This window comes from Amphibacillus cookii, assembly GCF_016908375.1.
GTDB classification, from domain to species: Bacteria; Bacillota; Bacilli; order Bacillales; family Amphibacillaceae; genus Amphibacillus_C; species Amphibacillus_C cookii.
The window spans coordinates 1-57,671 of sequence record NZ_JAFBDS010000006.1 but is presented as its reverse complement, the minus strand read 5'-3'; the positions used below and the strand labels follow the sequence as shown (position 1 = coordinate 57,671).

General features: G+C 36.4%; 57 protein-coding genes, 1 other RNA gene and 2 other annotated features (1 of these 60 running past the window's edge). Of the genes, 52 read left to right on the top strand and 6 right to left on the bottom strand.

What is annotated here, in order from left to right:
- Positions 1–455, top strand: the 3' portion of a protein-coding gene (gene pstB / locus JOE23_RS09805; protein ID WP_204438054.1) for a phosphate ABC transporter ATP-binding protein PstB. 352 nt of this gene lie to the left of the window's left edge; the window shows 455 of its 807 coding nt (coding positions 353–807); the start codon falls outside the window, past its left edge; its stop codon occupies positions 453–455.
- 19 nt (positions 456–474) lie between these two features.
- Positions 475–1,134, top strand: coding sequence for a phosphate signaling complex protein PhoU (gene phoU, locus JOE23_RS09800; RefSeq protein ID WP_204438053.1), 660 nt, complete (start codon positions 475–477; stop codon positions 1,132–1,134).
- 209 nt (positions 1,135–1,343) lie between these two features.
- On the opposite strand, the gene JOE23_RS09795 is transcribed toward phoU, so the two are convergent.
- A complete protein-coding gene (locus JOE23_RS09795; RefSeq protein ID WP_204438047.1) occupies positions 1,344–2,423 on the bottom strand; it encodes an N-acetylmuramoyl-L-alanine amidase family protein in 1,080 nt (359 codons plus the stop codon).
- A 158-nt stretch (positions 2,424–2,581) separates the two neighbouring features.
- Positions 2,582–2,803, top strand: a binding site (T-box leader).
- 113 nt (positions 2,804–2,916) lie between these two features.
- Between JOE23_RS09795 and hisS the strand changes: the two genes are divergently transcribed.
- The 3 genes from hisS to ssrS all read left to right on the top strand — a co-directional run bounded on the left by hisS (position 2,917) and on the right by ssrS (position 6,248).
- Positions 2,917–4,182: a histidine--tRNA ligase gene (hisS, locus tag JOE23_RS09790; RefSeq protein ID WP_204438046.1), complete on the top strand. Its 1,266-nt coding sequence runs from the start codon at positions 2,917–2,919 to the stop codon at positions 4,180–4,182.
- A gap of 14 nt (positions 4,183–4,196) precedes the next feature.
- Entirely contained in the window at positions 4,197–5,978 is a 1,782-nt protein-coding gene (aspS, locus tag JOE23_RS09785) for an aspartate--tRNA ligase (protein ID WP_204438045.1), read from the top strand.
- A gap of 85 nt (positions 5,979–6,063) precedes the next feature.
- A non-coding RNA gene (gene ssrS, locus JOE23_RS09780) (6S RNA) lies at positions 6,064–6,248 on the top strand.
- Positions 6,249–6,989: 741 nt separating this feature from the next.
- Here ssrS and JOE23_RS09775 read toward each other — a convergent pair.
- Both JOE23_RS09775 and JOE23_RS09770 read right to left on the bottom strand, forming a co-directional pair.
- Entirely contained in the window at positions 6,990–7,637 is a 648-nt protein-coding gene (locus tag JOE23_RS09775) for an RsfA family transcriptional regulator (protein ID WP_204438043.1), read from the bottom strand.
- 90 nt (positions 7,638–7,727) lie between these two features.
- Positions 7,728–8,999, bottom strand: coding sequence for a replication-associated recombination protein A (locus tag JOE23_RS09770; RefSeq protein ID WP_204438042.1), 1,272 nt, complete (start codon positions 8,997–8,999; stop codon positions 7,728–7,730).
- A 375-nt stretch (positions 9,000–9,374) separates the two neighbouring features.
- Here JOE23_RS09770 and cymR point away from each other — a divergent pair, with 375 nt between their 5' ends.
- The 18 genes from cymR to JOE23_RS09680 all read left to right on the top strand — a co-directional run bounded on the left by cymR (position 9,375) and on the right by JOE23_RS09680 (position 26,876).
- Positions 9,375–9,794, top strand: coding sequence for a cysteine metabolism transcriptional regulator CymR (gene cymR, locus JOE23_RS09765; RefSeq protein ID WP_204438041.1), 420 nt, complete (start codon positions 9,375–9,377; stop codon positions 9,792–9,794).
- Between the two features lie 26 nt (positions 9,795–9,820).
- On the top strand, positions 9,821–10,963 hold the full coding sequence (locus JOE23_RS09760; RefSeq protein ID WP_204438040.1) for an aminotransferase class V-fold PLP-dependent enzyme: 1,143 nt from the start codon (positions 9,821–9,823) through the stop codon (positions 10,961–10,963).
- Positions 10,964–10,984: 21 nt separating this feature from the next.
- Entirely contained in the window at positions 10,985–12,094 is a 1,110-nt protein-coding gene (mnmA, locus tag JOE23_RS09755) for a tRNA 2-thiouridine(34) synthase MnmA (RefSeq protein ID WP_204438039.1), read from the top strand.
- A gap of 89 nt (positions 12,095–12,183) precedes the next feature.
- Entirely contained in the window at positions 12,184–12,927 is a 744-nt protein-coding gene (locus JOE23_RS09750) for a tetratricopeptide repeat protein (protein WP_275581474.1), read from the top strand.
- 15 nt (positions 12,928–12,942) lie between these two features.
- Positions 12,943–15,276 carry an SF1B family DNA helicase RecD2 gene (gene recD2 / locus JOE23_RS09745; protein ID WP_204438033.1) on the top strand — a complete coding sequence of 778 codons (2,334 nt, stop codon included), beginning with the start codon at positions 12,943–12,945 and terminating at the stop codon, positions 15,274–15,276.
- Between the two features lie 128 nt (positions 15,277–15,404).
- Positions 15,405–15,590 (top strand): hypothetical protein, encoded by a 186-nt coding sequence (locus JOE23_RS09740; RefSeq protein ID WP_204438032.1) that lies wholly within the window; start codon positions 15,405–15,407, stop codon positions 15,588–15,590.
- Positions 15,580–16,668 carry an AI-2E family transporter gene (locus JOE23_RS09735; protein WP_204438031.1) on the top strand — a complete coding sequence of 363 codons (1,089 nt, stop codon included), beginning with the start codon at positions 15,580–15,582 and terminating at the stop codon, positions 16,666–16,668. Before JOE23_RS09740 ends, JOE23_RS09735 begins: the two co-directional genes overlap by 11 nt.
- Before the next feature lie 42 nt (positions 16,669–16,710).
- Positions 16,711–16,920 (top strand) — a binding site (T-box leader).
- Between the two features lie 169 nt (positions 16,921–17,089).
- Positions 17,090–19,723, top strand: a complete 2,634-nt coding sequence (gene alaS / locus JOE23_RS09730) for an alanine--tRNA ligase (protein ID WP_204438029.1) — start codon at positions 17,090–17,092, stop codon at positions 19,721–19,723.
- Positions 19,724–19,818: 95 nt separating this feature from the next.
- Entirely contained in the window at positions 19,819–20,085 is a 267-nt protein-coding gene (locus tag JOE23_RS09725) for an IreB family regulatory phosphoprotein (RefSeq protein WP_017472655.1), read from the top strand.
- Between the two features lies 1 nt (position 20,086).
- Positions 20,087–20,500, top strand: coding sequence for a Holliday junction resolvase RuvX (gene ruvX, locus JOE23_RS09720; protein WP_204438027.1), 414 nt, complete (start codon positions 20,087–20,089; stop codon positions 20,498–20,500).
- Positions 20,501–20,515: 15 nt separating this feature from the next.
- Entirely contained in the window at positions 20,516–20,794 is a 279-nt protein-coding gene (locus tag JOE23_RS09715; RefSeq protein WP_017472653.1) for a DUF1292 domain-containing protein, read from the top strand.
- Between the two features lie 221 nt (positions 20,795–21,015).
- Positions 21,016–22,242: an endolytic transglycosylase MltG gene (gene mltG, locus JOE23_RS09710; RefSeq protein WP_204438024.1), complete on the top strand. Its 1,227-nt coding sequence runs from the start codon at positions 21,016–21,018 to the stop codon at positions 22,240–22,242.
- 163 nt (positions 22,243–22,405) lie between these two features.
- Complete coding sequence (locus JOE23_RS09705) at positions 22,406–23,044, top strand: O-methyltransferase (RefSeq protein WP_204438019.1); 639 nt, start codon at positions 22,406–22,408, stop codon at positions 23,042–23,044.
- Positions 23,045–23,056: 12 nt separating this feature from the next.
- Positions 23,057–23,695, top strand: coding sequence for a uridine kinase (gene udk / locus JOE23_RS09700; protein ID WP_204438018.1), 639 nt, complete (start codon positions 23,057–23,059; stop codon positions 23,693–23,695).
- A gap of 218 nt (positions 23,696–23,913) precedes the next feature.
- Entirely contained in the window at positions 23,914–24,390 is a 477-nt protein-coding gene (greA, locus tag JOE23_RS09695; RefSeq protein ID WP_204438012.1) for a transcription elongation factor GreA, read from the top strand.
- A gap of 135 nt (positions 24,391–24,525) precedes the next feature.
- Positions 24,526–25,209 (top strand): DUF1510 family protein, encoded by a 684-nt coding sequence (locus JOE23_RS09690; RefSeq protein ID WP_204438011.1) that lies wholly within the window; start codon positions 24,526–24,528, stop codon positions 25,207–25,209.
- A gap of 21 nt (positions 25,210–25,230) precedes the next feature.
- Positions 25,231–25,926 carry a 5'-methylthioadenosine/S-adenosylhomocysteine nucleosidase gene (gene mtnN, locus JOE23_RS09685; protein ID WP_204438010.1) on the top strand — a complete coding sequence of 232 codons (696 nt, stop codon included), beginning with the start codon at positions 25,231–25,233 and terminating at the stop codon, positions 25,924–25,926.
- 611 nt (positions 25,927–26,537) lie between these two features.
- Positions 26,538–26,876 carry a hypothetical protein gene (locus tag JOE23_RS09680; RefSeq protein WP_204438008.1) on the top strand — a complete coding sequence of 113 codons (339 nt, stop codon included), beginning with the start codon at positions 26,538–26,540 and terminating at the stop codon, positions 26,874–26,876.
- 504 nt (positions 26,877–27,380) lie between these two features.
- Here the strand turns inward: JOE23_RS09680 and sigK are convergent.
- Positions 27,381–28,082 (bottom strand): RNA polymerase sporulation sigma factor SigK, encoded by a 702-nt coding sequence (sigK, locus tag JOE23_RS09675; RefSeq protein ID WP_204438007.1) that lies wholly within the window; start codon positions 28,080–28,082, stop codon positions 27,381–27,383.
- A 233-nt stretch (positions 28,083–28,315) separates the two neighbouring features.
- A complete protein-coding gene (sda, locus tag JOE23_RS09670; protein WP_204438005.1) occupies positions 28,316–28,459 on the bottom strand; it encodes a sporulation histidine kinase inhibitor Sda in 144 nt (47 codons plus the stop codon).
- Between the two features lie 433 nt (positions 28,460–28,892).
- On the opposite strand from sda, the gene JOE23_RS09665 reads away from it, so the two are divergent.
- From JOE23_RS09665 to holA, 12 genes are all read left to right on the top strand, one after another.
- Positions 28,893–29,408, top strand: a complete 516-nt coding sequence (locus JOE23_RS09665) for a YqeG family HAD IIIA-type phosphatase (protein WP_204438003.1) — start codon at positions 28,893–28,895, stop codon at positions 29,406–29,408.
- Complete coding sequence (yqeH, locus tag JOE23_RS09660) at positions 29,396–30,514, top strand: ribosome biogenesis GTPase YqeH (protein WP_204438001.1); 1,119 nt, start codon at positions 29,396–29,398, stop codon at positions 30,512–30,514. The genes JOE23_RS09665 and yqeH overlap by 13 nt, the downstream gene beginning before the upstream one ends.
- A gap of 32 nt (positions 30,515–30,546) precedes the next feature.
- The gene (aroE, locus tag JOE23_RS09655) at positions 30,547–31,392 is read left to right on the top strand and encodes a shikimate dehydrogenase (RefSeq protein ID WP_204437999.1); all 846 of its coding nucleotides are present in this window, start codon (positions 30,547–30,549) and stop codon (positions 31,390–31,392) included.
- Between the two features lie 5 nt (positions 31,393–31,397).
- Positions 31,398–31,688 (top strand): ribosome assembly RNA-binding protein YhbY, encoded by a 291-nt coding sequence (gene yhbY, locus JOE23_RS09650; protein ID WP_204437997.1) that lies wholly within the window; start codon positions 31,398–31,400, stop codon positions 31,686–31,688.
- Positions 31,689–31,699: 11 nt separating this feature from the next.
- Positions 31,700–32,269 carry a nicotinate-nucleotide adenylyltransferase gene (locus tag JOE23_RS09645; protein WP_204437994.1) on the top strand — a complete coding sequence of 190 codons (570 nt, stop codon included), beginning with the start codon at positions 31,700–31,702 and terminating at the stop codon, positions 32,267–32,269.
- Positions 32,256–32,831, top strand: coding sequence for a bis(5'-nucleosyl)-tetraphosphatase (symmetrical) YqeK (gene yqeK / locus JOE23_RS09640; protein WP_204437993.1), 576 nt, complete (start codon positions 32,256–32,258; stop codon positions 32,829–32,831). Before JOE23_RS09645 ends, yqeK begins: the two co-directional genes overlap by 14 nt.
- Positions 32,828–33,184 carry a ribosome silencing factor gene (gene rsfS, locus JOE23_RS09635; RefSeq protein ID WP_204437992.1) on the top strand — a complete coding sequence of 119 codons (357 nt, stop codon included), beginning with the start codon at positions 32,828–32,830 and terminating at the stop codon, positions 33,182–33,184. The genes yqeK and rsfS overlap by 4 nt, the downstream gene beginning before the upstream one ends.
- Positions 33,185–33,187: 3 nt before the next feature.
- Positions 33,188–33,943, top strand: coding sequence for a class I SAM-dependent DNA methyltransferase (locus JOE23_RS09630; RefSeq protein ID WP_204437990.1), 756 nt, complete (start codon positions 33,188–33,190; stop codon positions 33,941–33,943).
- A gap of 245 nt (positions 33,944–34,188) precedes the next feature.
- Positions 34,189–34,809 carry a DUF655 domain-containing protein gene (locus JOE23_RS09625; RefSeq protein ID WP_204437982.1) on the top strand — a complete coding sequence of 207 codons (621 nt, stop codon included), beginning with the start codon at positions 34,189–34,191 and terminating at the stop codon, positions 34,807–34,809.
- A 171-nt stretch (positions 34,810–34,980) separates the two neighbouring features.
- Complete coding sequence (locus JOE23_RS09620; RefSeq protein ID WP_204437980.1) at positions 34,981–35,442, top strand: ComE operon protein 2; 462 nt, start codon at positions 34,981–34,983, stop codon at positions 35,440–35,442.
- Between the two features lie 13 nt (positions 35,443–35,455).
- Positions 35,456–37,729: a DNA internalization-related competence protein ComEC/Rec2 gene (locus JOE23_RS09615; protein WP_204437977.1), complete on the top strand. Its 2,274-nt coding sequence runs from the start codon at positions 35,456–35,458 to the stop codon at positions 37,727–37,729.
- A 275-nt stretch (positions 37,730–38,004) separates the two neighbouring features.
- Positions 38,005–39,036, top strand: coding sequence for a DNA polymerase III subunit delta (gene holA, locus JOE23_RS09610; protein WP_204437975.1), 1,032 nt, complete (start codon positions 38,005–38,007; stop codon positions 39,034–39,036).
- A gap of 46 nt (positions 39,037–39,082) precedes the next feature.
- Here the strand turns inward: holA and rpsT are convergent, their stop codons facing one another.
- Positions 39,083–39,349, bottom strand: coding sequence for a 30S ribosomal protein S20 (gene rpsT / locus JOE23_RS09605; RefSeq protein WP_204437973.1), 267 nt, complete (start codon positions 39,347–39,349; stop codon positions 39,083–39,085).
- Positions 39,350–39,517: 168 nt separating this feature from the next.
- Between rpsT and gpr the strand changes: the two genes are divergently transcribed.
- The 17 genes from gpr (at position 39,518) to JOE23_RS09520 (ending at position 57,473) form a co-directional block, all read left to right on the top strand.
- A complete protein-coding gene (gpr, locus tag JOE23_RS09600) occupies positions 39,518–40,606 on the top strand; it encodes a GPR endopeptidase (protein WP_204437972.1) in 1,089 nt (362 codons plus the stop codon).
- 178 nt (positions 40,607–40,784) lie between these two features.
- Entirely contained in the window at positions 40,785–41,924 is a 1,140-nt protein-coding gene (gene spoIIP, locus JOE23_RS09595; protein ID WP_204437971.1) for a stage II sporulation protein P, read from the top strand.
- Between the two features lie 17 nt (positions 41,925–41,941).
- The gene (locus JOE23_RS09590) at positions 41,942–42,241 is read left to right on the top strand and encodes a hypothetical protein (protein ID WP_204437970.1); all 300 of its coding nucleotides are present in this window, start codon (positions 41,942–41,944) and stop codon (positions 42,239–42,241) included.
- A gap of 112 nt (positions 42,242–42,353) precedes the next feature.
- Positions 42,354–44,171, top strand: a complete 1,818-nt coding sequence (lepA, locus tag JOE23_RS09585; RefSeq protein ID WP_420827538.1) for a translation elongation factor 4 — start codon at positions 42,354–42,356, stop codon at positions 44,169–44,171.
- Positions 44,172–44,281: 110 nt separating this feature from the next.
- Positions 44,282–45,445 (top strand): radical SAM family heme chaperone HemW, encoded by a 1,164-nt coding sequence (hemW, locus tag JOE23_RS09580; RefSeq protein ID WP_204437968.1) that lies wholly within the window; start codon positions 44,282–44,284, stop codon positions 45,443–45,445.
- Positions 45,446–45,555: 110 nt separating this feature from the next.
- Positions 45,556–46,575 carry a heat-inducible transcriptional repressor HrcA gene (gene hrcA / locus JOE23_RS09575; protein WP_204437967.1) on the top strand — a complete coding sequence of 340 codons (1,020 nt, stop codon included), beginning with the start codon at positions 45,556–45,558 and terminating at the stop codon, positions 46,573–46,575.
- A gap of 197 nt (positions 46,576–46,772) precedes the next feature.
- Entirely contained in the window at positions 46,773–47,336 is a 564-nt protein-coding gene (gene grpE, locus JOE23_RS09570) for a nucleotide exchange factor GrpE (RefSeq protein ID WP_204437966.1), read from the top strand.
- A gap of 29 nt (positions 47,337–47,365) precedes the next feature.
- Positions 47,366–49,195 (top strand): molecular chaperone DnaK, encoded by a 1,830-nt coding sequence (gene dnaK / locus JOE23_RS09565; RefSeq protein ID WP_204437964.1) that lies wholly within the window; start codon positions 47,366–47,368, stop codon positions 49,193–49,195.
- 241 nt (positions 49,196–49,436) lie between these two features.
- Positions 49,437–50,561: a molecular chaperone DnaJ gene (gene dnaJ, locus JOE23_RS09560; RefSeq protein WP_204437959.1), complete on the top strand. Its 1,125-nt coding sequence runs from the start codon at positions 49,437–49,439 to the stop codon at positions 50,559–50,561.
- 33 nt (positions 50,562–50,594) lie between these two features.
- A complete protein-coding gene (prmA, locus tag JOE23_RS09555) occupies positions 50,595–51,536 on the top strand; it encodes a 50S ribosomal protein L11 methyltransferase (protein WP_204437958.1) in 942 nt (313 codons plus the stop codon).
- 15 nt (positions 51,537–51,551) lie between these two features.
- Positions 51,552–52,301, top strand: a complete 750-nt coding sequence (locus JOE23_RS09550) for a 16S rRNA (uracil(1498)-N(3))-methyltransferase (protein WP_204437957.1) — start codon at positions 51,552–51,554, stop codon at positions 52,299–52,301.
- A 5-nt stretch (positions 52,302–52,306) separates the two neighbouring features.
- Positions 52,307–53,656, top strand: coding sequence for a tRNA (N(6)-L-threonylcarbamoyladenosine(37)-C(2))-methylthiotransferase MtaB (mtaB, locus tag JOE23_RS09545; protein ID WP_204437956.1), 1,350 nt, complete (start codon positions 52,307–52,309; stop codon positions 53,654–53,656).
- Between the two features lie 156 nt (positions 53,657–53,812).
- Positions 53,813–53,986, top strand: coding sequence for a 30S ribosomal protein S21 (rpsU, locus tag JOE23_RS09540; protein ID WP_017472618.1), 174 nt, complete (start codon positions 53,813–53,815; stop codon positions 53,984–53,986).
- A 47-nt stretch (positions 53,987–54,033) separates the two neighbouring features.
- Complete coding sequence (locus tag JOE23_RS09535) at positions 54,034–54,480, top strand: GatB/YqeY domain-containing protein (RefSeq protein ID WP_204437948.1); 447 nt, start codon at positions 54,034–54,036, stop codon at positions 54,478–54,480.
- Positions 54,481–54,625: 145 nt separating this feature from the next.
- Positions 54,626–55,975 (top strand): NfeD family protein, encoded by a 1,350-nt coding sequence (locus JOE23_RS09530; protein WP_204437946.1) that lies wholly within the window; start codon positions 54,626–54,628, stop codon positions 55,973–55,975.
- 20 nt (positions 55,976–55,995) lie between these two features.
- Positions 55,996–56,964, top strand: a complete 969-nt coding sequence (floA, locus tag JOE23_RS09525; RefSeq protein WP_169315499.1) for a flotillin-like protein FloA — start codon at positions 55,996–55,998, stop codon at positions 56,962–56,964.
- A 26-nt stretch (positions 56,965–56,990) separates the two neighbouring features.
- Positions 56,991–57,473 (top strand): hypothetical protein, encoded by a 483-nt coding sequence (locus tag JOE23_RS09520; protein WP_204437944.1) that lies wholly within the window; start codon positions 56,991–56,993, stop codon positions 57,471–57,473.
- The last annotated feature ends 198 nt before the right edge of the window (positions 57,474–57,671 follow it).

Below are 57,671 nucleotides of genomic sequence, written 5' to 3'. Positions count from 1 at the left end.
TATATGATAATGTAGCTTACGGTCCTAAAATACACGGAATTAAGAGTAAAAAGATACTCGATCAAATTGTTGAGAAAAGTTTAAAAGGTGCAGCGATATGGGATGAAGTAAAAGACCGTTTAAAAGAAAATGCTTATAGCCTATCTGGTGGTCAGCAACAAAGATTGTGTATTGCTCGAGCATTAGCCATTGAACCCGATGTTATTTTAATGGATGAGCCTACGTCAGCATTAGATCCTAAATCAACATTAAAAGTAGAAGAACTCATACAAGAATTGAAAAAGGATTACTCAATCGTCATTGTCACGCATAACATGCAACAAGCTGCACGCATTTCTGATCGGACAGCATTTATGTTAAATGGTGAATTAATTGAATTTAAAGATACAGATACCATTTTTTCAACACCAGAAGATAAAAGAACAGAAGATTATATAACGGGTCGTTTTGGTTAAACATTAAGGAGGTATTTTAATGGTTGGACGTGAGCAATTTGATCAAGAGCTTTTGGAAGTAAAAGATAAAGTAATTCAATTGGCAAGATCTTCTCGTCGCCAATTAGAACAATCGGTTGAAGCACTCTATCAAGCTGATGTTAACTTAGCTGAACGGGTGATTAAAGCTGATGAACAATTAGATGAAATGGATCTTTCAATAAATGAAGCGGCAATTCTATTAATTGCCCGTCAACAACCGGTTGCGACAGATTTAAGGAAGCTAATTGTTGCGATTCGAATATCGACAGATCTAGAACGCATGGCTGATAACGCTAAAAACATTGCCAGGTCAGCCATTCGGCTAGGAGAGGATCATCAGTTAACCATTCATTCATCATTAGCGGATATGCGAGATATTGCGTTTAGAATGATTGATCTTGCAATAGATGCTTATTATAAAGAAGATGTAAAATTAGCAAAGCAATTATCTGAATTAGATGATTTAATCGATAATATGTTTAGTCACGTGCTTGAGGAACTGTTGCATATGTCAGCAAGTAATCCGCAAAAGATTCAATTAATTATGCAGATGGCCTTTAGTGCTCGATATATTGAACGTTTTGGTGATCATTTAACGAATATAGCTGAAAATGTGATGTATTTAGTTAAAGGCGAAACATTTGATTTGAATGAATAAACAAAAACAAAGGATAAGGCGGTTAAACCCTTATCCTTTGTTCTATGTTAGAGAAGCAGAAAAGATTAACAAAGCATGGAGATGACTTTCTAAAGAGCAGCATAAGAAAGTCAACATTTGCTAAAGATGATCGAATCTGCATTTTTCTGTATGAAATAAGTGTTAAATTAATAAACATATTCACGCTAACTGCTTGCTATTTTAAAGGATTAATCATTAAAATAGGCTTTCAATCCTTCAATAATCCCTTGACTAATGTTGAGTTGATAAGTATGCGATTGGATATTTTGCTCTTCTTCGGTATTTGATAGAAAACCAAGTTCAAGTAACAAACTCGGACGCTTAGATACCCTTAGAATAAGATAATCACCTGATTCAAAACCGCGATCATTGGCTTCTGTTTTTTTAATTACAGCGTTGTGTACAGCTGTTGCTAACCCCTGATCGGTTTCATTTCGATAAAATGTATTGATACCAGTAGCTGATGGATATTGGGGTTCGCTATTATAGTGAATACTTAAAAATACATCTGCATGTACGTAATTGGCTAAAGATGAACGCGGTGTTAAAGCGTAATAGAAATCATCATCGCGGGTCATATACACCTTAGCACCTAGCAATTCTAATTGATGTTGTAAGATTCTTGATGTGTATAGGGCATAATCACTCTCATATCGATCAGTAACGCTAACCGCTCCAACGTCATGTCCACCATGTCCAGGATCGATAACAATCGTTTTTCCTTGCAATGTAGCTAAAGTACTTGATTGCTTATTAATCATTTCATCCACCATTATAGCTGGAATGTAACCGTGTTGTTCTTGCCATTCAACTTCTATCCAATCCTCATTTACATGATCAAGAACAGTTACTTCTTCATTATAAGGAATTTCATCCAGTTTAGTCGAATGGGCAGTGGGTTCACTTCGTAAGTTAACGACTTCAACTGGGATTTTAAAAGCATACGGAAAGGAAAGATGGTCATCGCGTTGTGTTTCCACGTCGTGATGGTTTGTATTTTCGCTAATTATTGAGGCATATTGACGGCTCACCCAGCCGACTTCTCCATTGTACTCAATGGCAAACCAGTCCGCTTGTTCTTCTTCTAGAGGGAAGGTATCTCCATCATTCGCATGACCCAAGGGATCAAACTGCGTCCCCGGTCCGCTTCGAATCAAAAGGTCATTTGTATCAATTCTAACCGACTGTGCAGATAGCATTGGTGATGGAAATATAATCAATAACAAACAAATGGTTATAAAAATAATTATGTACTTTTTTGGAAACATAAAAAACCCCTCCAACTGATCTCACCTTTAATGATAATCAAAAGTGAGCATTAAAGTCAAAATATTCTTTAGTCTGGTAAAGAAATTTAACAAATCAGGCTTGACAATAAGCAACGCAAACAGTAATATTATAAACAATTCTAATCATTTAGATAAATTTAATACCAATGAGGGAAAGAGTAGTTAAAACATGTAGATGAAAGAGAGGAGATCTATTAGCTGAGAGGGTCTCTATCCGGCATTTTAATGAAAGACATTCCTTAGGTGCTATGTTGAACGTTTAGTAAGCATAGCCGCGGACAAGCGTTATTTGTTTAAAGTGGGATTAATTATTATTAATTCAACTAGGGTGGCAACACGGGTATTCGCTCGTCCCTTATTTTTAGGGAGGCGTTTTTTTTGTGTTTAAAACTATAAAAAAACAATGATCTACTCTCTTAAACGATTTACATAGAAGATGTTTGATTTTAACTAAGTAATAGGAGGAAAGAAGATGATTAATTTACCAAGAGGGACTCAGGATATTCTTCCAGGAGAAAGTGAAAAATGGCAGTATGTTGAAAGCAAATTTAATGAGTGGTGCCGACGTTTCAATTATCAAGAAATACGAACACCAATATTTGAACATACTGAGTTATTTCAAAGGGGAGTCGGTGATACTACTGATATTGTCCAAAAAGAAATGTATACTTTTGATGATCGAGGGAATAGAAGCTTAACCTTGAGGCCAGAAGGTACAGCTTCAGTGGTGCGGGCTTTTGTTCAACATAAATTGCATGGCTCAGCTAACCAACCACAAAAGTTATTTTACAGTGGTCCTATGTTTCGATATGAACGCCCCCAACAAGGGCGCATGCGTCAATTTGTTCAATTTGGAATTGAAGCATTAGGTAGTGTTGATCCTGCCATTGATGCCGAGGTGATTGGTTTGGCCATGTCTTTTTATCAAAGCTTTGGTCTGAAATCGTTACGCCTCGTTTTAAATTCACTTGGTGACCAAGCGAGTAGAGAACATCACCGTGAAGCACTAGTTAAACACTTTATGCCACACAAAGATGAATTATGTTCGGATTGTCAAAGCCGTTTAGAGAAAAATCCTTTACGGGTGTTAGATTGTAAAAAAGATAAAGATCATCCAGCAATGGCTAGTGCACCTAAAATACTTGATTATTTATCAGAAGCTTCAGAACTTTATTTCGATCGATTAAAGACATATCTCGATGCCATGGACATTCCTTATGTGGTCGATCCTAACCTTGTTCGAGGTTTGGATTATTACAATCATACAGCATTTGAAATTATGAGTGATGCAGAGGGATTTGGGTCAATTACAACACTTTCTGGTGGTGGACGTTATAATGGGCTCGTTGAAGATTTAGGAGGTCCAAGCACACCTGGAATTGGCTTTGCTTTAAGTGTTGAGAGATTGTTAATGGCATTAGACGCAGAAGGGATACATTTGCCGGTAGCTCAAGGCTTAGATTGTTATGTCGTGTCAATCGGTGAAAAATCTGAATTGAAAGCAGTCGAATTGGTTCATCAAATGCGCCTAGCTGGTATTCAAGTGGATAAAGATTACTTAAACAGGAAAATGAAGGCTCAATTCAAGACAGCTGATCGTCAACAAGCGAAGTGGGTTGTTATTCTTGGTGATGAAGAAATATTAAACAAAGAAGCAATGGTTAAGAATATGGATAATGGTGAACAAACAGCTGTTAAACTTGACCAGCTCATTTCATATATTAAAGAACGGTTATAAGGGGGCTTATATTAATGACAGAACAACGTCAGCTTGCTGGTGAACTAACAAAAGAAAATATAGGAACAAAGGTATTACTTAAAGGATGGGTTCAGAAACGACGTGATCTAGGTGGCTTGATATTTATTGATTTGCGTGACCGTTCTGGTGTTGTACAAGCTGTTTTTAATCCGGCGATCTCTGAAAAGGCGCTTTTGATAGCTGAAACAGTGAGAAGTGAGTACGTCATAGAGCTAGAAGGTGAAGTTGTTAAACGTGATGCTGAAACGGTTAACACTAAATTGAAGACTGGGGAAATTGAAGTATCGGTAAGTCACGTCAAGATATTAAATGAAGCTAAAAATCCGCCATTTACTGTTTTGGAAGGTGATGATATTTCTGAAGATGTTCGTTTGAAATATCGTTATATCGATTTGCGCAGAGAATCCATGCAATACACATTTAAATTACGACATCATGTTTCACAAGTTATTCGACAATACCTCAATGAACAAGGTTATTTAGAGATGGAGACGCCAATGCTGACCAAAAGTACACCAGAAGGTGCAAGGGACTATCTTGTTCCAAGTCGTGTTCATCAGGGGCATTTTTACGCTTTGCCACAATCGCCACAACTGTTTAAACAATTAATTATGATGGCTGGCTTTGAACGTTACTTTCAATTTGCGCGTTGTTTCCGTGATGAAGATTTGCGAGCAGATCGTCAACCAGAGTTCACGCAAATTGATATTGAGACATCTTTTATGACAAGTGACGAAATTATTGATATGACAGAGCAAATGATGAAGCGCATTATCAAAGATGTAAAGGGAATAGATATTTCATTACCATTACCAAGAATGACCTACGATGAGGCTATGTCACGTTATGGTTCTGATAAACCAGACACGCGCTTCGGACTAGAACTTATTGATGTATCTAAATTGGTTATCAATTCAGATTTTCAAGTGTTTTCAAGTGCGGTTTCATCTGGTGGAAAAGTAAGTGCCATTAATGTTGAAGGCCAAGCTGAGAAATTTTCAAGAAAAGATATTGATAAATTAACAGACTTTGTTAAGATATATGGCGCTAAAGGTTTGGCATGGTTAAAAGTGGCAGAAGGCGAGTTGAAGGGACCGATCGCTAAGTTTTTTGATCAGGCTGCTCAAACAGAATTAGTCACACATTTATCTGCAAAAAATGGGGACTTACTTTTATTTGTTGCTGACCAAACGCAAGTTGTAAATGACAGTTTAGGTGCGCTAAGACAAAAATTAGCAAAAGAATTAGGTTTAATTAATACCGATCAATTCAACTTCTTATGGGTGACTGATTGGCCATTATTAGAGTATGATGAAGATGCTGGCCGCTATTTTGCAGCACATCATCCATTTACATCACCGATCGCATCTGATTTGGATAAACTTGAAACAGATCCTGGTTCTGTTAAAGCAGAGGCCTATGATTTAGTTCTAAATGGGTTTGAACTAGGAGGCGGTTCACTTCGCATTCATAAAAAGGAACTACAGGAACAGATGTTTAAAGTGCTTGGTTTTTCAAAAGAAGAAGCTACTGAGCAGTTTGACTTCCTTTTACAAGCTCTTGAGTATGGTGCTCCTCCGCACGGTGGTATTGCTTTAGGTTTTGACCGTTTAGTTATGCTGTTAGCAGGTAAAACAAATCTAAGGGACACAATACTATTTCCTAAAACGGCATCAGCTTCAGATCCATTGACAAATGCACCCGGACAAGTAAGTTCAAAGCAGTTAGATGAACTTCATTTACAACGATTAAACACGGAAAACAAAGAAGAATAGGGTGTTGAAATCCCTTTCATAACGACTTGATTATTTTATTTTTATATGCTAATATATGAGCATAAGTCAATAATGAATCGGTTAATAAATCCTGATGTGTGCGTTGAAATTATTAATGTTTTGACCGAACATTATAAAGTCGGGAGCTTGACGTTTCCTTGTGGATTACATGCCTTGTTGTGTTGAGGAAGTAAAAAGCAAGGGACAAAGCACCCACCTGCCAAGAGCGGGTTCAAAACTTTTTATTTAGACGGCACGATCGGGATTGATTCATCGACCAAATAATGAGAGCACATTTCACTAGTGAAATGTGCTCTTTCTAGGTTGTATCCTATTTGACGTTGGTGAAGGAAATTCTCTATTTCATGCGTTTGTGAAATGAGGGTAGACTTTCGTTAACGTCATTTCTATTTCTCTAAAAATAGAAATGGGTTCAGTCATCCAGTGATTCGCTTTCCGCAGGCACGGCTTCAGCTCGTGCTATTCCTGCCGGAGTCTCATCACTTCCTGACCGAACCCGTATGAATTTACGTGTAGATAGACATTCAAATTAAGTTAAGATCTATTGAATCGAAATCAGTCCAAAATGCACCTAACCAAACAAACATTCAAGCAGCATAATCCGACTTGAATATTTGTGAAATTCATCTATAAAATTGCCGGAAAAAATTGTCACCAACGTCATTTGACAAAGAACCTCTTTCTACATGCTTGGCTCTATATGTGATGGTGATCACGACTGTATCAAGGTTTAAACGGTTTTTAGATGAGGATCGGCCGTTCCTCCGTGGAAAGCAAGTGAGGATCTTAACATTTCCTTTCTCTACTTAAAGACACTTCTACAAAAAAGAGATGGTGTGATTTTATTCACACCATCTCTTTTAGCAGAGCGCAACAAATCTCTCTATTCATAACGTAGTCTTTTTTACGATAAATGACGTACAAACCAATGTTGATGAACGCATGGATGCTTCGTAAAACGTAAAGACTGACTAGATAAAAAGACCTTATTTATCTTGCTACTTGCTCTAGATTACCGTTTTTGTCCATTATAAAAGTTGGTAGTTTCTTCTCATCTTCGTCACTGAATACAACCATTTTTCTCGCACGATCCATAATCTTTAAGAAAGTTTGATAATCTTCTTGAACCGTTTCTAACTGTTTCTGCAATGATGCAACCTCTTGCTTTAATTGTTTATTTTCAGTAAGCAATGCCTGGTGTTTTTGTTCAAGGTCACTATATGCGATGACTTGTTTGTTGGATTGCTCTGTTTGTTTTTTTAAGCCAACTAAATAATGAATAACCGCATTTAAATCTAAAGTCTCTTGTTTAGAATGATTGTAGAGTTGCTTTTCTAATTGCTCATTGTTTTCCTCTTTAAAGAGGGAGGTGGTCGTTTGATTGGTTTTATGTTGACGTAATTGCTCGCGTTTATTTTGCTTTCTTTGACGCTTGGCAATGGCAACAGCTTGGTCATAGTTTTGTCGAACTTCAGCATTCCATCTAAATCCGCAAGCGGCTGAGGTGCGATTTAGTTGATCGCCAACTTCTTCAAAAGCATTTAATTGTGTACTACCTTCACGAATATGTCGCAAGACAGTTTCTGCCAAGAGTAGATCGTCTTCATGTGACCACGCATCTTGTCTAACTTTCGCCATTCTTTTCACTCCTTAGTCAATTGATCTACTTAGTAACTTGTCAGATCAATAGGTTGTTTATAAGAAAAGTATGGTCAAAACCTAGTTTATTTATTCATGATTATTTAATTGCTCATACATCTGTTTTAATGCACGTTCAAATTTACCAGTATCTAATGGTTGATAATATTTTTTGTCTTTTAAAGGATCGGGTAAGTATTGTTGTTTAATCCAGCCCCCAGGATAATTGTGTGGATATTTATATTCTACGCCACGTCCAAGTTTACTTGCACCTTGGTAATGGCTATCTTTTAAATGTAATGGAATATCACCCATTTGACCATGTCTAATATCATAAAGTGCTTCATCCAATGCTTTATAAGCTGAATTAGACTTTGGTGATAAACATAGCTCCACAATAGCAACAGCTAAGGGGATCCGTGCTTCTGGAAACCCAATTCGTTCAGCTGCTTCAATAGCAGCTAAAGTACGTGGGCCTGCTTGAGGGTTAGCAAGGCCAATATCTTCATAGGCGATCACTGTCATACGTCGTGCTATGCTATCCAAGTCACCAGCTTCAATCAAACGCGCTAGGTAGTGTAAGGCGGCATTTACATCGCTCCCTCGTATTGACTTTTGAAAAGCAGAAAGTACATCATAGTGGGCGTCACCATTTTTATCATGTGAAAAACTTTTTTTCTGCATACAAGATTCAGCTACGATTAAATCAACATTAATGGTTTGATCAGCAGATGTCTTTGTAGAGAAGGCAGCTAACTCTAATCCATTTAATGCAGCACGTAAATCACCATTAGCTGATTGCGCGAAGTGGTCAAGCGCTTCCGGTGTAATGCTTAGCTGTCGATTTCCAAGCCCGTGATCGACATCGTCAATGGCACGAACTAACGCTTGTTTAATTTCAGTCGTTGTGAGTCGATGCAATTCAAATAAATGCACACGGCTACGGATCGCAGGGTTTATTGCATGATACGGATTACTTGTTGTACAGCCAATTAAAGTAATTAGATTACTTTCAACATGAGGCAGCAAATAATCTTGCTTGCCTTTGTCTAGTCGATGCACTTCATCCAAAATGATGACTAGTGTGCCAGACATTTTTGCTTCTTCAACCGCTATCTCCATCTCTTTCTTTTTGTCTATTACAGCATTTAAAAGTTTATAACGTAAATCTAATGATTTTGCTAATGCGATAGCCATCGATGTTTTCCCTGTTCCTGGGGGACCAAATAAAATCATTGATGCGAGTCGTTTAGCATCAATCATACGACGAATCGTTTTGCCCTCTCCCACAAGATGGTCTTGACCAATAATATCATCAATATGATTAGGACGTAGCCTGTAAGCTAAAGGTTGCTGTACCATATATCAATAACTCCTTCATTTTGTTGAAAGTACCAACGTTAAAAATGTATTTGACTTGACTTTAGTTATTTCTATCGTTTAGAATATTCTACATTTGTATAGAAGCATAGTGAACAAATTCACTTCACTCGTCCTTAGTTGTTTTTAAATCGATAGGGGTGTCTTATATATATGAAACATGACGCCTTCATTAGATTATAGAAGAATCGGAAGTTTGACCATATATATAGGATAAATGGTTAGGATTGCTTTCATCGTACTTATTTCAGCGTTGAAATGCAAGTAATAAATAATTCATGCTATAATAGCGAAGTAGCTAAAGAAGGAATAAGTTAAATAGAATTTTATTGGTTAAAGATATAGGAGAGGGTCATTATGAAAATTTCAACCAAAGGCCGTTACGGCTTAACCGTGATGATTGCATTAGCTAAACATACTGGTGAACGTCCAATGTCATTAAAAAGTATTGCACAGAACCATGATTTGTCAGAGCATTATCTTGAACAGCTAGTTCCGGCACTACGCAATGCCGGTCTTGTCAAGAGTATTAGAGGAGCATATGGTGGCTATATGTTAGCAAAGCCTGCTAATGAGATTACAGCAGGTGACATTATTCGTATATTAGAGGGACCTATTACACCTGTTGAAGGTATTGAAAATGAAGAACCCGCTAAGCAAGCTTTATGGATAAGGATTCGTGATGCAGTAAAAAATGTACTTGATACAACGACATTAGATGATTTATCAAAATACGATCAACTTGAAGATAACGAACCCTATATGTTTTACATTTGAGAATTTTGAGCAGGGAGGTATGTATAGTGGATGCCATTTATCTAGATCATGCTGCAACAACACCGACACATCCTGAGGTTATTAAAGCTATGAGCGAAGTAATGGAAGAGTCATTTGGTAACCCTTCAAGTATACATGGATTTGGTAGACATGCTCGATCTTTACTTGACGAAAGTAGACGTTATTTGGCACGCTCAATCGGGGCAGGCGAAAAAGAAGTATATTTTACAAGTGGGGGCACAGAAGCAGACAATCTCGCTTTAATAGGGGTTGCACAAGCTAATAAAAACAAAGGAAAACACATCATCACGACTCAAATTGAACACCATGGTATCTTACATGCTGCTGAACATCTTGAAGCTATCGGTTTTGAGGTGACTTATTTGCCTGTTGATGCGTATGGACAAGTAGATATCGAAATGGTAAAAAAACATTTAAGAGAAGATACCATCCTCGTCTCCGTTATGATGATTAATAATGAAACAGGTGCCATACAGCCGATTAAGCAAATAGCAACTTTACTAGAAAGTCACCAAGCTTATTTTCATACGGATGCGGTGCAAGCTTATGGACTTAAGCGAATAAATGTTGCAGACTTAGGTGTTGACTTAATGTCGATCACAGCTCATAAGTTTAATGGTCCTAAAGGGGTGGGCTTTCTTTATGTGAAACAAGGCGTTAAGTTTACAGCTTTATCGCACGGAGGAGCACAAGAGCGCTTAAAAAGGGCTGGTACAGAAAATCTTCCAGCTATTGTTGGAATGAAGCGTGCTATTGAAGTGATTGAAGAAAATAACTATTTAAATTTTGAACGGTATAAGCAATATAGAGATCAGTTTTACACGCAATTAAAGGCTGAGTGTGATTTTGTTGTCAACGGTCAATACGATGACCAATCACCTACTATTTTAAATATCAGCTTCCCTAACACGAATGTTGAATCGTTGTTAATGAACTTAGATCTTGAGGGGATTGCTGCCTCAAGTGGAAGTGCTTGTACAGCAGGATCACTTCAATCATCGCATGTGTTGGTGGCGATGTATGGTGCTGATGATCCCCGAACGCAAAATTCAATTCGTTTTAGCTTTGGTCTGGCTAATAATCAAGATCAGATAATTGAAGCAGCCACGCGTGTCGCTCGTATCGTCAAAAGGTTAACTAAAAAATGATAAAAACAGGAGGTGTTAATGATGAGTAATAATAAAGATACGCGTGTAGTCGTTGGGATGAGTGGTGGCGTCGACTCATCAGTAACTGCCTTATTATTAAAACAACAAGGCTATGATGTTATCGGTATTTTCATGAAAAATTGGGATGATACGGATGACGAAGGCTTCTGTACAGCTACAGAAGATTATGATGATGTAGTTAGAGTGTGTAATCAACTTGATATTCCTTATTTCGCGGTTAATTTTGAAAAACAATACTGGGATAAAGTATTTACTTATTTTTTAGATGAATATAAAGCAGGACGAACACCCAATCCTGATGTTATGTGTAACAAAGAGATTAAGTTTAAAGCTTTCCTTGATCATGCCTTATCATTAGGTGCTGATTATGTTGCTACCGGACATTATGCACAAACACGCATGCGCAATGGAAAAGTGGAATTGCTAAGAGGCGTTGACGACAACAAAGACCAAACGTATTTTCTTAATCAACTCTCCAGTGATGTTTTAAAGAAAGTGATGTTTCCGCTTGGTCATCTACCAAAAAAAGAAGTCCGTAGAATAGCAAAAGAAAATAATCTTGTCACGGCGAATAAAAAAGATAGCACAGGCATTTGTTTTATTGGAGAACGTGATTTTAAAACCTTTTTAAGTGAGTATCTTCCAGCCCAACCTGGACGGATTCAGACGATGAACGGTGAAGATAAAGGTCAACATGAAGGATTAATGTATTATACCATTGGCCAACGACAAGGATTAGGAATTGGTGGGCCAGGAGGTCCTTGGTTTGTGGTTGGGAAAAATTTAGAAGAAAATATATTATATGTAGAAGCAGGTTATGATAATGACTATATGAAATCAGATCAATTGCTAGCTGTTGATGTTAATTGGATTAATGGAGCGCCAGCTGAGCCATTCGCCTGTACAGCAAAGTTTCGGTATCGTCAAAAAGATAGTGAAGTTTCAGTTCGGATTCAAGTGGATCAAACCGTGCTTGTTAACTTTGCTAATGAAGAACGAGCGGTTACACCAGGACAAGCTGTTGTTTTTTATCAAGGGGAAGTCTGTTTAGGTGGGGGAACGATTGACAAAGTTTTCAAAGCAGGCAAATTCTTAGACTATATAGGCTAAAGTTATGTTTTATCGCAGATAACCGTCCGTAAATGGTCCGTTGATTGAAGGTTCGTTTTATAACATTTAGCAATAAGATATAATCTTACTTGAAAAATACAGAACTGTACGCGTACGTTCTGTATTTTCCTAGTTTTTACTGTAGGCTGAAAGAGGTGAAAAAGATGGATTTACTTGCCCAAGGAATTGAACAAATGAAGGATCAAGATTATCAGGGTGCAGCCGTTAGTTTTCAAACTTATATAGAGCAATCTCCTGATGATCCGATTGGATATATTAATTTTGGTAATGTATTACTACATGTTGGTGACTTTAATCGAGCTGAACGTTTTTTTCAACGTGCGCTTGCCTTGGATCAAAATGCAGCAACTGCCTTTTATGGGATAGGTAATCTGTATTTTGAGCAGGAAAAATATAAGCAAGCCGCGAAGTATTATAAAGATGCACTTACAAGTGGTTTAGAAGAAACAGACGTTTATTTTATGCTAGGGTTATCTTATCAAAATTTGTCTGACTCTATTCGAGCTTTACCGTACTTTCAACGCGCAAGAGAGTTGGAAACAGAAGATATAGAAATAGCTTTTCAATATGGGTTAGCATTGGCACAAACTGATCAACTTGACAAAGCTACCCGTTTATTTCATGAAGTAATAGAAAAAAATCCGATGCATAGTGATGCTTATTATAATCTAGCGATCGCTCTCTTATATCAAGAGCAGACTGATCAAGCGATAATGTATTTACATGACGTGTTAGCGATCGATTCTGAGCACGAGATGGCAAAGCAAACTTTAGCACAGGTTCAATACATATTAGAAGAGGATCAGGATTAAAAGGGGTAATTTGTAATGGAAGAAAAGCAAAGCATTGAAGAGAAGCGCTACATAAAAGGAGAGCTTATTTATACCATTTATAATAATCAGACTGAGCATTTTTCCATTGCAAAAGTTAAAGTATTGGAGACAAATGAGGATTATGAGGAACCTGACCTTGTAATCAAAGGGTATTTTAGCGAGTTGCTCCCAGGTGAAACTTATCTTTTTTATGGTGAATTCGTCGAACACAAAAAATTTGGTCTTCAATATGAAGTTTCCCACTATAATCGTTATTTACCTGATACTAAAGAAGGTTTAATTGCCTATTTATCTAGTGACCTGTTTCAAGGTATAGGTAAAACGATTGCAACAAGGATTGTCGATCAATTAGGGGAAACGGCTATCTCCAAAATACTTAACCATTCAGATGTACTTAGCTCTATAAAAGGGATGAATAAAGAACGCCAGGAAACCCTTGCTACACGCTTGAGAGAACATCAAGGCTTTGATCATATTGTTGTTCACCTATCAAAATTCGGGATCGGATTGAAGATGGCTCAAAAAATATATCAAGTTTACCAAGAGCAAGCGATAGATGTATTAATGTCCAATCCATATCAATATGTTTTTGATATTGAAGGATTTGGTTTTCATCGTGCAGATTTAATTGCCGTTCAGAACGAGCTTGCTTTAAATCATCCTTCGCGCATTCGAGCTGGCTGTTTATACAGTCTACATGAATCTATGCAAGAAGGCCATGTTTACCTTCCATTTGATGCGCTTATTCAACGTGTAAATCAACTATTGGAAGCACAACGTTATCAAATTGAAGTGACACAGATTAATCAGCAATTAACTGAAATGGAAGAAGAGGATTTTCTCGTTATTGATGAAGAGAGGATCTATTTGCCTGTTCTTTATTATGCTGAAGCGGGTTTTTGTACGCAATTAAATCGACTTATTTCCAACCCCCATGAACAAGAAATAGTTGAAGCAGATTTATTAAAAGTGGTAGGGGAGATAGAAGAAGAAGAGACGCTTAGTTATGGTAAAGAGCAGTATTTAGCGATTAAACAAGCATTAGCTGAAAAGCTTATGATCCTAACAGGGGGGCCTGGCACTGGAAAGACAACAGTCATTAAAGGGATTTTACGTGCTTTTAGTTCACTTCATCAGCTTTCATTAGATTTATCTGATTATGACAGTAAATCAAAATTTCCGTTTATTTTAACTGCCCCGACGGGACGGGCAGCTAAAAGGATGACTGAGTCAACCGGCCTTCCTGCTTTAACTATACACCGACTTTTGGGTTGGGACGGGCATGAAGGTTTTGAGAAGAATGAAGAAAATCAATTGCAGGGACGCTTTCTTGTTGTCGATGAATTTTCTATGGTGGATATTTTTTTAGCTAATCAATTATTCAAGGCTATTCCAAGTGATATGCAGGTTTTGCTAGTGGGTGATGAGGATCAGCTTCCCTCTGTTGGACCTGGACAAGTTTTAGCTGATTTAATAGCTAGTCAACAAATAACAGCGGTTCAACTTGATGAGGTTTATCGACAAAAGGAAGGTTCTAAGATTATTACGCTTGCTCACCAGATTAAACATAATCAAGTTGAGCGCGATTCATTGGACAAATCTAGTGATTTTAACTTCATTCCTTGTCAACCACAGACGATTCTTGATGTCTTAAAACAAATTGTTAAAAAAGCTTTAGATAAAGGTTTTGAGTTAAAGGACATGCAAATATTAGCTCCTATGTATAAAACGAATATCGGAATTCACCAAATTAATCAAACGATCCAAGCCATTGTTAATCCGAAAAGAAAAGACGTTAGAGAGATGAGAACTAAGGATGCGATTTTCCGAATCGGTGATAAAGTGATTCAACTGGTTAATCAACCCGAAGATGGTGTTTTTAATGGAGATATTGGTCAGATTACCGCTATTTTTAAAGAATCAGAGAATGCCGAGCAAGAAGAACAGCTTGTTGTCTCTTATGATGAGAATGATGTGGTTTACAATCGTAAAGATTTACTGAATATCATGCATGCTTATTGTATTTCAATTCATAAATCTCAAGGTAGTGAATTTCCGATTATTGTGATGCCGGTAGATATGAGTTATCGGCGCATGTTAAAAAAGAATTTACTCTACACTGCGGTTACAAGAGCAAAACAATCATTAATTATATGTGGTAATCAACATGCTTTTTTATCCGGTGTCAGCGAGGAAGATACGCGTAGGCGGAATACAACATTAAAGGAGCGTTTAAACCGTATTTTGGCCGATGATCAATATGCTAATCAAATAGAACAATCAATTGACGAAGAATCGAGTCTATCACCATTTGATTTTCTGACATAATTGTTCACCGCATGGGTTATGTTTATCGATTCCAAAATAATAAAATATTTATTTTCTAGGTTTAAATAACATCCTTTCATTCCATAATAGTTATAAGGATAACAACGGAATGAAAGGATGTTTTTTTAATGCAGTGTATTAATTGTCAATCTAAGAATTTAGGAGAAATAGCACCAGGCCATTATTATTGTTGGAACTGCTTTATTGAGATGCGTAAGCAACAGGAGTTTTATCATATCCATGAAGTAGATCTAGATGGTAGTTTGCTACCGCTAAATGACTTATTCAGTGAAGATGAGCGTCGTGTCCAATGAACAACAAGTGGAACAGCATAAGAAAAAATTAAACTATCAACGATACTATCATCTAGGGATATTAATGATAATGGTATTAATTATCTTATTTCTAATCACACGTGTCTTCCCGAATTATTCATTAGTTCTGATTAGTTTATATAAAATAATTTTGCCATTTTTTCTTTCTTTATTATTAGCTTATTTGTTCAATCCAATAGTGTCGAAATTAACACAATTTCGGATTCCTAGGTGGACATCTATTATTGTGCTATATTTGTTTATTGTTTGCACTGTTTCGGCCATTGTGTATTTTACATATCCCATCTTTATTGACCAAGCTAAGCGATTAATCGATCAGTTACCTTTGCTTATAACAGGTTATCGGGATTGGATTAACGATTTTGATGACGTTATTGGTGTATTGCCCGAGGCGATTCATCGGGAGTTAGATGAAACGTTTAATCAATTTGAAAAATCAAGTGTAGATTGGATTGAAAAAAGAATTATTGGTTTTACCTCTTTACATCAATACTTGATTAGTTTAGCTGTTGTGCCGGTATTACTTTATTACTTTTTATTGGAACCTCGTAAAATAAGAGCAAAGTTGTTCTCTTTGATTCCTAAAAAGTATCAAAAGCGTTCAAAACAATTATTAAAGAAAATTGATAAAGACCTCGGTTTTTATATTAGAGGGCAGTTGCTTATTTGCTTATTTGTTGCCCTAACGACGTATATCGTTTATCTGATAATTAAAGTAGAGTTTTCTTTGCTGCTTGCTTTATTCATGGGCATAATGAATATTATTCCATACTTTGGTCCGATTATTGGCGCTTTACCAGCCGTTTTATTGGTGATAACGACCAGTCCATCAACCATATTGTATTTGTTAATCGGTATTATTGCTGTGCAACTTATTGAAAGTAATTTACTATCGCCATTAATCTTAGGGCGTAGCGTACACATCCATCCGGTTATTGTTATTCTCGTGTTACTGATTGGAAGCGAGTTAGCTGGTATAATAGGGATGATTTTATCCGTTCCTGTCTTTGTTATCATCAGAAGTGTGGCTAGTTGTCACTTGATTAGTCGCGATTGACAGATTTATTAAATTTCTCTATAATATCCAAAGTAGTAATAGTCTAAAGCGTAGAAGAACAATAGTATGTAACAGTCCATTTAAAGAGAGGCAAGTCTATAGCTGAAAGGTTTGCTAAATGAAGGGTTACAGAAGCTCGTTCAGAGTACAAGTTAATCACTTGTCGGTGACATACCGTTATCAATGAACAAAGGTGATAGTTTAACAAACTATAATCAGGGTGGTACCGCGAAATATACTCTCGTCCCTGCATTTTATGCAGTGTTGAGAGTTTTTTTAATGTAGATTAAATTTGATAATCGGGCGAGAAAAAAGCATGATTGACATAAAAGCTTGTGGAACAAGAATGAAGGGACAAGTTAAATGATGTAAGAGGTAGAGCAGAACGATTGAGTCAATGAAATTATAGGAGGAATGGAAAGTGAAACGATTAACGTCAGCAGAAGTACGGCAATTATATTTAGATTTTTTTAAGGAAAAAGGCCATAAAGTAGAGCCAAGTGCGTCCTTAGTCCCTAGTGAGGACCCTACATTACTATGGATTAATAGTGGCGTAGCTACACTTAAAAAATATTTTGATGGACGTGTGATTCCTGATAATCCGCGCATTGTTAATGCACAAAAATCGATTCGTACAAATGATATTGAAAATGTCGGATATACCGCACGTCATCATACCTTTTTTGAAATGCTTGGTAATTTTTCTATTGGGGATTACTTTAAAAAAGAAGCTATTGAATTTGCTTGGGAATTCTTAACCGATAAACGTTGGATAGGCTTTGATCCAGAGAAATTATCTGTTACGGTTCACCCTGAAGACGACGAGGCTTACCACCTTTGGAAAGATCATATTAAGTTACCAGAGCAACGTATTATACGATTGGAAGAAAATTTCTGGGATATAGGTGAAGGGCCAAGTGGACCAAATACTGAGATTTTTTACGATCGAGGTGAATCGTTTGGTAATGATCGAAATGATCCTGAGTTGTATCCAGGTGGAGAGAATGATCGTTACTTAGAGATTTGGAATCTTGTTTTTTCACAATTTAATCATAATCCTGATGATACTTATACGCCATTACCGAAGAAAAACATTGATACGGGTATGGGACTTGAAAGAATGGTGTCAGTCATTCAAGATACACCGACTAATTTTGAAACAGACCTATTTTTACCGATTATTCGACATGTTGAAAAAATGACTACATTGAAATATGGGGAAGCTAAAGCAACGGATACAGCTTTTAAGGTTATTGCTGACCACATAAGAACAGTTACTTTTGCTGTTGCAGATGGAGCACTACCGTCAAATGAAGGGCGGGGTTACGTACTTCGTCGTCTGCTTCGCCGAGCCGTAAGATTTGCTAAACAGCTTGGCATAGATAAACCATTTATGCACGAGTTAGTAACAACAGTTGTTCATATTATGGAAACTTTTTATACGGAAGTTAAGGAGAAAGCTGAATTTATTGCAAATGTTATTCAAAATGAAGAGGAACGCTTTCACGAAACATTGAACGAAGGCTTGGCTATTCTAGCCACCATTATTGAAAAAGAGCGCGACGCTGGCTCAACTGTTTTTCCTGGGTCAGAAGTGTTTCGTTTATACGATACTTATGGTTTCCCTAAAGAATTGACAGAAGAATATGTTGGTGAAGCAGGGTTTACAATAGATCAAGCAGGTTTTGAATTAGAAATGAAAGCACAACGCGATCGTGCAAGAGAAGCGCGTCAGAAAATAGATTCTATGCAAATTCAAGATGACGTGTTTAGTGAATTATTAGTTGATAGCACATTTATCGGCTATGATCATCATACGATAAAAACAACGATCGAAGCCATTATACAAGACAAACATTTGGTCACCCAATCGTCTCAGCAAGAGGTTTACCTTGTGTTAAAGGAAACACCTTTTTATGCAGAAAGTGGCGGGCAAATTGCTGATACAGGTCTAATAAGCACAGCTAGAAACCAAGCCAATGTCTTAGATGTCCAAAAAGCACCTAAAGGTCAGCACTTACACCGAGTTAAAATAGATGAGGGCTACTTTTCTGTTGGTGATGATGTTGAGGTTATGATAGATCGACAAAATCGAAAGGCGATTGAGAAGAACCATACAGCTACGCACTTACTACATCAAGCTCTAAAAGATGTACTTGGTGATCATGTGAACCAAGCAGGATCACTTGTAGATATCGATCGTCTTCGTTTTGACTTTTCACATTTTAGTGCAGTAACAACTGAGCAACTAGAGGCTATTGAAAGTATAGTTAACCAAAAGATCTGGAGTGGCTTAGAGGTGAGTACGGGTATATATCCAATCGATGAAGCGAAACAGATGGGAGCAATGGCTTTATTTGGAGAGAAATATGGTGATCAAGTTAGGGTTGTTAAAGTGGGTAACTATAGCATTGAATTATGCGGGGGTTGTCATGTTAAGAACACCTCTGAAATAGGGTTGTTTAAATTGACTAGCGAATCAGGGATAGGTGCAGGTACAAGACGAATTGAAGCAATGACTGGAAAAGGTGCATACATCTATACAAATACACAACAAAAAACGCTGCAAGCTGCCGCTGAATTGCTGAAATCTAATCAAGAACAGGTTCCAGAAAAGATTAATGGGTTGTATAGTGAGATTAAACAATTAAACCGTGAAAATGCTACATTAAATCAGAAGTTATCATCATTAGAAGCTTCAGCGATTTTAGGGAAAGCGGAAAAAATTAACGGTGTTTCTGTTCTTGCGGAGAAAGTTGATGTAAATGATATGAATCAGCTTCGTTCCATGGTAGATGATTTAAAACAAAAGCTAGGAACAGGTATTGTTTTATTAGCAACAGTAAATGATAGTAAGGTTCAGTTAGCCGCAGGCATCTCTAAAGATCTCATAGATAAAGGATATCATGCTGGAAAACTGATTAAAGAAACGGCGTCTATTTGCGGTGGTGGTGGCGGTGGTCGACCTGACATGGCACAAGCTGGGGGTAAACACCCAGAACAAGTACCGGCAGCCTTAAAACATGCAAAAACATTTATTTCATCAATTGGTTAACTTGTTATTTATTATCTTTTAAAGGTATAATGGTAGTAAGTGGCGAATTAAGAAAGTATAGGATAGATTTATTTTATGATGCGGGGGTGTTATGCATGGATTCAATGGATAAAACCATGAAATTTGACTTTTCCGAAGAGCCCATTGAAGAGAATGTTAATGATGTATTGCTAACGGTTTATCAAGCATTACAGGAAAAAGGTTATCATCCAATTAATCAAATTGTCGGTTATTTATTATCAGGTGATCCAGCCTACATTCCAAGATATAAAGATGCAAGAAATATGATTAGACGTATTGATCGTGATGAATTAATTGAAGAGCTCGTCAAGTATTACATTAGTCAACACAAAGAGGTATAAAATGAAAAAAATGGGTTTGGATGTAGGCTCTAAAACAATTGGTGTAGCAATAAGTGATGCTTTAGGATGGACAGCGCAAGGGATAACAACGATAAAATGGGATGAGAAGGATTTTACCACAGCTGATCCTGCACTAATAGCAATTTTTGAACAACATGATATTTCAGAGATTGTTATTGGACTACCTAAGCATATGAATGGTTCAATCGGTGAGCGTGGAGAAACCTCACAAGTATATGCCAACTATTTAGAAGAAAAATATAATATAAAGACAGTACTTTGGGACGAAAGATTATCAACAATGGCAGCTGAGCGCGTTTTATTAGAAGCTGATGTTAGTCGCAATAAACGGAAGAAAGTCATTGATAAAATGGCAGCAGTAATGATTCTACAAGGGTATTTAGATGCCCAATAAACGGAGGTCGTCAAAATGACATTATCAGAAAATGAACGGATTATTATCCCAGATGAGAATGGAGAAGAACATCTGTTTGAAGTTTTGTTCACCTTTGATGTTGAACAAAACAACCAATCATATTTAGCTGTCGTACCTGTTGAACAGACAGATGATGAAGAGCAAGAAGTCTTTGCTTTTCGCTATGAGGCAAAAGAAAGTGAAGACGATTTAGCTTTATTTGCAATCGAATCCGATGAAGAATGGGATATGGTTGAAGAAATGTTAAATACACTAATTGATGAAGATATTTAAACAATATAGAAAAAATGTGATTCCCCCTGAAAGATAGATTAAAATCTAACTTTTTGGGGGTTTTTTAATTGTAATTAACCATTAGCTAATGGTTAAGGTCGCTAACACATACATTTTCAAAGAATTTACAACGAACCTTACATAAAAAATTGTAAAAAATATAGATAAAACCTCATTTTTTGTAGTATAATGAATCGGATGATGAAGGGAGGAGGTTTATTATGACCAATTCAGATCAAGACCAAAATCAGACAAAGAAAGATAAAAATCAAGAAAACACCGATATTATTGAAAATAATGAGCAAATAAATGAAAGTAATTTAGATCAGGATACTAAAATAGAACCTGAGCACAATGCTCTACAACAAGGCAAAGAAGTGACTACGGTTAGAAAAATTGTACTTACCGTGATTATTTTGTCCATTACATTAATTGTAATAGGTGGCATCTCTGCGTATAAATATATTATGAATGGTTTATCACCAGTGGATTCAACTAATGATGAGGTTATCACTGTAGAAGTTCCTTTAGGATCGTCAAGTTCTAATATTGCTAATTTGTTAGAAGAGGAAGGGATTATTAATAATGCTCTTATCTACCAACTCTATACAAGAATTAATAATATGGGTGATTTTCAAGCGGGTGAATACGAATTATCCCCTTCGATGACGCTTGCTGAAGTATCTGAAGTACTACAGTCGGGTACAGTAATGAGAGAAGCGTTGTTCAATGTGACCATACCTGAAGGCAGAACGCTAGAAGAAATTGCAGAACTATATGAGAATAATGCTAATGTTGATGCAGATGCGTTTATGGAGGCAATGGCAGATGAGGAATATATAAGATCGTTAATTGATCAATATCCAAATTTATTGTCTGATGAAATTCTGCAAGATGACATTCGTTATCCTTTAGAAGGGTATTTATTTGCGGCCACTTACCCTTTTTATGAAGAAAATCCTTCTGTTGATGACATTGTTACCTCTATGTTGGATAAAACAGAAGATGTATTAAGTGATTACTATCAGGAAATAAATAACTTAGATGACTTTACTGTACATGACGTGCTTACATTTGCTTCACTCGTGGAACGTGAAGCAAGAGATGAAGAAGAAAGAATGCTTATCGCGGGTGTGTTTTACAATCGCCTTGAAGAAGGGATGCGCTTAGAAACTGACCCCACTGTACTATATGCACATGGAGAACACAGAGATCGTGTCTTTTTCAGTGATCTAGAGATTGAGTCACCATATAATACGTATCACATTCAAGGTCTACCAATAGGGCCTATCTCTAATTTTGGCGAAAGTTCTTTACGAGCTGTACTTAATCCTGCAGATACAAATTATTTATTTTTTGTTGCAGCGCCTGATGGTGAAATTTATTACTCAGAAACATTTGAAGAGCACCGAGATTTAGCAAACGAACATCTTGATCGTGACTTGTAAGGTTGAATCAGGGACAAGCATTGCTTATCCCTGATTTTCTCTGTTGTTATTGACTAGGTTATCGTGATGGATACTTAGCATCATTAAGTCCGGAAAAGCTATTGAATACCTATTTAAGTAATCTAAATTAAGCTTGAGAAAGAAACAGAGGTGAAATCTTAAGATGAACAATCTGTTCAAAACATACTTAGAGTCCTTACAGCCGCCATCATCAAATTGGACTTCCATATTAGAAAAAGAGGCTGAACAAAACGGTATTCCAATTATGGAACGAGATGGCATTGCCTTTCTAAAGCAAATCGTTAAAATAAAGCAACCAAAAAAAATATTAGAAATTGGAACAGCGATTGGCTACTCTGCACTGCAAATGCAAGACGCTTGTTTATCCGCTACTATTGTAACCATAGAAAGAGATTCAGCACGCTACGAGCAAGCAAAACAGCACGTTGGAAAATTTAGCAAAAATAAAAAAATTGATTTATTATATGGAGATGCGCTAGAATGTGTAAGTGATATTCAGAAACGCGGCCCCTATGATTTGATATTTATTGATGCTGCCAAAGGCCAAAATCAGCGATTTTTCGAATGTTTCTCTGAATTTGTTACAAGTAATGGGGTTATTATTACTGATAATGTTTTATTCAAAGGATATGTTATTGATGCAAGTGATGCTTCTAAACGTATGCAAGCTTTAGCGAAAAAAATCGATCGTTATAATCGATGGTTAAGTGAGCATCCTCACTATGAAACAGTTATTATTCCAATTGGTGATGGAGTAGCGATCACAACAAAAAGACACTAAAGGAGTTAAATAATGAAAGTGAATAATGATAAGCCGATAGTAATAGGTGTAGCAGGTGGATCTGGATCAGGAAAGACATCTGTAACACGAGCTATTTGCGAACGATTTGTTAATAAATCAATTCTTGTAATGGAGCAGGATTTTTATTATAAAGATCAATCACACTTGCCATTTGAAGAGCGATTGAAAACAAACTATGATCACCCATTTGCATTTGATAATGATTTACTTATCGAGCATCTGCAAAAATTATTAACACATCAATCGATAAATAAACCTATATATGATTTTAAACGTCATACGAGATCAGAAGAAACGATGTTTATACAGCCTCAAGAAGTCATTATTCTTGAAGGTATTCTTATCTTGGAAGATCAAAGGTTGATCGACATGATGGACATTAAAGTATTTGTTGATACAGATCCTGATTTGCGTATTATTAGAAGGCTATTGCGTGATATTAATGATCGCGGGCGAACGATTGATTCCGTTATTAATCAATATCTAAATGTCGTAAGACCGATGCATTTGCAATTTATTGAACCGACTAAACGCTATGCCGATATCATTATTCCTGAAGGTGGAGAAAATCATGTCGCCATTGATTTAATGGCAACGAAGGTAGAAACGATTTTATCCAGAAAAAAATAGTATTGTGAGCACTTACCGCTTACTTAAGCAAATATGCTCTATATAAAATTTTCTAAAAAAACTATTGAAATTAATTTAAAAATCTGCCATAGTATTGGTTAGTAACGTTAATGTTGACGTTACTATATTTTTAAGTGCTTTGAGCATACAATGCTTTACTTAAGAATAACAATGAAACAAACAATATAAAACGGTTTGGTCTTAAAGGAGTGTAGTGAATGGCTACTGAAAAAAGCTATTATATGACACATGAAGGTAAAGAAAAACTTATTAATGAATTAGAACAATTAAAAACGGTAAGACGACCTGAAGTAGTTGAACGGATTAAAGTTGCTCGTGACTTCGGTGATTTGTCAGAGAATTCTGAATATGATGCAGCGAAAGATGAGCAGGCATTTGTTGAATCGCGAATTGCTCAAGTTGAAATGATGATAAGAAATGCGGTTATCATTGAGAATGATGATGTTGATTCGGATATTGTATCATTAGGTAAAACGGTTACATTTAAGGAATTACCAGATGGTGATGAAGAAGAATATACCATTGTTGGGAGCGCAGAAGCAGATCCATTTGAAGGTAAAATTTCGAATGACTCACCAATTGCTAAAAGTTTAATTGGTTGTGAAATAGGGCAGGAAGTAACGGTTCCTACACCAGGTGGCGACATGCACGTTAAAATTGTCAGTGTGAAGTAATTGGATTGATATGAAAATTCAGATATAAATAAAGGCATTTTCTTTAAGTGACGATTTTTTCGTCACTTTTTACGTTTTTTGGGATTGTAAGGTGAATGCGCGTATACTATTATAATAAATAGAGGAGGCGTTTTTGTGGAGAGCGAAGAACAATCCTATAGCAGATTAGGCAGATTTGAAAAAAAACGAAAAAACACCAAATGGCTGTCAGTTTTTATTGGTATAGGGACCGTTTTAATCATTGTATTTATAATGATTTTAGCTTTTTCCAATCGGGAGGATGCTAATTTGGTTAATGACCCTCAAGATGATAGTGGGGAAGTCGAACGCAGTGAGCCGGAAGCTGAAGGGGACGACGATTCGTCTGACCAACAACCAGATCATGATAACAACTTTGAAAATGAAACAGAACCACCAAATGAGGGAGACGAGCAATATCCTGATGATTCTGAGATAGATGTTATTGATCATGTGGAAGATGACAATGTCATCTATGCATATACATCAAATTGGGAACCGATAAGTACACAACAAGAAGAACCGCATCAAATTACATGGGATCAATCATCACAGGATTGGCGTGAAATGATGCAAGCAGCTGAGTTAGCTACGGGTGTTGGTATTGAAGAGATGTACTATTTATGGGTGTCTGGTGATGGTCCTAAAAGTGTGATTGCTACTTTTTCTAACGCAAGAATGGATGAGCACTTTCGTGTATATATAACATGGATAGAATATCAAGGATGGCAACCAGAGCGTGTCGACATATTGCATCGCCATGATCAAATGCATCGATTTAACGCAGATGAAGAAGATTGATAAAAAGGAGCATTTACTTATATGTTAATTGGCATTATAGGAGCTATGGATCAAGAGATAGCTTTATTAAAAAATGAAATGGATATTCATTCAGAACAAGTTATAGCAAACTGTTTGTTTATTAAAGGACGTTTAAAAAGTAAAGATATTGTATTACTTAAATCAGGCATTGGAAAAGTTAATGCAGCTATGGCAACAACTATACTAGTCGAGCGTTTTCAACCTGATCTTATTATTAATACAGGTTCAGCAGGTGGTCTAGATCCAGAATTGGATGTTGGTGATATTGTCATTGGTGAGCAAGTCGTTCATCATGATGTTGATGTGACAGCATTTGATTATAAATATGGTCAAGTACCAAGCATGCCTGAGCATTATACAGCAGATTTAAATTTAATATTGGCGGTAGAGAAAGCTAATAAAAAGTTGAGTAAAGTAAAAAGCAAACGAGGCCTTATCGCCACAGGCGATTCCTTTATGCAAGATCCTGAAAGAGTAGCCTATGTTCAGCGTCAAATTCCAAACATTATAGCTGTGGAGATGGAAGCTGTTGCTATTGGACAAGTTTGCTATCAATATGATCTCCCGTTTGTTGTTATTCGTGCCCTTTCAGATATTGCCGGTAAAGAATCAGCTATATCTTTTGATGAGTTTTTAGATCAAGCAGCGACACATGCGGCTAAATTAATTATGGAAGTCCTTAGTGTATATCATTAAGGGTTATATAGTAACCGATGGCATGATAAAACTTGGAATAGCATGAATAATTAGGAGTTGGCTATTAATTTCAATCACAGATAAATCACAATAAGCAAACAAACACAGCGGCTATCTTATAGCCGCTGTGTTTGTCTTTTTTCGAGAGATCAACACCTAGAAATAATCGCCCATTTCAATATCTAAAGGATCATCGATGATATTCAATATAATAATCCCGTTATTGTTTTCTTTATAGATCTTAAAATCATAAGTATTTCGATTGAAGGGTGAGCTTTGATAAAAGGTTTTAAATGTCTTGTGGCTTAATCTTGGATTAGTCTAGGGGCTTTTTTGTAAATTTAGATTTGTGCAATCGACAAATTGCAACATTTTTTTGAGTTAGTTTTGCTATACTGGATCTGGTGTACTTTATTTGTGGTATGGGGTTATATTTTGAATAAAATGACCAGGTTGGGGTTGTTTTTGTTAGTGGTTTATTTGATTTTTCGATAGACTAACAGATCGGTTTGACGGATTGCAGACGGCTCCTTTAATCGTAAGTGTCGTTGTGCTTTTATATGGTTTGATTAAAGAAAGGGAAATTCAGATTTAACTGGGGAGTGGTTAAGATGAATATCGATTTAGAATTATTGGTGGTCATTTTAGTGGTCAGCGCGATACTTTCGATACTGTATTCGGTGTTAGATAAAGAAAAAGTAAAAAGATTAAATCTTTGGTTTCATATATTGGTGGGAAAAAGAGAGAATTATGATTTTGAGGCAACGATCAAGCGGACAAGATTTGTATTTTATTATTTTACTTTCATAAGTGCTTTGGGAATCGCTTTATCATTTGTTAATGAAAGTTTAGGGGCAGTATTTGTTTGGATTGTTTTCATTTCATTGGTTATTGCAATTTATTATCTGTATCCGGTCAAGAGAAGTAAAAAGGATCAGAATGAGAAATAAAAGGGTGAGTTTTGACAAAAGGTTTTTGTTCGTAAGGGAGCAAAAATGTCCGTACTGTAAAATTGTTGCGATACTTTTTATGAGAGAGTTCAGATGGTGAATCATTATCAATGTTCGGGCTGCATGAATGAGGAGTGAGCGTGTAGCTCACCCCAACATTTGACTCAGAACTATTTTTTCACCGTTAATTGGCTTTTCTCTCGTTATGCCTTTCGTGTTTATTTCCTTTAAAGTGATGATCCATACAAACTATAACTGTGTTTTCGAACATTATTACCAAAGGTTCCCTTATGAGAATCTATTACACATTCAGGAATACAGTAATGAAAAGGACAATCTACTAACTATTAAACATTTAGAAGAAATGAGTGTATCGGTTGATACTATTTCAGAAGGGGATACCGACTAAGAAGCTTTGAATATTCGAGAAGCCTCATTTAATAAAGTGATTTATTCGATCAAATATAATGTAAATAAAAATCCGGGTGTTTCTGCACTCGGATTTCAACGTTTTTCTTGTCGGTAATACTCATGAAAAATCTTCATTAAAGCTCGTTTTTCAATTCGAGACACATAGCTCCGTGAAATATTTAAATCGCGAGCTATTTCTTTTTGAGTACGCTCTTTTGCCATGCCTAATCCATAACGGCTCATAAGGACTAATTTTTCGCGTTTATCAAGCACGGATAGATATTTACTTATTTTTTCTACTTCTAAATTTAATTGAATGTAATCAACGATATCATCATTTTCTGCTTGCAAAATATCAATTAAGCTGATCTCATTTCCTTCTTTGTCTTGACCAATTGGATCTTGTAAGGACACATCTTTTTTTGTCTTCTTTATAGATCTTAAATGCATAAGTATTTCGTTTTCTATGCACCGTGCTGCGTATGTAGCAAGCTTAGTGCCTTTGTTAGGAGAATAGCTTTCGATTCCTTTAATGAGTCCAATCGTACCTATAGATATAAGATCTTCATTATCCTCGCCAGTATTTTCGAATTTTTTTACGATGTGAGCGACTAACCTTAAGTTGTGTTCGATAAGTTTATTTCTTGCTTCAATACTACCTTGTAACATCTGTTCTAAATACTTGATCTCTTCTTTTTGATCTAAAGGCTGCGGAAACGCATGATTTTTAACGTAAGACACAAAAAAAAGCGCATCTTTTATCAGAAGGGTAAGAGCACTTAATATTGCAGACATTTTTTCACCTCCATGCATTTAGGCTGATGCCTATAACGTATTTTTATGAGCATGAAAGGAAAAATGTGTCTGTCCGCATTGAATTATTTTGAGCTGTTCATGATACCATATATGTTTTAGATAGATCGTTGTATTTGGGAGTATTCTAATTAATATATTGCAACTTAACCAAAAAAGTCACTACTGAAAAGTAACGCTAGATGACTCGCTGGTCTAATTTTAGTCAATGATTATTAATTAGCAATAGGTTTTATCAGGTGTGTTAGTGCGCGACGTTGAATTTCTAATTCCATTAACCTAAGAAAGTCAGGATTTAATTTTAATTCTGAGGCTTTTCGATAAGACTCTAACAATAGTTCATCTGATAGATGCTTCATTATACTGCCCCCTATTTTTAAATTTCCAAGTTTTGTTTCTGCAAAATAACTTTATCAAATTTACTCTATCGACACAAGTTGATTGTTATCTACACTCCTTGTAGATAAGTTGTGAATAGTTAGAGTTTTAAATGATTCAAACATTGATATTTCGGTATTTAATATGTGTATAAAGTTATCCACATGTTCGAATTATATACGAATTTGTCGAACGATTTTTAGTCATAAACCTAACATCTAATGACATATAATTACTCTTTAAACCATTAAAGGGTGGGATCAATGGGTCATCTTTAACAAAAACAACTGAATATATTTGTTTTGATCAAATAAATGCAAGTTTTTCTAAAATATTTTTGAAACAGAGCGATAAATTGTTTATGATGGTAAAGTACAACAAATTTTTTAATTAGATAATTGAGGTGGACAGTTCGTGTTAAAACGTTTTTTGCCAGATCAACATGTAAAGAGTATTTTTGAAATTACACCTGAACATTTAAAAGACAAGGGGATAAAAGGTGTGATTACAGATTTAGATAATACACTAGTAGCATGGAATGAAGCACATGCAACACCAATGGTACTTAATTGGTTTAAACGTATGGAAGAGAGCAATATTGATGTCATAATTATTTCAAATAATAATAAAAATCGAGTTGAAATCTTCTCTGAGCCTTTAAAGCGCCCATTTGTATATAAAGCTAAAAAGCCGCTTAAAAAAGCCTTTATTAAAGCGGCTAAACAAATGAATTTAAACAGGTCGGAGGTGGCCGTGATCGGTGACCAACTTATGACTGATATTTTCGGCGGAAATCGAGCTGGGTTGCACACCATTTTAGTTGTTCCAATCGTCTCTACAGATGATAAAGCCACAAAGTTTAATCGGCAAATAGAGAGACGGATATTAAATCGTTTTAAAAGAAAGGGCTGGATCTCATGGGAAGACTAGGAGAGGATCACGTAATTTGTCAAGGGTGTGGAGTAACGGTGCAATCAGAGAATAAAAGTTTACCTGGCTATGTTCCTTCATCGGCATTAAACAATGACATGGTTGTTTGTCAGCGTTGTTTTCGCCTAAAACACTACAATGAAATACAAGATGTGCCATATACAGATAGTGACTTTTTAAAAATGATCAGTCAAATTAGTGAAACAAAGGGCTTAATTGTAAAAATAGTCGATATATTTGATTTTAGTGGTAGTTTTATCGATAGCTTGCATCGTTTAACAGGTAGTGATAATCCAATTATATTAGTAGGTAACAAATTAGACTTATTACCAAAATCAACGAATTTAAACCGCCTTAAACATTGGATGAAAAAAACAGCCGCTGATTTGGGCCTCACCATTCAAGATGTTTTCCTTGTCTCGGCAAAAACGGGGCAAGGTTATGATCAGGTTAAAGAGGGGATTGAGCAATACAGAAAAGGGCAGGATGTTTATGTGGTGGGTTCTACAAATGTTGGAAAATCGACTTTTATTAATTATTTAATTAATGATTCTACCGGTACAAAAGATGCAATTACAACCTCATATTTTCCTGGGACAACTTTAGGATTTATTGAAATCCCAATTGATGAACATGCGTCATTATATGATACACCGGGGGTTATTAATCGAGGTCAAATCACACACTATCTAACGGATCAAGATATTAAAAAAATTACACCGAATAAAGAAATTAAGCCGAGAGTATATCAACTAAATCAAGAACAAACATTATATATAGCTGGTTTAGCTCGGTTTGATTTTATTAAAGGAGAGCGTCAAGCCTTTGTTTGTTATTTCGCTAACCAGCTTGATATTCATCGTACAAAGCTAGAAAATGCTGAGAACCTTTATCTTGATCATTTAGGGGATATGTTATCGCCACCCACAGGTAAAGGTAAAGAACAATATCCAGCTTTACAAGAAAAAACGTTTAAGGTAAACGGAGAGAAAACGGATATTGTTTTTCCTGGATTAGGTTGGATCACGCTATCAGGTAGCCTGGCGACCATTACAGTATCAACACCTAATGATGTACCTGTGTCTAAAAGGAATGCTATCATATAAATAACGATCTGAGCAGTAAGGGGAGAGACTTTATGGAATTAGGATTGATTGGTTATCCGATTCAACATTCTAAGTCACCGTGGATTCATCAGCAGTTTTTAAAACAAGCGGGGCTTTCTGGTGAATATATTTTGTACGAGATCCATCCTGATCAGTTTGTTGAAGAAATTAAACAACTAAAGCAATTAAGTTTGGATGGATTTAATGTCACCGTTCCATATAAACAAAAGATCATCCCTTATTTAGATGAAATAGATGATCACGCTCAAACTATTGGTGCAGTCAATACAGTTGTTTGTCGAAATGGAAAGTGGCATGGTTATAATACCGACGGCTTAGGTTTGGTTACCGCATTAAAAGTGCGTTATCCGCATTTGTTTGAGGGAAATAAATCCGCCCTTATACTTGGAGCTGGTGGAGCAAGCCGTGGGATTTACTATGCGTTAATAAAAGAAAAGTTAAATCGAGTATCGATCGCTAATCGGACCAAATCGAAAGCAGAATCAATTATGAATATTAATTCTCAGGATAGAAGAGGTGAAGTATTTACTTATCAAGAGGCTGAGTGCCATTTAGCATCATTTGATTTAATTATTCAGACCACTTCAGTAGGTATGTATCCAAACAACAGCGAGAAGATCATTAACTTAACACATATTCAGCCTGATACAGTGGTTAGTGATATTGTTTATCAACCTTTTTGGACATCTTTATTACGAGAAGCTCATCAAAAAGGTGCGCAGGTGCACCATGGTCATGAAATGTTGTTATATCAGGGAAAATTAGCTTTTGAATACTGGACTAATAAAAAGATTAATGCTAACGAGATTTTACCGAAGTTTTTGACTCTACTGCAATCAGAAAATAATAAAGGATGATAATTATGTTAACAGGTAAACAGAAACGTTTTTTGCGCGCAGAGGCGCATCATTTAAAACCCATTTTCCAAGTTGGGAAAGATGGTGTTAACGATAATATGTTAGTGCAAATTAATGAAGCATTAGAAAAGCGCGAATTAATTAAAGTGAATATTTTACAAAACTGTTTAGTAGAGAAAGATGATATTGCTGAAGAATTGACAGCTGGCACAGATGGTGAACTTGTTCAAATTATTGGTAACATCATTGTGTTGTATAAGGAATCAACTGAAAATAAGACGATAAAATTACCATAAGAGGTTTGAAAATGAAAAAAATCGGCTTGTTAGGTGGCACTTTTGATCCACCGCACATTGGGCATTTAGCCATTGCAGACGAAGTAATTGAGCGTTTGAATTTAGATGAAATATGGTTTATTCCTTCTGGAGAACCACCTCATAAAGAGAAAGCGAATGTTTCTGCAGAAGATCGAGTTGCGATGTTATCAGCAGCGATAAATGATCAACCACTCTTTAAAATAAATAACATAGAACTAGAAAGAGAAGGAAAGTCCTACACGATTGATACGATTAAAACATTAAAGTTGGCTTATCCAGATGTCAATTTTTATTTTATTATTGGTGCAGACATGGTTGAATACTTACCGAATTGGCATAAAATTGACCAACTTGTTGAATTCGTTCAATTTGTAGGTGTGAAAAGGCCAGAATATCAGTTAGATACACCTTTTCCGGTTATCTTATTGGATGTACCTGGACTTGACATTTCTTCCACCTTAATAAGAGATCGGCTTAAAATGAATAGGACGGTGCGTTATCTTATACCCGAGAGTGTGTTAGCGGTTATAAAGGAGAGAGAATTATATGGACAAAAGTAGTGCTCTCAAAGCGGTAAAGCCGCATCTAACGGCCTCAAGGTTTGCCCATACAGAACGTGTGACTGAGACCGCTTTGATATTGGCGGACCGTTTTGAAGTTGATAAAGGAGAAACGGTTTTGGCTGCTATTTTTCATGATTATGCGAAATACAGGGATTTAGATGAAATGGCACAGATCATTAGAAAGCATCAGTTACCCAATGACTTACTTAGTTATCATCATGAGTTATGGCATGGTCCGGTTGCATCAATTTTAGTTGAAACGGAATTAAATATTAACAATCCAGCAGTCAAAGAAGCCATTTATTGGCATACAACAGGCCATGCCTCAATGACGAAGTTGGAAAAGATTATTTATTTAGCTGATTATATTGAACCAGGCCGAGATTTTGAGGGGTTAGATGCAGTGAGAAAACAAGCAGAATCAAATCTAAACGAGGCCTGTTTCATGGCTGTTCGAAATGGAATGAGATTTTTGTTGGAAAATGAGCGCCTCATTTATCCTGAAACACTTAATATGTATAATGACTTAAAAAGAAAATTGGAGGAGTCAAATTCATGAACGACATGGACTTATTGAAATTAGTTGTTAAAGCCGCAGATGACAAGCGAGCAAATGACATTATAACATTGGATATGAAAGGGTTATCGACGGTTGCAGATTATTTTATTATTTGTGATGCAACGAATGAACGTCAAACACAAGCCATTGCTAGGGAGATAATCGATCAAGCCGAACAACATGAAATAGAAGTTAAACGTAGTGAAGGCTTCGAGCAAGCGAAATGGATCGTAATTGACTTAGGTGATATTGTTTGTCACGTCTTTCGTCAAGAAGATCGACAATATTATAATTTAGAGCGTCTATGGGGAGATGCGCCCCTACTTGAAATCACACTGGGCGAAGAGGGTTAATACATGGCTTATCAAGAAATGGCAAATCTATATGATTTTTTAATGAAGGACGCTCCATATGACGATTGGGTTACATTCACAGAGGTTATCTTGAAACAAGAACCAAAACGCGGGTATGTTAAAGTCCTTGATTTGGGTTGTGGAACAGGTCAAATAACATGCCGTTTAGCTAGTCAAGGATATGACATGACAGGTGTTGATATATCTGAATCCATGCTTGCGCAGGCGTCTGAACGAGCAATTAAAGAGCAACTAAAGATCAATTGGTTTAAACAAGATATTTTACATTTAGAAGGGTTAGATGACTATGATTGTGTTATCAGTTATTGTGATGTCATCAATTATATCATTGAACGCGATCAACTCGAGCGTGCTTTTTTTGGTATTTACCAAGCTTTGAAAGTCGGCGGGGTGTTTATTTTTGATGTTCATAGCATGGCGCATGTGCAAAATCATATGATTGATCAAGTTTTTTCTGAAGTTTATAATGATTTAGCATATATATGGTTTTGCCGACAAGGTAAGCGAGAAGGTGAAATGCATCATGAATTAACTTTTTTTGTCGAAAAACAGGGATTGTATCAACGCTTTGATGAAGAACACCATCAACGAACTTTTTTGGCTGACGATTTTATTTCATTATTAAACGATGCTGGTTTTAAAGATATTCAAGTATTTGCTGACTTTGAACAACAACCACTTGATATTCAATCATCTGACAAGACAGGCGATCGTTTATTCTTTGTTTGTAAAAAATAAAGATCGTTTACTCAAGGTTAATAAAGTGTATGGTGACAAAATGTTTTGAAATTTGATTATTAAAATAGAGCTAGAAAAAACAAGGCACACGGAAAATGGTCTTGTTTTTTTAAATACAGTTTACTGGTGTTTGTATAAAGATCAACTACACTTATTAAAATTGTTGCAGGGAAGAGAACGTCATTGTCGAATCAATTAAGGAGGGGAGGCCTGGATCCTAAAAAATAAATGAACTGAGGTGTATTGTGAAATGGATTAAACAAAATATGATTATGATTATTGTGTGTGTATTTTTACTGATTGCGCTTTTATCTGAACTGCTTATCCCTCATTTTTTCTCTGCGAATGAACCTATCGACGCTAGTAAGCAAACCCCAACCATTGATATTGAACCAGCATCTGCTGATACCGATACGATCAGCCCAGATCAATCTTCCGGCACAAACGATACGCTCTATGTTGATATTAAGGGTGAAGTTGAACAGCCAGGTGTTTACAACGTTGAAGAAAATGATCGCGTTGTAGATGTTATTGACTATGCAGGTGGACTAAAAGCTAATGCTGATGAAAAACAGATTAATTTAGCAGAAAAAGTATACGATGAAATGGTTATTATTGTGCCTCATGTCGATGAAGCAGAAAATTTAATATCCACTTCCGGTGAAAGTCATGATAAAATTAAAATAAATACAGCTACGCAAACAGAACTTGAACAGCTCCCTGGTATAGGGAAGGCAAAAGCGCAAGCTATTATTAAGTATCGCGAAGAGAGCGGTGCTTTTCAATCGTTTGAGGATATTCAAAATGTGTCAGGCATCGGCGAAAAGACTGTTTCTCAATTAGCTGAATTTATTATTGTACCTTAATAGAATCTGGTTAAAACCGTCTGGTATTTATTACAAATGGCCTTGTATGTGTAATGAATGGTCTCGCTTTCATGATTGAACAACACGATAGACGTGCGTGATTTAGAGCCCTTCCCCTCTATTGAGAGTGTGGTAATTAATACCTGTTCAATTAGAAAGGATGAATGTTTAATGGAACGTATTTCTTGGCATCAATATTTTATGGCGCAAAGTCATTTAATTGCGCTTAGAAGCACTTGTGAACGATTAACAGTAGGTGCGACTATTGTAAGAGATAAACGAATTATAGCAGGTGGATATAACGGTAGTGTCTCAGGCAGCGCTCATTGCATTGATGAGGGGTGTTATCTGATTGATGGACATTGTGTTCGAACCGTTCATGCAGAGATGAATGCTATTTTACAATGTGCAAAATTTGGCGCTCCAACTGATGGGGCGGAAATATACGTGACACATTTTCCTTGCTTACAGTGTTGCAAATCGATTATTCAAGCTGGAATTAAAACGGTATATTATGCATCTGATTACAAGAATCACCTCTATGCACAGGAGCTTTTTCGGGAAGCACATGTAGATGTTGAGTGTATCCCATTAGCAGAACAAACATTAAATCTATTGCCAAATAAAGCTTAATAAGGAGGTTACAGTGCGCGGTAAAGGTCACTTGCTGGTCGTTGCATGTCTTGTTGGCTTTTATATTTCAAAACGATTTGAAGGTTGGTTGATCATTAGTGGTGTTTGGTTGATACTGCTTACATACTGGACACAAACAAAACGATTACCTATTTTGGGTTGCATTTCACTGATTGGTGTTACACTTTTCTTTTTCCAATATTATCGTTATCCTATGGACGATCTTGAATTAACCGATGGTGATCAACTGACCATTACGGGTAAAATTATAAATATAGAAAGTGAATCGGCCCAATACCGTTCTTTTTGGCTGAGGACACATTCGGATAAGGTTAAAGTAGTTGATTTTTCAAATCACCCCCCAGATACTTTTAATGTGGGCGCAACTTGTCAGATTGTCGGGACGGTCGAACGGTTTGAAGAGGCAACAAATCCTGGGCAATTTAATTATAGTCACTACTTAGAAAACCAAGGTATTTCTTATCAATTATATGCTGATTCGCATCAACCTATCCAGTGTGAAGGAAATGATGCGATTGGCTCTATAACAATGTTGCGTAAGCGTATTTTAGAGAAAATAGATCTTTCTTTAAAAAATGATACAATGGCGATTTGGATGAAGTCACTTGTTTTGGGCGAAAGATCAGCAATTGAAGATACCTACCTTCAATTGTTTCAAAGATGGCATTTAACGCATTTATTGTCTATCTCTGGTTTGCATGTATGCTTACTGATCGGTCTGCTTTATGGTTTATGCAATCGATTAATCGGAATTACAAAAGAAACAACGTACTTTATCTTACTTGTCTTGCTTAGTTTCTATCCATTACTAGCAGGTGGTTCTCCTTCTGTTTGGAGAGCGTGTATTGTCGGTATTTTAAACTTATTGTCGTGGTTATTTCATCGACGCATTCAGCCGATTGACTTTTTAAGCATTAGCTTTATTTTATTGTTACTTTTACAACCAGCCTGGATGTACCATATTGGTTTTCAATTTTCTTTTATTATTACCTTTTCACTATTGTTGTCCGCCAAGATACTTAGCATGATTAAAGGAAAGATAGTAAAGGCGATATTTATTACGATTTTAAGTATGGTCGTCATCCTTCCCCTTCAAATTCATTACTTTTATGTATTTAATCCGATGAGTTTATTAATTAATACCATTGTTTCTTGGTATTTCGCTGTGTTTTTCATACCTTCTATGTTTATTACCTTTATCAGTATTTTTGTTTTCCCGTTTTTACTTCCTCTATTCACCTTTTTTATTACCATTGTTCATGATTTATTTTTAAATATTTTATTATTTGCTGATCAATATCTTTATAAACCGCTTATCATAGGTGAATTTCCATCGATCTATATGGTCGCTTTTTATGTTTCCTTTTATTACTTTTTAAATCAATTTGAAAAGCAAAATTTCAAAAAAGTATTGAGTTCTTTGCTCTCGATAATCTTGATTATTGCTTCACTACTGGTACGTCCTTATTTAAATCCATACGGAAAAGTTACCATGCTTGATATTGGACAAGCTGATGCTCTTGTTATTCAATTGCCCCATAAAAAGGGGGTTATTTTATATGATGTTGGAGGAAGCTTTACCAGTGATTTTAGTTCTTCGTCTGATCGGCTGTATCAACAGGTTATTAAACCCTATTTATTTTATGAGGGGATAAGCAAGATTGATGCGATCATTATTTCACATGAAGATCATGATCATCTAGGTAGCTTAGCCTATCTTATTGAAGATTTCACAGTTGGTCACTTAATTACTTCTCAATATCTGCAATTTCCAAAAGAATTAAAGGATAAACTAGACCGTGATCAAATTGAACATCAAATCATTAGACCCAGGCAGGCTTTCGATATCGCGGGTCAAGCTTTTGTTTCGCTCGGCCCTACAAGAGATTGGCTAGATCGCAATGATAATTCACTTGTCCTATACACGAAATTCGCTGATACGGATTGGTTGTTAACGGGGGACATTTCAGAAAAAGTGGAAATCGACCTCATACATCAATATCCAAGTTTGGAAATTGATATTTTATCAGTTGCTCATCATGGAAGTGCTACATCTAGTGGTTTATTATTTTTGGAGGGGCTCAATGTAAAGACTGCGTTAATATCTGCTGGGCGGAATAACCGATTTCAACATCCTCATGATGATGTTATAGAAAGGTTATTTGATCTTGGTGTGAAGATCTATCGAACCGATCATCATGGAGCGGTTCAATTTATTTATCATGAAAAACAATCTTCGGGAACATTTTTGCCATTCCTACCATAAGCTATCAGTGGATAAAATGTTTGAAACGGAATTTAACTGACTTAGCAACAGTTAACAGGCGTAGTAATTAAGATATTGGTGAAAATACTTTTATAGAGATATTTTGTTCAGCTAAGCAATAAAATATCGATTAATATTCAGTGGCCTAGGTCTGAATGCTAATCGTTTATATAGATAGAAGAAAGGGATCCCTATCTCCCTTTCTTTTTCTTCTTGTCAAATGATCAAACAAGCTTTACGATAGTTAAAGATATGTTTTGATCGGAGATGAAATAATGAATTATATGGAAGCAGTTGAGCACTTAAAACAACAAGTAGAGGATAGTGTCTTTTTAATATATGGGGAAGAGCAATATTTAATCGAAAAGATAGTTGAACAAATTATTAATGTAAAGTTAGACAAAATTGATGTTCGAGAGCGATTAGAGCATGTCATCCGCTTTGATCTTGATCAGACAGCTATTGATGAGGTGATATTAGAAGTTGAAACATATCCTTTTTTGGGTGGAGACAAGGTCGTTATCGCTGATCAAGCTTCATTTTTAACTGCTAAACCTTCTAAAACTTCAATTGAACATGACACAAACCGTTTGATCAATTATTTAAATGATCCGGTGGATTTTTCTGTTCTTATTCTTATTGCTCCATATGAGAAAATTGACGAAAGAAAAAAAATAGCCAAACGATTAAAAAAATCTGCGCTGACCATTTGCTGTGAAGAAGTAAAGCCTTGGCATTTAGATAAATGGGTCGAACATATGATTAAATCCTATCACATAGTATTCGAACATGGTGTGCAAGAGCTTCTAATAAGTGAAGCAGGGGCAAATCTATCCATATTAGAGAAGGAAATTGAAAAACTTTCTTTAAATGTTGGTGAAGGCGGTACAGTTACGCTTGATATTGCCAAAAACCTTATTTCACATCAAGGTAATACGTCAGGTTTGAAACTTGTTGATACCGTTTTAACTAAAGATTTACAGTTAGCTATCCAAACATATAAAGATCTACTCCGATTAAATGAAGAGCCGATAGCGCTAGTGGCATTATTAGCTTCACAGTTACGAGTTATTTATCAAGTTAAATTACTGCAAAAGAAAGGTTATAGTCAAAAACAAATGGCTCAGCAACTTAAACTTCATCCGTACGTTGTAAAGATGGGGATAGAGAGAGAGAGAAGATTTAGCTTAAATTATTTATATTATTGTATTGGAAAATGTGCTGAAACGGACCAAGCTATCAAACAAGGTAAAGTTGAGAAAAATTTAGCATTTGAGTTATTGCTTTATCAACTAATAAACGCTTAACCAATAAAAAAACGATCCATTAAAATTAGGATCGTTTTTTTATTGGTTAAGCACCAAGTTGATTAACTTTTTTCGTTAAGCGTGACTTTTGACGATTGCCATTGTTTCGATGGACAATGCCTTTTTGAACTGCTTTATCAATTTTTTTAACTGCATCTTTTAATGCAAGCTTTGCTTCTGAAGCATTGTTTTCACTTACTAATTTTTCAACGCGTTTAATGTTTGTACGCATTTCAGATTTTACCGGTGCGTTCTGTGCATGCTGGTCTTGATTAACACGAATACGCTTAATTGCTGATTTAATATTAGCCATTTATTCTCACCTCCACATGTTGACATCCATAATAAATTATTATGGAACAAGTGACATTTTACCAAAGCTTTGACAAGTTTTCAACACAAATATTGCTGAATCGTATTTTGTATGAAAAGGACCACTTTAGGCTAAATTAATGAAAAAGCAGTAAAGGGTGTGGATCGATTGACTAAAGAGAAACTTGAAGTGAGAACTGACTTAGCAGTTGAGGCTAAAGAAATGTATGTGGAAAAAGAAGATACAGAAAAGAAAGAGTCTGGAGTCAATGTCATTGAAAAAGACATCCAAGGGTACAAAGTGACACATGTCCAAGTTAATAAAGAGGGCGAACAACAAATCAATAAAAAAGCAGGTCATTATATTACCCTTGAAACAAGCGCGGTTAAAAAGCAAGATAGTGATGGACAACAGAAAACAGCACAAGTACTAAGTAGCTTATTGGCGGACCTCTTAAATGAAAATGGGGTTGATAAAAAAGCAACGTGTTTAGTGGTTGGATTGGGAAATGATCATGTGACTCCAGATGCTTTAGGACCTGAAGCGGTAAAGAAAATCTTGGTTACAAAACATTTATTCGAACATCATCCCGAAATGGTTCAAGATGGTTACCGACCTGTCGCTGCCTTTTCTCCAGGTGTGATGGGTGTAACGGGATTAGAAACAAGTGACATGATTAAAGGCCTTGTCGAACAGGTGAAACCTGACTTTATTATTGCAATAGATGCGTTAGCTTCTCGATCGATTGAACGTGTAAATGCAACGATTCAAATATCTGATACAGGTATTCACCCAGGTTCAGGTGTAGGTAATAAAAGGAAAGCACTCAGTTATGAAACTTTTGGGATTCCGGTAATTGCAGTCGGGGTTCCGACGGTTGTAGACGCCGTTACTATAACAAGTGATACCATTGATTACGTGTTTAAACATATGGGGCGTGAGTTAAATGAGCAAGACAAACCTTCACGTCGTCTAGCGCCGGCAAGTTTAAATTTTGGTGAAAAAAAATTAACTGAAAATGATCTTCCACAAGCTGATAAACGAAAAGCAATATTTGGTATGATTGGTACTTTAAACGAAACTGAAAAAAGACAGTTAATACAAGAAGTATTAAGCCCTTTAGGACACAATTTAATGGTTACCCCAAAAGAAATTGATGGCTTCATTCATGATATGGCTCATTTAATAGCAAATGGAATTAATAGTGCATTGCACACACATGTTGATAGTCATTTGGCCAATAGTGCGACACGTTAGAAGAACGTCTAGGTAACTTGACGAACGATTAGAATAAATAACTTCGCTCGTTGTTCTATGAATAATAATCTACAGTAGAGAAACGCATTTAATCAAGTCTTAGTAAAATGATACGTTCTATTCCTTTCATCTCTATCATATAGTCTAGTATTAAGCTATAGAGAAGGTAGGATTAACGATGTCACGCATACAAAAAGGTAAGGGGCATAACAGGATTATCCTTAAATGGCTAATGGGGTGGGTATGTATTTCTATATTGCTCTTTGCAATTATCGGCTTTACCGCCACGATTCCAATAGGAAAGCGAGCTTCACACCCCATGCTAAACAGTCTAACCGAAGACTTTGACTCATCAATCTATTTAACTCTACTTGCTACTGAAGTCAAACCTTTGTCATATCACTTTAAAGATAAATTACCTAACACTTCAATGTCTGAATTTTTCTTGCAATTTATTACAAAACTGAATTATTCCGATATGCGAACATTGTTTGGTAATGAACTACCGGGCTTTCACCCTTATCAGCACCGAATTATTATTGGACAAGAAGGAACAAATTACTCCAACCTTCCTGTTGAATCATCAGCACCGTTAGATATTATTTTAGAAGACCGAATCGTCGTTGACGAGGTGGTAGAAATCGATGAAGAAGAGTTGGAAGTTGAGGAGCAAAGTGTTTTTATTTACAATACACACAATCGAGAATCATTTTTACCACACTTAGATGAGGTAAAAGACCCAAACGCCGCCTTTCATGCAGAATTGAACGTCACATTAATAAGTGAATATTTGAAAAAAAATCTAGCTAATAAGGGAATTGGTGCTTTGGTCGATCAAACTGATTTTACTCAAGTATTACATGATAATGGATGGGAATATTGGCAATCATATCAAGCCTCGAAGCCTATTGTTGAAGAAGCACTAGCTCAAAATCAAAGAGTCAATTATGTCTTTGATATACATCGTGATAGTCGCCGAAGAGAAGATACCACGTTAACCATTAGTGGTGAGGATTATGCAAAGTTGTTTTTTGTAATAGGCGCAGATTTTGAGGGGAATGAAAGTAATATCGAATTTGCTACTGTATTACATGAGAAGTTAGAAGAAAATTATCCTGGTTTAAGTAGAGGTGTAGTCGCCATGGGTGGAGCTGGTCGAAATGGTGTATACAATCAAAACGTTAGTGACAATGCTGTATTGATTGAATTTGGTGGTGTTGATAATACACTAGAAGAAATATATCGTTCAGCAGATGCGTTTGCCGAAGTTTTCGCGGCTTATTATTGGGATGCAGAACCAACGAGTGGAAATGAATAAGTAAAGGAAGTGTAGATATGGCCAAATTAGTTATTAAGCTCATTGCCGCTGTTTTAATTTTTACATTTGGAATGACACTCTCTTCAGAATTTAATCAACCTAAGCATTCCATACCCACCGTTTCCAATGAAAACATCGTAACAAGTTCAAAAGCATTGTATCTTTCAGATGGCATAAGTGAGGCACAAGAAGATAGTGTAGAAGAAAAACAACAGTATTCGTTCCCTTATAAAATAGCACAATCGATCGAAAAAACGGGGTTGCTTATGTACGAGGGACTGATAAAGATCGTTAGTGATTTAGCAGATGTGATATAAGCATGACGGGGTTATATTCTTAATCTTATAAAAAGAAAACAATTGAACCAGTGGTCCATCACTGCTATAATCAAGCTAGTATTGCTGTCCGATTAAATAGGAGTGAATGAGAGTGACAAAAGAAAGAGAACATAAGCATGTGCGTAATTTTTCGATCATTGCACATATTGATCATGGGAAGTCAACCTTGGCAGACCGCATTTTAGAGAAGACAAAGGCATTGACGCAACGCGAAATGAAAGAGCAGTTTCTTGACGCCATGGATTTGGAGCGTGAGCGTGGTATTACCATTAAATTAAATGCAGTTCAATTAAAATATCAACATCATGATGGACAAGAATATATCTTCCATTTGATTGACACACCGGGACATGTCGACTTCACTTATGAAGTATCACGAAGTTTAGCAGCTTGTGAAGGCGCGATATTGGTGGTTGATGCTGCGCAAGGTATAGAAGCACAAACATTAGCAAATGTGTATTTAGCGCTAGATAATGATTTGGAAATTATCCCTGTTATAAATAAAATTGATTTACCAAGTGCAGATCCAGAGCGGATTAAACAAGAGATAACAGATGTCATTGGTATAGATGGTGAGGAGTCTTTACTGGTTAGCGCAAAATCAGGGATTGGTATTGAGTCTATTCTTGAAGCTGTAGTTGATCGTATTCCTGCCCCTGATGGAGCTAACAACAATCCACTGCAAGCTTTAATTTTTGATTCATTGTATGATCCTTATCGTGGTGTCGTTGCTTATATTCGTGTGAAAGAGGGTAGTGTAAAATTAGGCGATAAAATTAAAATGATGGCAACGGGTAAAGAGTTTGAAGTTAATGAGCTTGGTGTTTTTAATCCAAAGCCTGTTCCTTTAAAAGAGTTGCAAGTCGGTGATGTTGGCTATTTAACGGCATCTATTAAAAACGTAGGAGATTCAAGGGTTGGAGATACGATAACATTAGCAAACAACCCGGCTTCCGAACCTTTACCAGGTTACCGTAAACTTAACCCAATGGTGTTCTGTGGTCTTTATCCGATTGATGCAAATAAGTATAATGATTTACGCGAAGCTCTTGAACGCCTTGAATTAAATGATTCGTCATTACAATATGAAGCAGAAACATCACAAGCTTTAGGCTTTGGATTCCGATGTGGATTTCTTGGTTTACTTCATATGGAGATTATTCAAGAACGCATAGAACGGGAGTTTAATATTGAATTGATCACCACAGCCCCAAGTGTTATTTACGAAGTGACACAAACAGATGGAAGTAAATTATCAATTGATAACCCTTCCTTTATGCCAAGTAACCAATCGGTTGAAGAAGTATCTGAGCCTTATGTGAAGGCCACAGTTATGGTCCCGAATGATTATGTGGGACCTGTGATGGAGCTATGTCAAAAAAAACGTGGTGATTTTGTTGATATGCAGTATCTCGATGAGAATCGGGTAAATGTTGTTTATGAAATTCCACTTGCGGAGATTGTTTATGATTTCTTTGACACATTAAAATCCCAAACGAAAGGTTATGCTTCATTTGATTATGAAATGATTGGCTATAAGCCATCAAGTTTAGTTAAAATGGATATTTTGTTAAATAGTGAAACAATTGATGCATTGTCGTTTATTGTTCATCGTGATTTTGCCTTTGAACGTGGTAAACAAATTGTAGAAAAATTAAAAAAACTTATCCCAAGGCAACAGTTTGAAGTTCCTGTACAAGCAGCGATAGGGAATAAAATTATTGCACGTTCGACTATTAAAGCGATGCGAAAAAATGTTTTATCTAAATGTTATGGTGGAGATATATCTCGAAAGCGTAAATTACTTGAAAAACAAAAAGAAGGTAAAAAACGCATGAAAATGGTAGGGTCAGTTGAAGTTCCTCAAGAAGCCTTTATGTCAGTGTTAAAAATGGACGATGATGAATAATTTTTGACAGAGCACCTATTCTTTAATATTTGTTTAATAATAGCTTAAGTCGCCCTTGTTCTTTACACGACAAGGGCTTTCCGCATCATGAAAGAGAGAGGAGAAATCGCATGATATCATCTGCTTATATCCATATACCGTTTTGCGAGAAAATATGTCATTACTGCGATTTCACTAAGTTTTTCTATGAAGAAAAAATGGCAGATCAATATCTTGACGCATTAAATAAAGAAATACAATTTTATCTAGCTAACGAAAAACAAATGGTAAGAACAATTTTTGTTGGAGGTGGAACACCAACAGCCCTTAATTTAACTCAACTTGAATATTTATTGCGTTTGATTGATCGTTATTTCGATATAAATACTGTCTTAGAGTATACATTTGAAGCTAATCCTGGTGATTTAAATGAAGATAAGATAAAATTGCTGAAGTCATATGGCGTTAACCGCATTTCAATGGGGGTGCAAGTTTTTGACAATCAATTACTTGAAGAGCTTGGGCGCCTTCATCGTATTGGTGATGTCGATAAAAATATTTCAGACTTAAAGAAACACGGCATAACAAACATTAGTATTGATATGATGTATGGCTTACCTAATCAAACCTTAGCTGGGTTTGGTGATTCAATAGATAAAGCACTATCTTATGATTTGCCGCATTACTCTTCTTACTCATTACAGATTGAACCAAAGACGATTTTTTATCAACGCTATCAAAAAGGAAAGCTCCATAAGCCACCTGAAGAAATTGAAGCAGACATGTTTCAGTTGCTTATTGATAAAATGAAAGCAAGTGGTAAAGTTCAATATGAAATCAGTAACTTTGCAGAACCAGGATTTGAAAGCAAACATAATTTAACATATTGGGATAACAAATACTATTATGGATTTGGTGCGGGTGCTCATGGCTATTTACCTGGCCAACGTATTATTAATTTAAGACCCTTCCCTGCTTATGTAAAAGAAGCAATTGATTCGGGACGTCCAGTGTTGCATACAGAAACCATCGGTAAACGCGAGCAAATAGAAGAAGAATTGTTTTTAGGGTTAAGAAAACGAGTAGGTATTGATCGTGAGCAATTTCAACAAAAATATCAGGTTGAATTAAATGCGCTTTATGGACGTCAAATTAAAGATTTGGTTGATCGTGGTTGGTTAGAAGAAACAAAAAAAGGTATACGTATGACTGAGCATGGACAAATGTTTGGTAATGAAGTTTTTCAACAGTTTTTATTAGACGACCAAACAGATGTTAATGATGTCATAATATAAACCACTTTTAAATTTATAAGTTCTTAGCATTGACAACTTAATTTTGATTTGATAATTTATTATTAGTATTAGCACTCGAAAGTGAAGAGTGCTAACAGAGGTGATCATCGATGTTATCAAATAGACAACTGTTGATATTACAAGTTATAATTGATGAGTTCATTCAAACAGCACAGCCCATAGGTTCGCGTGCCATATCAAAAAAGGATGAAATAACATTCAGTCCGGCCACCATTCGCAATGAAATGGCAGATTTAGAAGAAATGGGGTATATTGAAAAAACGCACTCTTCTTCTGGACGTGTTCCTTCTGAGAAAGGCTATCGATTTTATGTCGATCACTTGTTGCTTCCTTTTCATTTATCAAAGAATGATCAGCAATTAATTTCAAGTGTATTTGAGCAAGATTTAGTTGAATTTGAACAAGTGGTGCAGAAATCAGTAAATGTTCTATCAGATTTGACGAATTACACATCGATCATATTAGGACCACAGGTATACGAGACAACATTAAAGCAGCTTCAAATTGTACATTTATCTGTAACGACTGCTGTAGCGATTCTAGTCACGAATACCGGCCATGTTGAACATCGATCATTTACAATTCCAACAGAGATCAAGGCATCAGATTTAGAAAAGTTAGTAAATATTCTAAATGAAAGACTGGTTGGCGTTCCTATTGTTGAACTTCATCATCGATTACAACATGAATTAACATTGATACTTAATCATTATGTTGATGATATCGAGTCAGCTTTTCATTACTTGAAAAGTGCGCTATTTGATCAACAACCAAATCAGGTTTATATTGGTGGAATCACTAATATGTTACTGCAGCCTGAATTTAATGATGTTTCAAAAGTTCATGCATTATATTCAATTATGGAGAAAGAAGAGCTGATGGCAAATGTTTTGCGATCAACGCATGAAGGTATTCATATTTCAATTGGCCATGAAAATAAAGTGAACGCTATGCGTGATTGTAGCTTAATAACGGCTACGTACTCTCTAGCAGGAAAACAAGTTGGAACGATTGCATTACTAGGTCCGAAACGGATGGAATATTCACGTGTTGTCTCATTGTTGAATTTGCTATCCAATCAGATGAGTCATACTTTTCACGATTGGTAAAATACTTGACCTATACTGTTATTTATAAAGGGGTTAGGTCTCCCTCTGTTATTTGTACGACCCATACACCATGGTTTTCATAGATAGAATGGATTCCTTAGTTTTTTTAAAAAGAGGTAAAAGAAATGCTTAAGCTTTAGTAGCGATAAAGCTTTTCTGATACTTGAATTATGTTGTGCTATTTAGGAGGTGACCTCATGGAGGAAAATAACAAAAAAGAACAAACGCTAGAAAATGAAGAGATTGAGGAAGTTGAAGAGGTTGAGCAAGAATTAGTGGATGACACTGAAGAAAAAACCACCGATACTTCAACTGAAGAACTTGAACAGATAAGGCAAGAAAAAGATGAATTATATAATAAACTTATTCGTCTCCAAGCCGAATATGACAACTTCAGGAAAAGAACGCAGCGTGAAAAAGCAGCTGATTTAAAGTATAAGTCTCAATCGCTTGTGACAGAATTGTTACCCATTGTAGATAATTTTGAACGAGCGCTTGACAATAAACCTGAAGATCAATCTGTTCAAGCATATTTTGAAGGGATGGAAATGATTTATCGTCAATTAAGCACTGCACTTGAAAAAGAAGGTGTGGAAATTATTGAAACCGTTGGTGAGACGTTTGATCCTAACATACACCAAGCAGTTATGCAGGTAGAAGACGATCAATACGATTCAAATATTGTTGTAGAAGAATTACAAAAAGGTTATCGTCTAAAGGACCGAGTTATTCGTCCGGCGATGGTAAAAGTAAATCAATAACTACATACGTAATTAAAGGAGGAATATAGATGAGTAAAATTATTGGTATTGACTTAGGAACAACGAACTCATGTGTAGCAGTAATGGAAGGTGGAGAAGCAAAGGTTATTCCAAATCCAGAAGGTAGTCGGACAACCCCTTCTGTTGTTTCATTTAAAAATGGTGAGCGTCAAGTAGGCGAAGTTGCTAAACGTCAGGCGATCACTAACCCTAACACGATCCAATCGATTAAGCGTCATATGGGAACAGATTACAAAGTAGAAATTGAAGGTAAAGAACATACGCCTCAAGAGATCTCAGCTATTATTTTACAGTACATTAAATCATATGCTGAAGATTATTTAGGTGAAAGTGTTGAAAAAGCTGTGATTACAGTGCCAGCATATTTCAATGATGCTGAGCGTCAGGCTACAAAAGATGCAGGTAAAATCGCTGGTCTTGAAGTAGAGCGTATTATAAACGAGCCAACAGCTGCAGCTTTAGCTTATGGTATCGATAAAGGTGATCAAGATCAGACTGTCCTTGTTTACGACCTTGGTGGAGGAACATTTGATGTTTCTATTCTAGATATTGGCGATGGCACATTTGAAGTAGTGGCAACAGCTGGTGACAATCGTTTAGGTGGGGACGACTTTGACCAGGTCATTATTGATCATATGGTAGCAGAATTTAAAAAAGAAAATGGCATTGACCTTTCACAAGATAAAATGGCATTACAACGCCTTAAAGATGCGGCTGAAAAAGCGAAAAAAGATCTATCGGGCGTAGGACAAACACAAATTTCATTGCCATTTATTACAGCTGGTGATGCTGGTCCATTACACTTAGAAATGAATTTAACACGTGCTAAATTTGATGAATTATCTTCAAGCTTAGTTGAACGTACGATGGGGCCAACGCGCCAAGCGCTTAAAGATGCTGGTTTGACATCATCAGATATTGATAAGGTATTATTAGTAGGAGGGTCAACACGTATTCCTGCTGTTCAAGAAGCGATTAAGAAAGAAGTTGGACAAGATCCATCAAAAGGTGTTAACCCTGATGAAGTGGTAGCTTTAGGTGCTGCTATTCAAGGTGGCGTTCTTCAAGGTGATGTTAAAGATGTCGTTCTATTGGATGTAACACCATTATCACTTGGTATTGAAACAATGGGTGGTGTGACAACTAAATTGATCGAAAGGAATACAACGATTCCAACGAGTCATTCTCAAGTATTCTCTACTGCTGCAGATAACCAAACTGCTGTAGATATTCATGTATTACAGGGTGAGCGTGAAATGGCTGCAGATAACAAAACGCTGGGTCGCTTCCAGTTAACAGATATTCCACCAGCACCTCGTGGCGTACCACAAATTGAAGTTTCATTTGATATTGATTCAAATGGTATTGTAAATGTACGAGCAAAAGATTTGGGTACCAATAAAGAACAGTCTATTACAATTAAATCATCTTCTGGTTTATCAGATGAAGAAGTTGAACAAATGGTTAAAGATGCTGAGGAAAATGCTGAAGCAGATAAAAAGCGTCGCGAAGAAATTGACCTTCGAAATGAAGCAGATCAATTAGTATTCCAAACAGATAAGACATTGAAAGATTTAGGTGAAAATGTTTCAGACGATGAAAAACAAAAAGCTGAGACAGCAAAAGATGAGCTGAAAAAAGCTTTAGAAGAAGGCGACTTGGAAGCTATCAAAACGAAAAAAGAAGCTTTAGAACAAGAAGTTCAAGCCTTATCTGTCAAGCTATATGAGCAAGCTCAACAAGCGCAGCAAGCTCAACAAAGCGATGGTGAACAAGGCGCTAAAGAGGATGTTGTTGATGCTGATTATGAAGAAGTTGATGACGAAGAGGATAAATAATTAACAAAACATGTGTAAAAGTCAAAGTCAGGTTATACTTGGCTTTGACTTTTGTCCTGTTTTCGTTCAGGTGAGTTCCTAAAAGTCCTAGATCGATGATATGAAGCAAACAATGAAGATAGCAAAAATGAGTGATTTTTAATAGTATATGATCAACCTTATTTAATATAGTTGTTTAGCTAGTATAAAGAATGTTATGATTAAATTTATGCAGTAAACGAGACGGGAGTGGTGATTTTTCATGAGTAAGAGGGATTATTATGACGTGCTAGGTATCGATAAAAATGCTTCTAAAGATGAGATAAAAAAGGCATATCGAAAACTAGCGCGTAAATACCATCCAGATGTTAATAAAGAAGCAGATGCACCTGATAAATTTAAAGAAGCAAAAGAAGCTTATGAGATTTTGAGCAATGATCAGAAACGCGCACAATATGATCAGTTTGGTCATGCTGGCCCACAGAGTCAAGGATTTGGCGGCGGTGGATTTGGGGCTGATGATTTCGGTGGTTTTGGTGACATATTTGATATGTTTTTCGGTGGTGGAGGCCGTCGTGATCCTAACGCACCAAAACAGGGGAATGATTTACAGTATACAATGGTTCTTGAGTTTGAAGAAGCAATCTTTGGTAAGGAAACGGATATTCATATACCAAAGGAAGAAACTTGTGCAACATGTAAGGGATCTGGTGCAAAACCTGGAACGAGTCCTGAAACCTGTAAACACTGTAATGGTTCTGGACAATTGCATGTCGAGCAAAATACGCCTTTTGGTCGTGTCGTTAATAAACGTGTTTGTCACCACTGTAATGGTACCGGTAAGGAAATTAAGGAAAAGTGTACGACGTGTAATGGTAATGGCACGGTGAAAAAGAGAAAGAAAATTCATATTAGCATACCTGCGGGTATTGATGATGGCCAACAAATTCGCGTAGCTGGGCAAGGCGAGCCTGGTGTTAATGGTGGACCTGCTGGTGACCTTTATGTTGTTGTTCAAGTGAAAACACATGAATTCTATCAACGTGATGGGGATCACATTTTCTGTGAAATGCCGTTAACATACACGCAAGCAGCATTAGGTGACGAAATTGAAATCCCTACCGTACATGGCAAAGTTAAGTTAAAGATTCCCGCTGGTACACAAACGGGTAAAACCTTTAGGTTAAAAGGCAAAGGGGCGCCTAATGTTCGAGGATATGGTCATGGTGATCAACACGTTAAAATGCGAGTGATTACACCAACCAAATTAACTGCAAAGCAAAAAGAATTATTACGAGAATTTAATGAAATGAGTGGAAACGATCCAGCTGACGAAAATGAAGATTCTTTTTTTAGCCGAGTGAAGCGCGCATTTAAAGGTGAGTAATCGAATTTAATTATTAAGAAAAGAGTGATTGACTTGAAATGGTCTGAACTTTGTATTCATACGACAAATGAGGCAATTGAACCCATCTCTAATATCCTTCACGAAGCGGGCGCTAGTGGCGTCGTTATTGAAGATGCAGAAGATTTTGCGAAAGATCGTCCCGCACCATATGGAGAAGTATACGAACTAGATCCAGATGATTTTCCTGATGAAGGTGTTGTCTTAAAGGCTTACTTGGCAGTAAATAGTTTTTTAGGTGAAACGGTTGAACAAATCAAACAAGCAATTAATCAATTGCTTGTTTACAATATTGACATTGGACAAAACCGAATGACGATAAGTGAGGTTAATGAAGAGCAATGGGCTACCGCTTGGAAAAAGTATTATAAACCTGTGAAAATTTCAAAGAAAATCACCATTACGCCAACGTGGGAAGATTATCAACCGGTTTCGACTGATGAAGTTATTATTGAGCTTGATCCTGGTATGGCCTTTGGTACAGGAACACATCCTACCACTGTGTTAAGTGTACAAGCGATAGAGAAATTTTTGCAAAGAGATGCCACGGTAGTTGATGTAGGTACAGGATCAGGTGTTTTAAGCATTGCAGCTGCTTTATTAGGTGCTGGTTCAATTTATGCCTATGATCTTGATGATGTTGCAGTGAAAGCAGCAAATATTAATACCAAATTAAATAAGGTCGATGATAAAGTAAAAATTAAACAAAATAACTTACTTGACCATGTAACATTTCATCCAGACTTGATTGTTGCCAATATATTAGCAGAGGTTATTTTGCGTTTTGAACGAGATGCTTTTGACATATTAAAACCAGGCGGAATCTTTATTACATCTGGTATTATTCAAGCAAAAAAACAAACCGTAAAGCAAGCTTTAGTAGAATCAGGTTTTGACATTATCGAAGTCAATCAAATGGAGGATTGGGTGTCGATTATTGCAAGAAAACCGGAGTAATAGGGGTGTTTAATTGTGCAGCGCTATTTTATAGAAGATCAAAATTGGAAAAATGATCAAATCATTATAACAAATGATGATGCTCATCATATCGTTAATGTTATGCGAATGACTTTAAATGATCAGGTCATTTGTAATCGTTCAGATGGTAGAGTAGCGCTTTGTAAAATAATAGAAATCACCGATGTGATCAAGCTTAGTATTTTAAACTGGCTTGAACAAGAGGTTGAATTACCTATAGAAGTTACATTAGTTCAAGGTTTACCTAAAGGTGATAAATTAGATTGGATTGCACAAAAGGCAACAGAATTAGGTGTGCATACCATCATTCCTTTTCAAGCATCACGCTCTATTGTAAAATGGGATATGAAAAAACGCGAAAAAAAGCAGCACCGCCTAAAGAAAATTGTAAAAGAAGCATCAGAACAAGCACATCGTAATCAATTACCTAAAGTTGAAGAACTTCATGACCTAAAAGCATTAGTTCAATTAAGTCAACACTATGATCATAAATTCGTTGCTTACGAGGAAACAACACGTAAGCAAATTACTCAAAAACTCAATGTGTTTTTCAAACAGATTCTCCCCGGCCAGTCAGTTATAGTGATTATTGGCCCTGAAGGCGGATTAACTGAAGAAGAAATAGATACATTTTATCAAAATGGTTTTGAACCCGTTAGATTTGGTCCTAGAATATTAAGGACAGAAACAGCATCTTTATATTTGCTGTCTGCTTTATCATACTACTTCGAAGAAACGGAGTGAAACATGTGACAACAGTTGCTTTTCATACATTAGGCTGTAAAGTGAATCATTATGAAACAGAAGGAATTTGGCAGAAATTTAAAGAACAAGGCTATGAGCGAGTCGATTTTGATCGGGAAGCAGATATTTATGTAATTAACACCTGTACGGTAACAAACACAGGTGATAAAAAGAGTCGTCAAGTGATTAGAAGAGCCATTAGGAAAAACCCTGAGGCTGTTGTTTGTGTGACAGGGTGCTATGCACAGATATCGCCAGGTGAAATTATGGAGATACCGGGGGTTGATGTCGTCATAGGTACACAAGATCGTGACAAGATGATCCCTTATATTGAAGAACACCAGACAACACGCAAACCTATTAATGGCGTTTCTAATATTATGAAAAATCGAGTCTTTGAAGAAATGGATGTTCCTGTTTTCACCGATCGTACTCGAGCATCGCTAAAGATCCAGGAAGGATGCAATAATTTTTGCACATTTTGTATTATCCCTTGGTCCCGTGGCTTATTACGTTCCAGACAGCCTGAGCATGTGTTAAATCAAGCTAAACAACTCGTAGAAGCAGGTTATAAAGAGATCGTGTTAACAGGCATACATACAGCTGGTTATGGAGAAGATATTAAAGGCTATGATTTTGCCGACTTACTTATTGATCTTGAAACGAAGGTTAAAGGATTGAAGAGAATCCGTATCTCCTCAATTGAGGCTAGCCAAATTACAGAAAAAGTTATGCAAGTTATCGATCAATCAGATAAAATTGTTCGACATTTGCATGTTCCTTTACAAGCTGGTTCGGACACGGTATTAGAGAGAATGAGAAGAAAATATACCACTGCATTTTATAAACAACAGGTAGAGCGTTTAAAACAAGCCTTACCAGGTTTAGCAATTACATCGGATGTGATCGTAGGTTTTCCAGGTGAAACAGATCAAGAATTTCAAGAAACCTATCAATTTATAAAAGATATTGGTTTTTCAGAGCTCCATGTATTTCCTTTCTCTAAACGAACAGGTACACCGGCAGCAAGGATGGATCATCAAGTAGATGATCAGGTCAAAAATGATCGGGTTCACCGTCTAATTGCTTTGTCAGAGCAGCAAGCTAAAGCCTATGCCTCTCGATTTGAACATACGGTATTAGAAGTTATACCTGAAGAGATTGAAATAAATGATCAGAATCAACAAACATTGATTGGTTATTCAGATAATTATTTGAAGGTTCAATTCCAAGGTACTGCAGATTTAATCGGTCAGATTGTCAAAGTGAAATTAACGAAATCGGGATATCCAATCAATGTGGGTGAGCATGTAAAAGTTTTGGAACACCCTAATTTGACAGCTTCTAGTCTATAATTCTTTTATATCTTCACTTAAATCTTAGCTTTTTTTAATAGAGATAAAACAAAAGTTGACCTAAAAAACCCATTATATTATAATATCATAGAGGCAAATGTAGTGAATACATATGTCTAATTAATCTGTTGATGCTTCGGAGGGAGGGAAATTAGCATGTCAAATTCAACTCGCGTTCGTAAAAACGAGTCTCTTGAGGATGCTCTTCGTCGCTTTAAACGCAGTGTATCAAAATCAGGTACATTGTCAGAATATCGTAAGCGTGAATTTTATGAAAAACCTAGTGTTCGTCGTAAGAAGAAGTCTGAGGCGGCTAGAAAACGCAAGTAATTTAGTATAAGAAATAGCTATTTCTTATAAAGAGGGTGTAGAAGCAAATGTCATTATTAGAACGTCTGAACCAAGACATGAAACAAGCCATGCGCAATAAAGAAAAGCAAAAGTTAAGCGTCATACGTATGGTTAAGGCTTCACTTCAAAACGAAGCAATTAAACTTGGTAAAGACGAGTTGTCAGAAGAAGAAGAGTTGACAGTTTTAGCTCGTGAGCTGAAACAAAGAAAGGATTCCCTCCATGAGTTTAAAGAAGCTGGACGCGATGATCTTGTAAGTAATCTTAATGCTGAAATAGCTATTTTACAAGTGTATATGCCAGAACAGCTATCATCTGAAGAGCTTGAAAAGATTGTAATTGAAACAATCGATGAAGTAAATGCCACTTCAAAAAAAGAGATGGGAAAAGTGATGGGTGCGCTTATGCCAAAAGTCAAGGGCAAAGCTGATGGAACAGAAGTAAATACACTGGTTCAAAAACATTTGTCATAATACCGTTTAAAGCTCAATAAAAGAAAATCCTCTATCCATTCACTGATGATAGGGGATTTTTTGCCATACTCATGATATAATATAAGAGAAATGAATAAAATTAACTTAACGCTATCCGTAAAACAAGTGGGAAGGAGGTGGTGTAATGCATAGACGCCTTATTTATCTTTTTTTAAGTATGATGTTAGTTAGCGTTGGGGTTTTTAGTTTAGTAAAAACCGATCATCTTGAAGCGAGTGAAAACGGAGAGGGAAAACTTGTTTATGTCATTCCGATCGAAAAAGAGGTTGAACGTGGTCTTGAAGCTTTTTTAAGACGAACAACCAATGAAGCTATTGAGCAAAATGTTGATCACATTATATTTGAAATTAATACACCAGGTGGTCAAGTCGATGCTGCTAATAATATTGGTGAGCTACTTCAAAACATTGATATACCTATTACTGCATACATAAGAAGTCAAGCTTTATCCGCAGGCTCTTATATAGCTCTTTTTGCAGATTATATTTATATGAATCCACAAGCAACGATGGGAGCAAGCGGTATTATAACAGGGGATGGTAATGCAGCTGACGAGAAAGCACAATCTTATTGGTTAGAAGCAATGGGAAGTGCAGCTGAATCTAAAGGAAGAGATCGGTTTTATGCGGAAGCAATGGCTGATCCCGATATTGACTTACCAGAATATAATGCGCCAGCTGGACGATATTTAACATTAGGGCCAACATCGGCGATAGAAGTCGGTTACTCTGAAGGTACGGTTAATCACCGAACTGAATTATTGAATGAATTGGGTTTAGCTGAATCCGAAGTCATTGAATTAGAGCCAACCATTGCAGAAGAGTTCGCAAGATTTTTAACCAGTTCTACAGTCATATCCATTTTATTATCTGTTGCAGGTTTAGGACTAATTGTTGAGCTCTATTCACCGGGATTTGGTGTACCAGGTTCATTAGGGATTATATCGCTGGTTTTATTCTTCTACGGACATGCGGTAGCAGGCTTTGCTGGTTACGAGGTGTTATTATTACTCGTGGTAGGTATTGCCCTGATTATTGCTGAATTCTTTGTGCCTGGAGGGATACTTGGGAGTATAGGTGGAATCAGTGTGTTTACATCTTTTTTTATGGCAGCCACTGATATTAGGCAGATGAGCATAAGTATATTGATTGCCCTTATTGTTACCATTGCAGTAGCTATCTTTTTGTATAAACGAATTGGTTTGGAAAAAGGATTATTTAAATATATTATTTTAAATGATGCTGAAACACCCGAACGAGGCTATGTATCGAATGCGAATCGAGATGATTTACTTGGTAAAGTAGGTGTCACTGTTACACCACTTAGACCTGCGGGCACTGCTGTCTTTGATACTGAAAGAATTGATGTTATAACAGAAGGTGGATTTATAGCACAGGATCAGTTGATTAAGATTGTGAAAGTGGCAGGATCACGGATTGTCGTTAGAGAAAACACGAAAGAGGAGGAAGAATAATGGAAACAGCTGCAGATTTTATGCCGATTATTATTATTGGGGTAATCATCGTTGCCCTTATTATTTTACTAACCTTTATTCCGGTAGCGCTTTGGATTAGTGCGCTAGCAGCGGGGGTTAAGGTAAGTATCTTTACTTTAGTTGGGATGAGATTAAGACGCGTTGTCCCGCAAAGAGTCATTAATCCATTAATTAAAGCACACAAAGCTGGGGTGGAAGTCACTATTAACCAGCTAGAGAGTCACTATTTGGCTGGTGGTAACGTTGATCGCGTTGTCAATGCTTTAATTGCTGCACAGCGCGCAAACATTGAATTAAGCTTTGAGCGTGCCGCTGCTATTGATTTAGCTGGTCGTGATGTGCTTCAAGCGGTTCAAATGAGTGTTAACCCTAAAGTCATTGAAACACCCTTCATTGCAGGTATTGCAATGGACGGTATTGAAGTTAAGGCGAAAGCGCGAATTACTGTTCGTGCAAATATTGACCGATTAGTCGGTGGTGCTGGTGAAGATACAGTGATTGCTCGTGTAGGTGAGGGTGTCGTTAGTACGATCGGTAGTTCGACAGCGCACAAGAAAGTACTTGAAAATCCAGATTCTATTTCACACAATGTTTTAAATCGTGGATTAGATGCTGGAACAGCATTTGAGATTTTATCGATCGATATTGCTGATGTAGATATCGGAAAAAATATTGGTGCAATACTACAAACAGACCAAGCTGAAGCTGATAAAAATATTGCACAGGCTAAAGCAGAGGAACGTCGTGCCATGGCGGTAGCTCAAGAGCAGGAAATGGTGGCGCGTGTCCAAGAAATGCGTGCGAAAGTTGTTGAAGCTGAAGCTGACGTACCATTAGCACTTGCTGAAGCTTTACGTTCTGGTCACATGGGTGTGATGGACTATATGAACTATAAGAACATTAATGCTGATACTGACATGCGTGATTCAATCGGAAAAATGACCGAAGATGATTCTGATGAAGAATAATCGATTGATTTAAGGGGAGTGAGACAATGGATGAATTTATAGCTCCTTTGATTACGTTTCTTCTCATTATTGGTGGTAGCCTTCTGAAAAATGTTCTTAACAATACCGACAATAATGCTGATGAAAGCAAACGGAAACGTACCCAACAAACCAAATTAAATAGGCCTGTTCAAGAGCGTCAGAAAACAGAGAGAGCCGGTTCTAATGAAAAGGCACCTAATGTTGCTGCACAAAAGAATGCCCAAATAGAGCAACTAAGAAAGCATCTTAATGTGGCGTCAGACAAGAACAATAATCAAGTTAATAAACAGGCCAAACAAATGCAGAAAAAAGTTGAAAGTAAATTAGTTTCTAGACAAAAAACAATAAGTCCAAAAGCGAAACGATTAGCATTTAAGAGAAACCTTTCAAGAAAGGGACTAGCTGAGAGTGTGGTTATGGCTGAAATCTTAGGTACACCCCGTGCAAAACGTCCATATCAAGCTAATACCAGAAATGTTTACAAATAAATAGCACAAAACAAACAAAAAATTCATGAAGTCCCATATTATAATGAGGGATTTCATGAATTTTGGGTTCTTTGTCAAATGACGTTGGTGAGAATTTTTGCCAGCAATTTTATAGATGAATTTCACAAATATTCAAGTCGGATTATGCTGCTTGAATGTTTGTTTGGTTAGGTGCATTTTGGACTGATTTCGATTCAA

What these genes read in the sequence shown, in the direction of transcription:
- phoU (WP_204438053.1), top strand. Translation starts at nt 475, where the DNA reads ATGGTTGGACGTGAGCAATTTGATCAAGAGCTTTTGGAAGTAAAAGAT.
- JOE23_RS09795 (WP_204438047.1), bottom strand. Translation starts at nt 2,423, where the DNA reads ATGTTTCCAAAAAAGTACATAATTATTTTTATAACCATTTGTTTGTTA.
- hisS (WP_204438046.1), top strand. Translation starts at nt 2,917, where the DNA reads ATGATTAATTTACCAAGAGGGACTCAGGATATTCTTCCAGGAGAAAGT.
- aspS (WP_204438045.1), top strand. Translation starts at nt 4,197, where the DNA reads ATGACAGAACAACGTCAGCTTGCTGGTGAACTAACAAAAGAAAATATA.
- JOE23_RS09775 (WP_204438043.1), bottom strand. Translation starts at nt 7,637, where the DNA reads ATGGCGAAAGTTAGACAAGATGCGTGGTCACATGAAGACGATCTACTC.
- JOE23_RS09770 (WP_204438042.1), bottom strand. Translation starts at nt 8,999, where the DNA reads ATGGTACAGCAACCTTTAGCTTACAGGCTACGTCCTAATCATATTGAT.
- cymR (WP_204438041.1), top strand. Translation starts at nt 9,375, where the DNA reads ATGAAAATTTCAACCAAAGGCCGTTACGGCTTAACCGTGATGATTGCA.
- mnmA (WP_204438039.1), top strand. Translation starts at nt 10,985, where the DNA reads ATGAGTAATAATAAAGATACGCGTGTAGTCGTTGGGATGAGTGGTGGC.
- recD2 (WP_204438033.1), top strand. Translation starts at nt 12,943, where the DNA reads ATGGAAGAAAAGCAAAGCATTGAAGAGAAGCGCTACATAAAAGGAGAG.
- JOE23_RS09740 (WP_204438032.1), top strand. Translation starts at nt 15,405, where the DNA reads ATGCAGTGTATTAATTGTCAATCTAAGAATTTAGGAGAAATAGCACCA.
- JOE23_RS09725 (WP_017472655.1), top strand. Translation starts at nt 19,819, where the DNA reads ATGGATTCAATGGATAAAACCATGAAATTTGACTTTTCCGAAGAGCCC.
- ruvX (WP_204438027.1), top strand. Translation starts at nt 20,087, where the DNA reads ATGAAAAAAATGGGTTTGGATGTAGGCTCTAAAACAATTGGTGTAGCA.
- JOE23_RS09715 (WP_017472653.1), top strand. Translation starts at nt 20,516, where the DNA reads ATGACATTATCAGAAAATGAACGGATTATTATCCCAGATGAGAATGGA.
- mltG (WP_204438024.1), top strand. Translation starts at nt 21,016, where the DNA reads ATGACCAATTCAGATCAAGACCAAAATCAGACAAAGAAAGATAAAAAT.
- JOE23_RS09705 (WP_204438019.1), top strand. Translation starts at nt 22,406, where the DNA reads ATGAACAATCTGTTCAAAACATACTTAGAGTCCTTACAGCCGCCATCA.
- udk (WP_204438018.1), top strand. Translation starts at nt 23,057, where the DNA reads ATGAAAGTGAATAATGATAAGCCGATAGTAATAGGTGTAGCAGGTGGA.
- greA (WP_204438012.1), top strand. Translation starts at nt 23,914, where the DNA reads ATGGCTACTGAAAAAAGCTATTATATGACACATGAAGGTAAAGAAAAA.
- mtnN (WP_204438010.1), top strand. Translation starts at nt 25,231, where the DNA reads ATGTTAATTGGCATTATAGGAGCTATGGATCAAGAGATAGCTTTATTA.
- JOE23_RS09680 (WP_204438008.1), top strand. Translation starts at nt 26,538, where the DNA reads ATGAATATCGATTTAGAATTATTGGTGGTCATTTTAGTGGTCAGCGCG.
- sigK (WP_204438007.1), bottom strand. Translation starts at nt 28,082, where the DNA reads ATGTCTGCAATATTAAGTGCTCTTACCCTTCTGATAAAAGATGCGCTT.
- sda (WP_204438005.1), bottom strand. Translation starts at nt 28,459, where the DNA reads ATGAAGCATCTATCAGATGAACTATTGTTAGAGTCTTATCGAAAAGCC.
- yqeH (WP_204438001.1), top strand. Translation starts at nt 29,396, where the DNA reads ATGGGAAGACTAGGAGAGGATCACGTAATTTGTCAAGGGTGTGGAGTA.
- aroE (WP_204437999.1), top strand. Translation starts at nt 30,547, where the DNA reads ATGGAATTAGGATTGATTGGTTATCCGATTCAACATTCTAAGTCACCG.
- yhbY (WP_204437997.1), top strand. Translation starts at nt 31,398, where the DNA reads ATGTTAACAGGTAAACAGAAACGTTTTTTGCGCGCAGAGGCGCATCAT.
- JOE23_RS09645 (WP_204437994.1), top strand. Translation starts at nt 31,700, where the DNA reads ATGAAAAAAATCGGCTTGTTAGGTGGCACTTTTGATCCACCGCACATT.
- yqeK (WP_204437993.1), top strand. Translation starts at nt 32,256, where the DNA reads ATGGACAAAAGTAGTGCTCTCAAAGCGGTAAAGCCGCATCTAACGGCC.
- rsfS (WP_204437992.1), top strand. Translation starts at nt 32,828, where the DNA reads ATGAACGACATGGACTTATTGAAATTAGTTGTTAAAGCCGCAGATGAC.
- JOE23_RS09630 (WP_204437990.1), top strand. Translation starts at nt 33,188, where the DNA reads ATGGCTTATCAAGAAATGGCAAATCTATATGATTTTTTAATGAAGGAC.
- JOE23_RS09620 (WP_204437980.1), top strand. Translation starts at nt 34,981, where the DNA reads ATGGAACGTATTTCTTGGCATCAATATTTTATGGCGCAAAGTCATTTA.
- holA (WP_204437975.1), top strand. Translation starts at nt 38,005, where the DNA reads ATGAATTATATGGAAGCAGTTGAGCACTTAAAACAACAAGTAGAGGAT.
- rpsT (WP_204437973.1), bottom strand. Translation starts at nt 39,349, where the DNA reads ATGGCTAATATTAAATCAGCAATTAAGCGTATTCGTGTTAATCAAGAC.
- spoIIP (WP_204437971.1), top strand. Translation starts at nt 40,785, where the DNA reads ATGTCACGCATACAAAAAGGTAAGGGGCATAACAGGATTATCCTTAAA.
- JOE23_RS09590 (WP_204437970.1), top strand. Translation starts at nt 41,942, where the DNA reads ATGGCCAAATTAGTTATTAAGCTCATTGCCGCTGTTTTAATTTTTACA.
- hemW (WP_204437968.1), top strand. Translation starts at nt 44,282, where the DNA reads ATGATATCATCTGCTTATATCCATATACCGTTTTGCGAGAAAATATGT.
- hrcA (WP_204437967.1), top strand. Translation starts at nt 45,556, where the DNA reads ATGTTATCAAATAGACAACTGTTGATATTACAAGTTATAATTGATGAG.
- grpE (WP_204437966.1), top strand. Translation starts at nt 46,773, where the DNA reads ATGGAGGAAAATAACAAAAAAGAACAAACGCTAGAAAATGAAGAGATT.
- dnaK (WP_204437964.1), top strand. Translation starts at nt 47,366, where the DNA reads ATGAGTAAAATTATTGGTATTGACTTAGGAACAACGAACTCATGTGTA.
- dnaJ (WP_204437959.1), top strand. Translation starts at nt 49,437, where the DNA reads ATGAGTAAGAGGGATTATTATGACGTGCTAGGTATCGATAAAAATGCT.
- rpsU (WP_017472618.1), top strand. Translation starts at nt 53,813, where the DNA reads ATGTCAAATTCAACTCGCGTTCGTAAAAACGAGTCTCTTGAGGATGCT.
- JOE23_RS09535 (WP_204437948.1), top strand. Translation starts at nt 54,034, where the DNA reads ATGTCATTATTAGAACGTCTGAACCAAGACATGAAACAAGCCATGCGC.
- JOE23_RS09530 (WP_204437946.1), top strand. Translation starts at nt 54,626, where the DNA reads ATGCATAGACGCCTTATTTATCTTTTTTTAAGTATGATGTTAGTTAGC.
- floA (WP_169315499.1), top strand. Translation starts at nt 55,996, where the DNA reads ATGCCGATTATTATTATTGGGGTAATCATCGTTGCCCTTATTATTTTA.
- JOE23_RS09520 (WP_204437944.1), top strand. Translation starts at nt 56,991, where the DNA reads ATGGATGAATTTATAGCTCCTTTGATTACGTTTCTTCTCATTATTGGT.